The sequence below is a fragment of the Acinetobacter sp. ANC_7553 genome, from assembly GCF_056779895.1.
Genome location: NZ_JBWYIV010000011.1, coordinates 57,672 through 115,342 on the forward strand (window position 1 = coordinate 57,672; position 57,671 = coordinate 115,342).

Annotated in this window: 50 protein-coding genes (2 of these 50 cut by a window edge); 23 read left to right on the forward strand and 27 right to left on the reverse strand. The window is 38.2% G+C overall.

Annotation, left to right across the window (positions count from 1 at the left end):
* The 11 genes from AC1M9I_RS10015 to AC1M9I_RS10065 all read right to left on the reverse strand — a co-directional run.
* Positions 1-596: the beginning of an MFS transporter gene (locus AC1M9I_RS10015; protein WP_481610987.1), read on the reverse strand. Its footprint begins 748 nt before the window's first position; only the first 596 of its 1,344 coding nucleotides appear in the window; the start codon lies at positions 594-596; its stop codon lies off the left edge, out of view.
* A 98-nt stretch (positions 597-694) separates the two neighbouring features.
* Complete coding sequence (gene antC / locus AC1M9I_RS10020) at positions 695-1,729, reverse strand: anthranilate 1,2-dioxygenase electron transfer component AntC (RefSeq protein WP_481593674.1); 1,035 nt, start codon at positions 1,727-1,729, stop codon at positions 695-697.
* An 11-nt stretch (positions 1,730-1,740) separates the two neighbouring features.
* Positions 1,741-2,232, reverse strand: coding sequence for an anthranilate 1,2-dioxygenase small subunit (gene antB / locus AC1M9I_RS10025; RefSeq protein WP_035266119.1), 492 nt, complete (start codon positions 2,230-2,232; stop codon positions 1,741-1,743).
* Between the two features lie 2 nt (positions 2,233-2,234).
* Positions 2,235-3,671 carry an anthranilate 1,2-dioxygenase large subunit gene (gene antA, locus AC1M9I_RS10030; RefSeq protein WP_481593676.1) on the reverse strand — a complete coding sequence of 479 codons (1,437 nt, stop codon included), beginning with the start codon at positions 3,669-3,671 and terminating at the stop codon, positions 2,235-2,237.
* Between the two features lie 230 nt (positions 3,672-3,901).
* Positions 3,902-5,905 (reverse strand): esterase/lipase family protein, encoded by a 2,004-nt coding sequence (locus AC1M9I_RS10035; protein ID WP_481611013.1) that lies wholly within the window; start codon positions 5,903-5,905, stop codon positions 3,902-3,904.
* 114 nt (positions 5,906-6,019) lie between these two features.
* Positions 6,020-6,937, reverse strand: a complete 918-nt coding sequence (locus AC1M9I_RS10040) for an ABUW_2363 family tetratricopeptide repeat lipoprotein (RefSeq protein WP_481610988.1) — start codon at positions 6,935-6,937, stop codon at positions 6,020-6,022.
* 110 nt (positions 6,938-7,047) lie between these two features.
* Positions 7,048-7,860, reverse strand: coding sequence for a serine O-acetyltransferase (gene cysE / locus AC1M9I_RS10045; RefSeq protein ID WP_035266113.1), 813 nt, complete (start codon positions 7,858-7,860; stop codon positions 7,048-7,050).
* A complete protein-coding gene (locus AC1M9I_RS10050; protein WP_035266112.1) occupies positions 7,853-8,695 on the reverse strand; it encodes an RNA methyltransferase in 843 nt (280 codons plus the stop codon). Before AC1M9I_RS10050 ends, cysE begins: the two co-directional genes overlap by 8 nt.
* A 13-nt stretch (positions 8,696-8,708) precedes the next feature.
* Positions 8,709-12,287 carry a DNA polymerase III subunit alpha gene (gene dnaE / locus AC1M9I_RS10055; protein WP_481610989.1) on the reverse strand — a complete coding sequence of 1,193 codons (3,579 nt, stop codon included), beginning with the start codon at positions 12,285-12,287 and terminating at the stop codon, positions 8,709-8,711.
* 172 nt (positions 12,288-12,459) lie between these two features.
* The gene (locus tag AC1M9I_RS10060; protein WP_481610990.1) at positions 12,460-13,518 is read right to left on the reverse strand and encodes a type II asparaginase; all 1,059 of its coding nucleotides are present in this window, start codon (positions 13,516-13,518) and stop codon (positions 12,460-12,462) included.
* A gap of 186 nt (positions 13,519-13,704) precedes the next feature.
* Positions 13,705-14,940: a pyridoxal phosphate-dependent aminotransferase gene (locus AC1M9I_RS10065; RefSeq protein ID WP_481610991.1), complete on the reverse strand. Its 1,236-nt coding sequence runs from the start codon at positions 14,938-14,940 to the stop codon at positions 13,705-13,707.
* A gap of 151 nt (positions 14,941-15,091) precedes the next feature.
* Here AC1M9I_RS10065 and msrB point away from each other — a divergent pair, with 151 nt between their 5' ends.
* Complete coding sequence (msrB, locus tag AC1M9I_RS10070) at positions 15,092-15,511, forward strand: peptide-methionine (R)-S-oxide reductase MsrB (protein ID WP_035266138.1); 420 nt, start codon at positions 15,092-15,094, stop codon at positions 15,509-15,511.
* Positions 15,508-15,990 (forward strand): glutathione peroxidase, encoded by a 483-nt coding sequence (locus AC1M9I_RS10075; RefSeq protein WP_035266096.1) that lies wholly within the window; start codon positions 15,508-15,510, stop codon positions 15,988-15,990. The genes msrB and AC1M9I_RS10075 overlap by 4 nt, the downstream gene beginning before the upstream one ends.
* A 35-nt stretch (positions 15,991-16,025) precedes the next feature.
* On the opposite strand, the gene AC1M9I_RS10080 is transcribed toward AC1M9I_RS10075, so the two are convergent.
* Positions 16,026-17,546: a flavin-containing monooxygenase gene (locus AC1M9I_RS10080; RefSeq protein ID WP_481593680.1), complete on the reverse strand. Its 1,521-nt coding sequence runs from the start codon at positions 17,544-17,546 to the stop codon at positions 16,026-16,028.
* Positions 17,547-17,701: 155 nt separating this feature from the next.
* On the opposite strand from AC1M9I_RS10080, the gene AC1M9I_RS10085 reads away from it, so the two are divergent.
* The 5 genes from AC1M9I_RS10085 (at position 17,702) to AC1M9I_RS10105 (ending at position 24,737) form a co-directional block, all read left to right on the forward strand.
* Entirely contained in the window at positions 17,702-18,712 is a 1,011-nt protein-coding gene (locus AC1M9I_RS10085; RefSeq protein ID WP_092767763.1) for an AraC family transcriptional regulator, read from the forward strand.
* 100 nt (positions 18,713-18,812) lie between these two features.
* The gene (zapE, locus tag AC1M9I_RS10090; RefSeq protein WP_092767765.1) at positions 18,813-19,955 is read left to right on the forward strand and encodes a cell division protein ZapE; all 1,143 of its coding nucleotides are present in this window, start codon (positions 18,813-18,815) and stop codon (positions 19,953-19,955) included.
* A gap of 354 nt (positions 19,956-20,309) precedes the next feature.
* Positions 20,310-22,472: a malate synthase G gene (locus AC1M9I_RS10095; protein ID WP_481610992.1), complete on the forward strand. Its 2,163-nt coding sequence runs from the start codon at positions 20,310-20,312 to the stop codon at positions 22,470-22,472.
* Positions 22,473-22,563: 91 nt separating this feature from the next.
* The gene (locus AC1M9I_RS10100) at positions 22,564-24,012 is read left to right on the forward strand and encodes an aldehyde dehydrogenase family protein (protein WP_481593682.1); all 1,449 of its coding nucleotides are present in this window, start codon (positions 22,564-22,566) and stop codon (positions 24,010-24,012) included.
* 59 nt (positions 24,013-24,071) lie between these two features.
* Entirely contained in the window at positions 24,072-24,737 is a 666-nt protein-coding gene (locus AC1M9I_RS10105; RefSeq protein WP_481587649.1) for an SOS response-associated peptidase, read from the forward strand.
* A gap of 17 nt (positions 24,738-24,754) precedes the next feature.
* Here the strand turns inward: AC1M9I_RS10105 and AC1M9I_RS10110 are convergent, their stop codons facing one another.
* Complete coding sequence (locus AC1M9I_RS10110) at positions 24,755-25,219, reverse strand: MarR family winged helix-turn-helix transcriptional regulator (RefSeq protein ID WP_035266085.1); 465 nt, start codon at positions 25,217-25,219, stop codon at positions 24,755-24,757.
* A gap of 556 nt (positions 25,220-25,775) precedes the next feature.
* Between AC1M9I_RS10110 and AC1M9I_RS10115 the strand changes: the two genes are divergently transcribed.
* A complete protein-coding gene (locus AC1M9I_RS10115; RefSeq protein WP_092767773.1) occupies positions 25,776-27,308 on the forward strand; it encodes a TerC family protein in 1,533 nt (510 codons plus the stop codon).
* Between the two features lie 144 nt (positions 27,309-27,452).
* Positions 27,453-27,908 carry a hypothetical protein gene (locus tag AC1M9I_RS10120; protein ID WP_481610993.1) on the forward strand — a complete coding sequence of 152 codons (456 nt, stop codon included), beginning with the start codon at positions 27,453-27,455 and terminating at the stop codon, positions 27,906-27,908.
* Between the two features lie 91 nt (positions 27,909-27,999).
* Here AC1M9I_RS10120 and AC1M9I_RS10125 read toward each other — a convergent pair whose 3' ends face one another.
* Positions 28,000-28,251 carry a hypothetical protein gene (locus AC1M9I_RS10125; protein WP_035266079.1) on the reverse strand — a complete coding sequence of 84 codons (252 nt, stop codon included), beginning with the start codon at positions 28,249-28,251 and terminating at the stop codon, positions 28,000-28,002.
* Between the two features lie 420 nt (positions 28,252-28,671).
* Positions 28,672-29,964: a branched-chain amino acid transport system II carrier protein gene (gene brnQ / locus AC1M9I_RS10130; RefSeq protein ID WP_481589302.1), complete on the reverse strand. Its 1,293-nt coding sequence runs from the start codon at positions 29,962-29,964 to the stop codon at positions 28,672-28,674.
* A 344-nt stretch (positions 29,965-30,308) separates the two neighbouring features.
* Here brnQ and map point away from each other — a divergent pair, with 344 nt between their 5' ends.
* Entirely contained in the window at positions 30,309-31,103 is a 795-nt protein-coding gene (gene map / locus AC1M9I_RS10135; RefSeq protein WP_481610994.1) for a type I methionyl aminopeptidase, read from the forward strand.
* An 18-nt stretch (positions 31,104-31,121) separates the two neighbouring features.
* Here map and AC1M9I_RS10140 read toward each other — a convergent pair whose 3' ends face one another.
* The 4 genes from AC1M9I_RS10140 to aceR form a co-directional block, all read right to left on the reverse strand.
* Complete coding sequence (locus AC1M9I_RS10140) at positions 31,122-32,300, reverse strand: benzoate/H(+) symporter BenE family transporter (protein ID WP_481587691.1); 1,179 nt, start codon at positions 32,298-32,300, stop codon at positions 31,122-31,124.
* Positions 32,301-32,353: 53 nt separating this feature from the next.
* Positions 32,354-33,004 carry a leucine efflux protein LeuE gene (gene leuE / locus AC1M9I_RS10145; protein WP_481610995.1) on the reverse strand — a complete coding sequence of 217 codons (651 nt, stop codon included), beginning with the start codon at positions 33,002-33,004 and terminating at the stop codon, positions 32,354-32,356.
* Positions 33,005-33,071: 67 nt separating this feature from the next.
* Complete coding sequence (tal, locus tag AC1M9I_RS10150; RefSeq protein WP_481610996.1) at positions 33,072-34,058, reverse strand: transaldolase; 987 nt, start codon at positions 34,056-34,058, stop codon at positions 33,072-33,074.
* Positions 34,059-34,152: 94 nt separating this feature from the next.
* Complete coding sequence (aceR, locus tag AC1M9I_RS10155) at positions 34,153-35,037, reverse strand: HTH-type transcriptional regulator AceR (RefSeq protein ID WP_481610997.1); 885 nt, start codon at positions 35,035-35,037, stop codon at positions 34,153-34,155.
* Between the two features lie 97 nt (positions 35,038-35,134).
* Here aceR and aceI point away from each other — a divergent pair, with 97 nt between their 5' ends.
* The gene (aceI, locus tag AC1M9I_RS10160) at positions 35,135-35,566 is read left to right on the forward strand and encodes a chlorhexidine efflux PACE transporter AceI (RefSeq protein ID WP_092767850.1); all 432 of its coding nucleotides are present in this window, start codon (positions 35,135-35,137) and stop codon (positions 35,564-35,566) included.
* Between the two features lie 53 nt (positions 35,567-35,619).
* Here the strand turns inward: aceI and AC1M9I_RS10165 are convergent, their stop codons facing one another.
* Complete coding sequence (locus AC1M9I_RS10165) at positions 35,620-37,149, reverse strand: acetyl-CoA C-acetyltransferase (RefSeq protein ID WP_180028195.1); 1,530 nt, start codon at positions 37,147-37,149, stop codon at positions 35,620-35,622.
* Between the two features lie 240 nt (positions 37,150-37,389).
* Between AC1M9I_RS10165 and AC1M9I_RS10170 the strand changes: the two genes are divergently transcribed.
* From AC1M9I_RS10170 to dnaX, 7 genes are all read left to right on the forward strand, one after another.
* Positions 37,390-38,781 carry a 3-oxoacyl-ACP reductase gene (locus AC1M9I_RS10170; protein ID WP_035266061.1) on the forward strand — a complete coding sequence of 464 codons (1,392 nt, stop codon included), beginning with the start codon at positions 37,390-37,392 and terminating at the stop codon, positions 38,779-38,781.
* Between the two features lie 140 nt (positions 38,782-38,921).
* Positions 38,922-39,776, forward strand: coding sequence for a MaoC family dehydratase (locus AC1M9I_RS10175; RefSeq protein WP_481610998.1), 855 nt, complete (start codon positions 38,922-38,924; stop codon positions 39,774-39,776).
* A gap of 68 nt (positions 39,777-39,844) precedes the next feature.
* The gene (locus AC1M9I_RS10180) at positions 39,845-41,104 is read left to right on the forward strand and encodes a serine hydrolase domain-containing protein (RefSeq protein ID WP_481594884.1); all 1,260 of its coding nucleotides are present in this window, start codon (positions 39,845-39,847) and stop codon (positions 41,102-41,104) included.
* A gap of 109 nt (positions 41,105-41,213) precedes the next feature.
* Positions 41,214-42,944: a metalloendopeptidase CpaA gene (gene cpaA, locus AC1M9I_RS10185; RefSeq protein WP_481610999.1), complete on the forward strand. Its 1,731-nt coding sequence runs from the start codon at positions 41,214-41,216 to the stop codon at positions 42,942-42,944.
* A 3-nt stretch (positions 42,945-42,947) separates the two neighbouring features.
* A complete protein-coding gene (gene cpaB, locus AC1M9I_RS10190; protein ID WP_481611000.1) occupies positions 42,948-43,565 on the forward strand; it encodes a metalloprotease secretion chaperone CpaB in 618 nt (205 codons plus the stop codon).
* A gap of 60 nt (positions 43,566-43,625) precedes the next feature.
* Positions 43,626-44,084, forward strand: a complete 459-nt coding sequence (locus AC1M9I_RS10195; RefSeq protein WP_092767797.1) for a copper resistance protein NlpE N-terminal domain-containing protein — start codon at positions 43,626-43,628, stop codon at positions 44,082-44,084.
* A 118-nt stretch (positions 44,085-44,202) separates the two neighbouring features.
* Entirely contained in the window at positions 44,203-46,329 is a 2,127-nt protein-coding gene (gene dnaX / locus AC1M9I_RS10200; RefSeq protein ID WP_481594874.1) for a DNA polymerase III subunit gamma/tau, read from the forward strand.
* Here the strand turns inward: dnaX and AC1M9I_RS10205 are convergent.
* Positions 46,326-46,769, reverse strand: a complete 444-nt coding sequence (locus tag AC1M9I_RS10205; RefSeq protein WP_481611001.1) for an acyl-CoA thioesterase — start codon at positions 46,767-46,769, stop codon at positions 46,326-46,328. The two genes, dnaX and AC1M9I_RS10205, sit on opposite strands and share 4 nt — an antisense overlap.
* A 37-nt stretch (positions 46,770-46,806) precedes the next feature.
* Entirely contained in the window at positions 46,807-47,967 is a 1,161-nt protein-coding gene (locus tag AC1M9I_RS10210) for an iron-containing alcohol dehydrogenase (protein WP_481611002.1), read from the reverse strand.
* Positions 47,968-48,080: 113 nt separating this feature from the next.
* Here AC1M9I_RS10210 and AC1M9I_RS10215 point away from each other — a divergent pair, with 113 nt between their 5' ends.
* Genes AC1M9I_RS10215 through AC1M9I_RS10230 form a run of 4 tightly spaced genes read left to right on the forward strand, consistent with a single transcriptional unit; the run spans position 48,081 to position 51,818 of the window.
* The gene (locus AC1M9I_RS10215) at positions 48,081-48,602 is read left to right on the forward strand and encodes a low molecular weight protein-tyrosine-phosphatase (protein WP_481590721.1); all 522 of its coding nucleotides are present in this window, start codon (positions 48,081-48,083) and stop codon (positions 48,600-48,602) included.
* Positions 48,603-48,614: 12 nt separating this feature from the next.
* Positions 48,615-49,649, forward strand: coding sequence for a UDP-N-acetylmuramate dehydrogenase (murB, locus tag AC1M9I_RS10220; protein WP_481611014.1), 1,035 nt, complete (start codon positions 48,615-48,617; stop codon positions 49,647-49,649).
* A 10-nt stretch (positions 49,650-49,659) separates the two neighbouring features.
* Positions 49,660-50,790 (forward strand): YdcF family protein, encoded by a 1,131-nt coding sequence (locus AC1M9I_RS10225; RefSeq protein ID WP_481611003.1) that lies wholly within the window; start codon positions 49,660-49,662, stop codon positions 50,788-50,790.
* Complete coding sequence (locus AC1M9I_RS10230; protein WP_481611004.1) at positions 50,790-51,818, forward strand: alpha/beta hydrolase; 1,029 nt, start codon at positions 50,790-50,792, stop codon at positions 51,816-51,818. Before AC1M9I_RS10225 ends, AC1M9I_RS10230 begins: the two co-directional genes overlap by 1 nt.
* A 36-nt stretch (positions 51,819-51,854) precedes the next feature.
* Here the strand turns inward: AC1M9I_RS10230 and AC1M9I_RS10235 are convergent, their stop codons facing one another.
* From AC1M9I_RS10235 to AC1M9I_RS10255, 5 genes are all read right to left on the reverse strand, one after another.
* Positions 51,855-53,525, reverse strand: coding sequence for an FMN-binding glutamate synthase family protein (locus AC1M9I_RS10235; RefSeq protein ID WP_481611005.1), 1,671 nt, complete (start codon positions 53,523-53,525; stop codon positions 51,855-51,857).
* A 110-nt stretch (positions 53,526-53,635) separates the two neighbouring features.
* Positions 53,636-54,802, reverse strand: a complete 1,167-nt coding sequence (locus AC1M9I_RS10240) for a ribosomal protein uL16 3-hydroxylase (protein ID WP_481608073.1) — start codon at positions 54,800-54,802, stop codon at positions 53,636-53,638.
* A gap of 234 nt (positions 54,803-55,036) precedes the next feature.
* Positions 55,037-55,531, reverse strand: coding sequence for a hypothetical protein (locus AC1M9I_RS10245; RefSeq protein ID WP_481611006.1), 495 nt, complete (start codon positions 55,529-55,531; stop codon positions 55,037-55,039).
* A gap of 462 nt (positions 55,532-55,993) precedes the next feature.
* Positions 55,994-56,605, reverse strand: coding sequence for a Maf family protein (locus AC1M9I_RS10250; RefSeq protein WP_481611007.1), 612 nt, complete (start codon positions 56,603-56,605; stop codon positions 55,994-55,996).
* Entirely contained in the window at positions 56,605-56,988 is a 384-nt protein-coding gene (locus tag AC1M9I_RS10255) for a DUF2237 family protein (RefSeq protein ID WP_035269188.1), read from the reverse strand. Before AC1M9I_RS10255 ends, AC1M9I_RS10250 begins: the two co-directional genes overlap by 1 nt.
* Before the next feature lie 138 nt (positions 56,989-57,126).
* Between AC1M9I_RS10255 and AC1M9I_RS10260 the strand changes: the two genes are divergently transcribed.
* Positions 57,127-57,671, forward strand: the beginning of a protein-coding gene (locus AC1M9I_RS10260) for a phosphoglycerate kinase (protein WP_481611008.1). It continues 643 nt past the right edge of the window; the window shows 545 of its 1,188 coding nt (coding positions 1-545); it begins with the start codon at positions 57,127-57,129; the stop codon falls past the right edge of the window.

A 57,671-nucleotide genomic window follows, 5' to 3' on the forward strand; every position in this document is an offset into this window, starting at 1 on the left:
GATTCAGGTAACTTGGTAATCAAAAATACCAATACAATGAGTGGGATTACACCGCCGATAATAATGACATTTGCCCACCCTTGATTCTCTAATAAGAACGCAGATAAGACACCGCCACTTGAGATCCCTAACATAAATCCGCAACCTGCTAATCCGGTCAGGAATGCTTTACGTTTTAGAGGCATGTATTCGGATACCATTGTGCTGATATTCGGCATAGCCGCACCAAGTCCGACCCCTGTAATAAAACGATAGATCATAAGTTCTTGTGTGTTAGAAGCAAATCCACACATGATGGTGAAAATTGAAAACAACAAAGTCGTCATTACGATGACACCCTTGCGTCCAAATTTATCTGATAATGGTCCTGAGATAATAGCGCCGATCGACATGCCTACTAAGGCCGCACTGAGCACAGGTGCTAGATCTGGTTTTGAAATCCCCCAATCATCTAACAATGCTGGTGCAATAAAGCCTAAGATGCCAGTGTCTAATCCATCACAGAAAAAAACCAAAAACCCCAGAAAGAAAACTGTCCATTGTAAAGGGGACATTTTTTCCCGATCAATAACGTCATTTACAATTATTTTTTGCATTTAAAATTTCCATATATTCAAACGTTAGAACAAAAAAGGACTATCGTTTGCAAAGAATATTAACGATAGTCCTTAGTGATTGTCATCAGCTCATTTAATTATCTTGAGCTATGACTTTGAATAAACTTCTCACTGTAAACACGTCCCTTGTCTATCTGGTGATCAGCTAACCAATTTTTGACAGCATCGATCATTGGTGGCGGACCACACAAATACATATCGAATGCTGATTCGCTTAATTGCGATTGATCTAAATGTTCGTGGATAAATCCTTTTTTTCCAGTCCAATCATTAGAAGGTTGTCCGATTACGGGATGATACTCAAAGTGTGGAATCTTAGCTGAGTATGCTTTTAACCTTTCTTGTTCACACAAATCTTGCTCTTTGTTTACACCATAATACAGATGTACTGGTGGAATTTGAGGTTGTTTCACAATTTGATCTAGCATTCCTAAAAATGCTGACAATCCAGTACCTCCTGCGACAAAGACCAATGGCTTTTCTTTTTCCACTTCGCGAAGATAAAAACTTCCTAAAGGTGCTTCGAGTAAAATTGTATCCCCAACTTTTGCTCGATCTCGCAGATAGTCACTCATGAGACCTTGCGGGAGTAAGCGAATTAAAAACTGTAATTGATTACCTTCATTGGGTAAATTGGCAAAGGAATAAGAACGCCAATCATTTGCACCAGGAATTTTTAATCGAGCATATTGACCCGGTAAATAATCAATTTTCTGCGTATGTTGACTGGCATCTACATGAATGATTGCCGTAGTTTCAGAGACTAATTCTACGTGAGTCACTTTGGTTTCGAGTTGAAGTGTTTCACCAGCATTACAGAAACTTGAGTCATGATCGAAATAGAATGCAGCATTCGATTGCACTCGTGTTTGACAAGCTAAAATTTTACGCTCTGCCAGATCACGTTCGGTTAATGCTTCTTCATCGACATAATCTTGAGTGTAATTGCCACTTTCACATTGCCCTTGACAGGTTGCGCAAACGCCTTCACGGCAGTCTAAAGGCAATGTGATACCTTGACGGAACGCAGCATCAAGTAAAAGCTCATCATTATTCACAGAGATAAAGAACGTTTTACCATCTGCAAAGTTGAGTGCAACAGAATGACTCATTCTTTTACTCCTTAAACGTGATAGAAGTCGAGCACAGAATCAATTTTGTCATTCAACAAAATGGTGTGCTGTTTACGAATGCGGAAAGTGTCTTCATGTTGACGAAGGATATAAGTGACATGACCGTAAAAATAGCCTTCTAAACCTTGGCGGTTATAGAATGTCGACCAACCCGCTTTAACTTCTAATAATCCGTCTTCAAGTGTTTTTACACGGATGTTGTGAATCGCATGCATGAGACGCGGAAGGGGCGTAGCTGATGCAGCTTTACCAGTTCCTATACGGAATACGCGATCTTCAAGGCCAGCACGGTTTTCATAATAGATATATGAAAGCCCTTGGTTTGGATCAGTGACGTATTCATGGTCACTAATCCATTGTGGAATGTGGTATTCGCTGTCTTCATCATAGAGTTCTAAATATGCGTCCCATTCATAGTTGTCACAAAGCGCAGATTTTTCATATAAAAATTGAGAAACTTGATGTACAAGAGCTTGTGTCATGATTAAGCCTCCTCAGTTGTCGCTTGTGATGCAGGGCATTCGTGTGGTTCAGAAGTATCTTCAGTGAGTTTAAGTGCTTTATTTTTTAAGCCTTTTAACATGAGATCGCGCCAAACTTGGTGTTGATTGACATATAAACCTTCTTGAGTGATTTCAGTACCCGTGATGACTGGTTTGATCCCTAATGTTTGAGCATTCGGGCTGTCGCCATAATTCCACTTGTGATAACCGCGCGAAATGTCACTCCAGCGTTCTAAACGAGCTTGAAAACCACGCTGTTGTTCACGGAATTCGACTAAATCGTCAGGTGTGCCTAAGCCCGATACGTTGAAGAAATCTTCGAATTGACGAATACGGTTACGACGTGCTTCAGCCGACTCACCTTTAACACCAATACACTGGCTAATGACTTCAGTTTTATTCCACGCAACTGGACGAATAATACGAAGTTGCGAACTGATTTGATCCATAAAGAAAAGGCTTGGATATAGGTTTAAGTTTCTGAGACGGTGCATTGCCCATTCAGCACGTTTTTGACCATATTTCTCAACCAGATATGGCATCACAGTTGCGTAACCAGGACGTACAGTTGGGTTAGGCATGTCACTAAACAAAACGTTATGACCATTTTTAAATGAGAACCAACCATCATCAGTTGTGTCATCACCAGCACCTAATTTACTGTAATCAAGTGTGTCTTTTGGTCCTGTCCCTTTTTGAGCATTCAGTTGCTGACGATATTGAACTGTAGATACATAGTTATAGTGAACAGTACTTACGTGGTAGCCATCTACACCATTTTCATTTTGTAGCTTCCAGTTTCCTGCAAAGGTATATGCTGATTTACCTGGTAAAACTTCTAATTCACCTGTAGGTGATTGTTCAACCATAAGATCAAGGAAAACACGTGTATCACCTAAATAATCTTCTAAAGTGTCTGTAGCTGTTGTATCTAAGCTAACGAAGACAAATCCTTTATAACTTGCAATACGTGCTTTTTTTAGACCTCGTGATGATTTATCAAAGTCATCACAATACTCACCAGGAGCTTTAACTTTTACGAGGCGACCATCAGATTTGTAACACCAAGCGTGGAACGGGCAGGTAAATGTGGATTGATTACCTTTAGCAACTCGGGTCAATGTAGCACCACGGTGCTCGCAGGCATTGACCATTGCATTTAAATTACCTTGACTATCACGGTTAATGATGAGCGGTTGGCGACCAATTTGAACAGTGACAAAGTCATTTGGTTTTGGAATTTCACTTTCATGACACGCGTAGATCCATACCTTTTCAAAGATCATTTCCATTTCTAGATCAAAAAGTTCTGGTTCAGTAAACATGTCACGTGCGATACGATAGACGCCATCCTCTGGTCGAAAATCGATACATCCTTCAATAAAATCATGCCATTCGATGCTGCTACGAGAACCCATGGTCTAACTCCTTATATCACTTGATTTCATTTATCTTTGAATCTATTGAACAGTGATTAAGGGAGTCAGGCTATCCAGTTTGTTCTAATCGTTATCCATTTTTTCTCAAATATTTTATGGAGAAGGTAATTAAAAATATGAGTGGGATTCAAAAGTCGTCATTTGGGACTATAAAAACAAAAAGCCGATGCATCTTTGATACATCGGCCGATAAAAGCTAAAGGAAATCGTTATTTGGCAATTCCAAGCTCTGTCAAATGAAGTCTGAGGATTCGTCTTAATTCCAACACAGCTTCAGGCGTTTCCTGAATTGAGTGACCACCTTTGATAATAATCTCAGATTGTGCCCCTTTAAGATGCGCACTCTGATAAGGCACGATCCCATCTGACATAACAGTAGGATCTTTACTCTCAGTCACATTCCCCATGATGGAGTGAAATTTAAATCCTTTAATTGGCGTCACAGGTGAGGTTAATTTGGTGAAAGGAGAGTTGTGACTCAGATCACTCGGACCATTTTGAATCAATCCATGACCTAAGTCTTTGACAAAATGTTTAATATTAATATCTTTATCTGAGAGCGATTCAGCAAATGCACCCAAAAATGCACCTGGCAACTTGATCACTTTACGCGCAGCTCGTGTAAACCAACGATCAGCATAATCTGTACCTCTATGCGGTGCTGCTAAGAAAATAGCACGATTAAACTGTGGCACAGGTTTGATTTGTAAACGAGCTTTAAATAAAGGTTCATTCTTAAAGCGGCTAATTTGAGAATTTTTTAATTGAGACAATGCAGGTTGTGTTAAATCAGCTTGGCTCACCAATAATCTTGAAATAATACCACCCATACTATGTCCAATCAGAACTGCATCTTTAGCTGATGCCGTAGATTGATCAAGTGAATTAAATGCTTGTTGAATGATCGCATTCACTTGAAAGCGACTTTCTAAAATTGGCATATTGGTTGAGTAAAATACTTGCCAAACTTGATAATGCTCTCTTAGAACATTATCTCCCATAATGTCATTGGTTAATGCAATCCAGGCTTCTGGACTGCTTGCAAGTCCATGCACTAAAACAATAATTTTTTTGTTTGGATTATAGGGTTCGAGCATAAAGAGATGGGGCATTGTGATTGTATTGTCACGATCAATCAAACTCAAATATGCAGCAGCACCTAAGTTATTTTCGGCAAGCCACAAACCATAAGGTGCAGAGTAATTCGCAGCTAAAGGATAAACTTTTCCACCTACTTTTAATTGATCTAATCCATAAGGATCATAAATATTCAGGGTGAAATGCGGGTCATTCAGAATATCCTCTACATTACTTTGACGCGCAGGCTCAGCGGTCATCGTGACTGAAAGATAACGTGGTGGATGAATGTTAGGATTACGACCATTTTTATAAGCGTGATTTAATGGATCTACAATATATTTACCTGAATCGCTATTTCGCTCTGGCGCTGGAAGCGTTGCGACAAATTCCGCACCGAAACCATCCCGACGGTTAATCGAACGCAAGCCACTAAAATTGAGATTGTAGCTTGAAAGCAGGCTATCTAATTTTTGATTAGCAATCTGAGGGTAATGGTCATAGTTGATGGTATAAATGCTTTCACCAATTTTTATTTGTTTGGGTACTTTTTCACCCGTATAGCGCATACCATAGGTCATCACCATTTTCGCCAAGGCTTGATTGTAGAAATCTCGTATTTGAACTTGTCTATTATCGAAAATACGGTCGCTTGGTTGGCGTTTTGTCTTGAATAGATAGGCATAACTATAACGAATACTTTTATCAAGCATTGCTAACTGTTGGTCAAGACATTGACTATAGTTTTCTTGATGAATTTTTTTCTTTTCTTCTGACTGATATTTATTAATTAAACTGGTATTACAAGCAGAAGAATTACTGAGGGCTAATGCCCGTGTCAAATATGCTTCACTTGCAGTTGAATAAAGTTGTTCATCTTGAATTTGTTTTATTTTTTTTAGATCAGATACGCATTTATCTGGATCATTAGAACAACTTTCAGCCTCACTGCCTGTCATGGAGAGGACATTCAGACTCGCTTCACTCATTTTTTTACGCGTTAATATGCTATCTCGTTCATTCGCGATCGAGACATTAAGCGCTTGATTTTTTACACTGACGACTTGGCAACCTGTCATAAATAGTGGTGTTGCGAGCAGTAGGACGCCGATGTATTTATTGTTCATCATAAACATATTTTCAACTGTCAGCATGAATCATTAACGCTGAGCATACGTTATTTTTAGGGATATAAAAATAAGTGCTAAAAAAATAGACTGAATAATCAGTCTATTTTTTTTGAAATAAGATTATGATTTCGCAGGATTGTTTAAAATCTGCCAAACATTGTAGCGACCTTGTTTCTCAATTTCTTGAATCAAGCGGTCAGCAACTTCAGTTTCTTCTGGATATTTCACTTTGTAATTTTTTAAAGTTGTGATTGCATTTTTCTTTTGGCTCAATGCGAGGTAGTTATTAACAGCTACGAGATATGCTTCTTGAACACCTGCTTTGATGGCCTTGTCGATATATAGAATAGCTTCTTTTTGACCACCACCTTCAGACAAAGAGAAACCAAACCAGAAGTTCGCTTCAGCGTCTTCTTTGTTGATCTTCAGGATTTGTTGTGCATATTTTAATGATTTAGTGGTATAAGCAGAACCAAGATCAAGGTTACGACCCAATATACTTGCTTTAAATGCACGAATTAAGATATCGAATGACGCGTTATCTTTCGCTGCTAAAGTATCTAGTTGAGCTGAAACTTCACGTAATTTAGCTTCAAAACCACGACGTTCTTGACGATCAGTAAAGCGAGGAGGATAGTGACGTGCTTTACCTTCAACCATCTGAAGGAAGTCATCAATTTCTGTAATATCGATTTCATGTTGACCCGCTAAAACCGTGTATTTCATCGCACGTTGTGAACTATTCACAGTCGGTACGATTAATTTGTTTTGTTCGAGGATCATCTTCCTGTTTGGATTATTTGGATCAGTCACCTCAAGTTTTTGAAGTGGTGCAGCAGCAGCTTTTTTTAGTTCAAGCTCGAATACTGGTGGTTGGCTATAATTAAAAGGATTTAATGCATAAAATGGTGCACTTAAATCAGGCTCAGAAAAGACGATCGGATCGTTTGTTTTAGATTGTTTTTTTACTGCTGGAGAGCTACAAGCACTCAATAATGAAACAGCGATCATGGTGGCAATGAGGGGCTTAATCGTCATATTTTCTTCCAATATTATGTTTTTAAATTCTAGTTCAGGTTGTATCTGAGTCTATGAAAAGTCGAAACAACATGCAACTCAGATTCACCTAACTTAGTCAAACTTATACATTAAGCTTTTGATTGTGCAGTTTGAGCTTCGCACTCACGACGAACTTCGTCAATGATTTTTAACTCTTCAGCACTAAATGGTTGTCCATTACTTTGAGCGTTATTAAATGTTGGATCAAGTAATGAAAGTCGCTGACATAGAGTGTTCATGCGCTTTTCATTGTGCTGTATACGATCCAATAATACCCGCATACCTTCTAACATTGGATCAGATTGATCTTGGGTTGTCGCGTAAGGCTGAAAACCGATGCTTTCTGCATAATTGCGTCGTTCTGATTCTTTGTCCAAATCTTTTTGCTGATTTTTAATAATAAATCGCGCTGGATTACCTACGGCAGTAGCCCCTTCAGGGACTTCTTTGGTGACCACAGCATTTGAACCCACTTTCGCATTTTTATGTACGGTAAATGGTCCCAAAATTTTCGCACCTGCGCCAACGACTACGCCATCTTCTAACGTTGGGTGACGTTTGCCTTTATTCCAAGTGGTGCCACCTAATGTCACGCCATGATAGAGCGTCACATCATCACCAATTTCAGCTGTTTCCCCAATGACCACACCCATACCGTGATCTATAAAAAAACGTTTGCCAATTTTGGCACCTGGGTGTATTTCGATACCAGTTGCAAAACGACTAAAAGAAGACAGCATGCGGGCTGAAGTTTTACACTCTTTTTTCCAAAGCTCATGCGCAACACGATGCATAATCAGTGCGTGAATTCCTGGATAAGTGGTTAAAACTTCAAATGTGTTGCGCGCCGCAGGATCGCGGGCAAACACAGCTTGAATATCTTCTTTAAGCTGTTTAAGCATCTTTTGATTTCTCTTTAGAATCTGACTTTTTCCATGTGCCATTGTTCAATGCCTGAACACGACTAAAAATACCTCTAAGAAGATGGTACTCCATACGATCTAATTGTATACGTCCGAATAAGCGACGCAAGCGTAAAGGCAATAATCGTGGATTTTCTGGGTCTAAAAACTCGATTTCGTGTAACATTTTCTCAAAATGAGGATAAAATTGTTCCATCTGTTGATGTGTTACCAACGGCTCATCCCAATGCATAGAGTCTTCATCAGTCACTTTCATAACTGCTTGAGGATCTTCAACTTGTTCCATGAGAGCCGTGGTCGCCATTCGCATTTCATAGCAAATAATTTGAATGGCTTGAGCGACATTGAGTACGCCATAGTCTGTATTCACAGGGATGGTCACATGGTAATTCGCCATAGCCAATTCTTCATTGGTTAATCCGCGATCTTCACGCCCAAATATTACGGCTATTTCTTGTTGTTCTTTGATCACAGCTTGCATAGATTTATCAGCAGCAGGTCGAGCATCTAATAAAGGCCATGGAATAGTTCGGCTACGAGCACTTGTACCAAAGACTAAATGACAATCTGCGATGGCTTCTTCAAGCGTTTCTACAATCTGAATTTGATCAATTAAATCGGTTGCACCAGCTGCAAGTGCATCAATATCAGGATGAGGATAAGTTTTAGGTGCAACTAAAACCAATTTTGAAAGCCCCATGGTTTTCATTGCTCTAAGTGCGCTACCGATATTCGCAGGCAGGGTAGTATTCACCATAACAATACGCACATGAGACAAATGCGCTGAGACAGCAGCATTATCAATTAAATTCATAAATCTTCCAAAATTAAGAGTATTGACTGAATTCCGTCATGTATTGATCCATTGCTTCATCCATACTGATCTGGTCAGGTGGAGAGACATGTGATGTGATGACTGGTTCTGATTTTGGTTCTGCGACGTGGGAACGAGCAGCTTTTGATTTAACATGATACTCCACATGTAAGGCCTCTTTACCAAAATAGTCGCGCAGTTTGAACAATAAGTCATCGAGTGGTGCGACATTCCATTGCGGTGGTAAATGAAAATCAGCCGTTGCATATGGAAAGTCGAGTTGTACCTGTAATGGCACATGCTGACACATATCTACATTACAAAATGGTTGAATGATCTGTGAAAGCTCTTGACCAAGATTTGGCTGAATATGCTCAGGTTGTAATTTGATGAGGATGTGATTCGCACGTTTTTGACGAATTTCGTTTAATGTAAACGCCTTAGTAAGGCGTCCCATCGGACGATCGAAGCCTTCACGTTCATAAATTTCACCTTCAATCACAATCACTCTTTCATTCACAATAATATCTTTAAAACGTTGGAAGCGTTCATGATTTGCTGAGACTTCAATTCGAGCAGTACCATCATCGAGTGTGATCATCATGCGGTTAGGGAAATTTGCGACATCCACAACCAAGCCGGCAAATACTGTAGTCACACCACGACGTGTTGGAGTCAGCTCATTAATTTTGTTAGAAATAAATGCTTTTAACTCGGGGCGATACACATCAATCGGGTGTCCCGTTAAGTATAAACCTAAGGTGTCTTTTTCACCTTTTAAACGGACTTCATCAGACCAAGGTTTTACAGGTTTAGTAGGTTTACGTTGAACTTCTTCAACTTCACCAAATAAATCCATAATGCCAGTTTCACGATTTGAACGAGCTTGTTCGGCAGCTTGTACAGCTTCAGGCAATTGAGCCATTAAAGTCGCGCGTTCAAGTCCGAGACAATCTAATGCACCTGAGCGAATCAAAGCTTCAAGTGTACGTTTATTAATTTTCTTCAGATCAATACGATGGCAGAAATCAAATAAATCTTTATAAGGTCCAAGTTGCTTACGTGAATCAATGACAGATTGCATTGCTGCTTCACCAACACCCTTGATTGCACCTAGACCATATACAATGGTTTTTTCATCAATTGCATGGAATTGATAAATCGACATATTGACGGAAGGTGGTAACACATCGAGACCATTGTTACGACAGTCATCAATCAAAAATACAATACTGTCTGTGTTTTGCATTTCCGAAGTCAGTACAGCGGACATAAACTCAGAAGGATAGTGTGCTTTTAACCAAGCCGTCTGATAAGCCACCAATGCATAGGCTGCAGCATGTGACTTGTTGAAACCATAGCCTGCAAATTTTTCCATATAGTCAAAGATATGGTTCGCCGTTTGCTCATCGATATCTTTTTTTGCAGCACCTTCAATAAAGATTTGGCGTTGTTTAACCATCTCTTCAGGTTTCTTTTTACCCATCGCACGACGAAGTAAGTCCGCACCACCTAGACTATATCCTGCACAATACTGAGCTGCTTGCATAACCTGTTCTTGATATACCATAATCCCATAGGTAGGTTCTAAGACACCTTCTAATAGGGGATGTAAGTATTCGAACTCTCCACCATGCATCCGATGAATAAAGTCTGGAATTAGATCCATTGGGCCCGGGCGGTACAATGACACGAAGGCAATAATTTCTTCAAATTTACTTGGGCGTGCTTCCTTGAGCATTTTTTTCATGCCCACGGATTCAAATTGGAATACCGCAGTGGTATTTGCTTCGGCAAATATTGAATACGCTGCTTTGTCATTCAGCGGAATATTTTCAATCTTTAGAGGTATATCAAACTTTAATCGTTGGTTAATGTGCTGAATAGCATCTTCAATTACAGTAAGATTTCGCAACCCCAAGAAGTCAAATTTAACAAGTCCTGCCGCTTCAACATCGTCTTTATCAAATTGAGCGACACGACCAGTACCATCTTCTTCACACAGTACAGCTGAGAAGTCCGTAATCTTGGTCGGTGCGATTACAACACCACCTGCGTGCTTACCAGTGTTACGCGTTATTCCTTCAAGTTTAAGCGCCATTTCCCAGATTTCTGAAGCATCTTCATAATCTGGGTTGGATGGGTTGGTTACAATATCTTTAAGTTGTGGTTCTGCTTCTAAAGATTCTTCTAAACTTAAACCTAAAGGTTTAGTCGGGATCATTTTAGAAATACGATCTGCTAAGCCGTAAGACTTACCTAAAACTCGTGCAACATCACGAATTGCGCCTTTCGCTGCCATCGTACCAAATGTTGCAATTTGAGATACAGCATCACGCCCATAAGTTCGTGCTACATAATCAATTACACGATCTCGACCTGCGATACAAAAATCCACGTCAAAGTCTGGCATCGAAACACGTTCAGGATTTAAGAAACGTTCGAAAAGAAGTCCGTATGGCAGTGGATCTAAATCTGTAATTTTTAAACTGTATGCAACTAATGAGCCTGCACCTGAACCACGACCCGGGCCTACAGGTACGCCATTGTTCTTGGACCACTGAATGAAGTCCATGACAATCAAGAAGTAACCTGGGAATCCCATCGAGTTAATGATCTTGATTTCAAAATCTAAACGATCGTCATATTCTTTGCGAATTTCAGGCCAGTCTTCTCCACGTTTCTCCACAGGATAAAGGTGATTAAGACGTTCTTCTAATCCTTCTTTAGACAAATGGGCAAAGAAGGTATCAATTGTATGACCTTCAGGAATTGGATAGTCAGGTAAAAAGTATTTACCTAAGCGAAGTGTCACATTACAGCGTTTAGCAATTTCAACTGTATTTTGAATAGCACTGGGGATATCAGCAAATAACTCCACCATTTGCGCTGTTGTTTTGAAATATTGCTCAGGGCTGTAAGTACGTGGACGACGATTATCACCTAAAACATAGCCATCTGCGATGCAGACGCGCGCTTCATGGGCTTCAAAGTCTTCTTCTCTAATAAAATGAACATCATTATGAGCGACAACACCGATTTGATATTTTGCGGCTAATTTAACAGCTTCAATAATAAAATCTTCTTCTTGTGGGCGATTGGTACGCGTGAGTGCTAAATAAACACGATTGCCAAATTTTTCGATCCAAGCTTCAAGTAAGGGTTCAGCTTTTTCAGGGCTACTTGAACACAGCATTTCTCCAACATCACTTTTAATCCCTAAAAGTGCAATCATGCCCGGCGCTTGTTCTAACACCCATTCTTTTTTTACACACGGGATACTGAGTTGTTGTCCTTCAATAAAGCCGCGCGATACTACTTCAGTTAAACTACGCCAACCCTCATTATTCATCGCCAGTAAAGTCATACGATGTGATTCATCATTCAAACGAATCACACTTCCTAAAATAGGTTTAATCCCTTTTTTAAGACACGAGGTATAAAACTTCACTGCTGCATGTAAGTTCGATAAATCTGTCATCGCGAGTGCAGGCATAGAATCCTGTACAGCAGACTTCATTAGATCAGGTATACGTACGATTGATTCAGTAATAGAAAATTCTGTATGAACACCGAGATGAACAAACTGCATAGATGAGTCCTTTACAAGAGCAGAGCGTATTTTATCATGCAAAGTGATTTAGAACTGAGAATCCACGATATTTTATATGATTCGCACAAATTATCTTCGATTTGAATAAAGGCGATTTTATATCAATCAAAAAAGTGCCATTCGGCACTTTTTTATAACATGAAAATTGGGCTTAATATTCCCAGAACATGCGTTGTATTTCTTTTGCATCTTTGGTTTTGGTTAAAGCAAGCGCGGTTAAAATTTTAGCTTTTTGAGGGTTGAAGTCATGTGCAACTACCCAACCATATTTGTCATCTGGCTGTTCGGCATTACGGAGAACGAATCCTTGTGGCACTCGTGAAGAACGTACAATTTGTATACCACTTTGCTGAAGTTGATTCAGCGTGGGAACAATATTTTTCGCGACTGAACCGTTTCCTGTACCTGCATGGACAATGGCTTTAACCCCAGCATTGGCATACGCTTGATAAGCATCAGGAATCATGTTGCCAGAGCCATAGACAATTTGAACTAATGGGAGTGTATCACCCTTAATATTCTCGATATTAAATTCTGACCGCTGATTAAATCGCTTAACAGAACTTCGGAACCAATAAGGTTTAGATTCTACCAACGTCCCTAAAGCTCCCCATTGGCTTACAAAGGCATTAGTATGAATATTAATGCCTTTAGTCACATCTCGAGCTGCAAAAATACTATCGTTCATAAGGACGAACACCCCCTTATTTTTTGCACTCGGGTCTGCTGCCAGAGCAACTGCACTATATAAATTTAGTGGGCCATCCGCAGATAAAGCCGTCGATGGGCGCATTGAGCCGACAACAACAATAGGTTTTTCCGTTTGTACGACTAGATTAAGAAAAAAAGCGGTTTCTTCTAAGGTATCTGTACCATGTGTAATTACAACGCCATTTACATCTGACTTTTTAACCAAATCATTGACTTGGCGGGCAAGGGAAAGTAATTCTTTGTCTGTAATGCTTTCAGAAGCAACCTGGATTGCTTGTACGCCGCTCACATTGGCTAAATCTTTAATTTGAGGAACGGCATTCAGTAAGTCATCCACTGGAACTTTTGCGGCAGTGTAAGTGGCGCTGTTGGTTGAGCTTGCACCAGCACCCGCAATCGTTCCCCCAGTTGCAACGACAACAACGTTATTTTTAGCAAAGCTCGTTAGGGGTAATAACAAGCCAATCGATAGAGTCAGTGCGGTTAGCGTCTTTTTCATCTTTTTTCCTAAATGTTTTTTATAGTATTGTGCATGGATAATGCTTAATCACGATAAAGGAAAAGAAGGGTGCTTGTATATAATCAAAATGAAATTAATATCATGAAATAATCAAAATATTAAATATAAAACCCCCAGATTGAAATCTGGGGGTTTTAAATACATCATTCACATAAAACGACTGAATTAACGCATTTTCGCCAAGAATCTTCCTAAACGGTTAATCGCTTCACGAAGTTCATTTTCAGCAGGCAAGAACACCACACGGAAATGATCAGGCGTAGGCCAGTTGAATCCTGTGCCTTGTACCAATAACACTTTTTCTGCTTTGAGGAAGTCAAGCATAAACTGTTCATCATCCTGAATCGGATAAACTACAGGATCAAGTTTAGGGAAACAATACATTGCACCTTCAGGTTTAACGCAACTTACACCTGGGATTTCATTCAACATTTGCCAAGCAATATTGCGTTGCTCATACAAACGACCACCTGGACGAATTAAATCGTTGATAGACTGGTAGCCACCCAATGCAGTTTGAATAGCGTATTGAGCTTGATGGTTAGCACACAGGCGCATTGACGCGAGCATATCTAGACCTTCAATATAATCTGCCGCACGAGTCTTATCACCCGTAATTGCCATCCAGCCTGAACGGTATCCAGCAATTCGATAGGATTTAGATAATCCGTTAAATGAAATACACAGTTGATTACCCGCAAGGGCAGCGACCGATACATGTTCGATTCCATCGTAAACGATCTTATCGTAGATCTCATCAGCAAATAAAATCAGGTCATATTTTTTTGCAAGAGCGACAATTTTTTCTAAGACATGGCGTGGATAAACAGCACCCGTTGGGTTGTTCGGATTGATAATCACGATCCCACGAGTATTAGGCGTAATTTTGTTTTCCATATCCTGAATATCAGGATACCAATTATCTTCTTCATTACATTTATAATGAATTGCTGTACCACCAGAAAGATTAACGGCAGCAGTCCATAATGGATAATCTGGCATTGGTACCAGCATTTCATCGCCGTCATCTAACAGGCCTTGCATAGCCATTACAATCAGCTCAGAAACACCATTCCCAATATACACGTCATTGACATGCATATTGAAAATACCTTTTTGTTGATAATACTGACAAACCGCTTTGCGGGCAGGGAAAATCCCTTTTGAGTCTGTATAGCCGATTGCATTTGGTAAGTTCAACGCAACATCATTGATAATTTCTTGAGGTGCTTCAAAACCGAAGGGCGCTGGGTTGCCGATATTGAGTTTAATTATCTTATGTCCGGCTTCTTCCATTTCGTTGGCGGCGCGTAACACAGGTCCACGAATGTCATAGCATACATGCTCGAGCTTAGACGATTTCTTAATTTCGCGTGGAGTAGTGTTACCTAAAACGGACATATTCCCATCCAATTATTTTTGAGTGAATAAAAATAGATTACTAAATATCACAATCTATGTAGAAATTTAGCTAGAAATTTTTCAAGCTCTAGCGTAAATATGAAGGTACTGAAGCATGACATTGAATGTCAAAGATTTAAAGGAGTTAATCATGGGAAAACTCAATAAAACAGACCGAGAATGGCAAAGAGAGTTATCACCAGAGGAGTATCGCATTACCCGTCAAAAGGGAACTGAGCCTGCTTTCACAGGGCGATATTGGAATACCAAACAAGAAGGAACTTATGTTTGTCGTTGCTGTGGCGAACCTTTATTTACTTCAGAAACCAAATATGACAGTGGTTGTGGATGGCCTAGTTTTTATCGTCCAATCAACCAAACAGTCATTGAAGAACATGACGATCACTCACATGGCATGATTCGTACTGAGATTGTTTGTCATCATTGTGACGCACATCTAGGTCATGTTTTTGAGGATGGACCTGAACCTACAGGTCTTCGTTATTGTGTAAACTCAGCTTCATTAGAATTAAAAACCCAAGAAAAAAATGATGAGGAAACCTATCCATGACCAATATTTATCAATTTGAGGCAGAATTGCTAGAAGGGGAAAATAAGCAATTTTCGGACTATGAAGGTAAAGTGCTATTGATAGTCAACACAGCCAGCAAATGTGGATTTACGCCACAATTTGCAGGGTTGGAAGCGCTGTATGAAAAGTATAAAGATCAAGGTTTTGAGGTATTAGGATTTCCGTGCAATCAATTTGGTGGGCAAGATCCGGGTACGCACGAAGAAATTGGTAGTTTTTGCCAGAGAAATTACGGTGTATCCTTTCCGATGTTCGCTAAAGTGGATGTAAAAGGTCCTGAAGCCCATGTGATTTTTCGGTATCTCACCAACAACAGCAAAGGCATTTTAGGAAGTGGAATTAAGTGGAACTTTACCAAATTTTTGATTGGAAAAGATGGCAAAGTGCTTAATCGATATGCACCTACAACTAAACCAGAAAGCATTGAAGATGATATTCAAAAAGCGCTGGCTCAGTAAAAAAATCAGCTCAATTGAGCTGATTTTTTTTTCATTTAATTTAAGAAACGATAATCGGCTAGATTTGCATTTTTGGTTTCTAGCCAATACTTCCATGTATAACTCGGCCAAAGTGAAAAATTCTTTCCGCCTTCTTGCTGATACCAACTCACACAGCCAGATTGCCAAACTGTGCCTGCAAATTTTTCTTGGATTTTACGGTTGAATTCTTCTTGAACTCCATCTTTGACCACAATTGCTTTAGTCTTGGATTTTTCGACAGCTTCAATCAATTGTAGAATATAATTCACTTGAGATTCGATCATAAAAATTACAGAGTTATGACCTAAAACAGTATTCGGGCCTAAAAGTTGAAAGAGATTTGGAAATCCTTTGGTAGAAATTCCATAGTAGCTTTCAGCACCCTCTTTCCATGCTTCTTTCAACTCAATACCATTTTCGCCATAACATTTAAAATCTTTTAAATAAATTCGTGGATCAGTAATAAAACCAGTACCGTAAATTAAGCAATCTATTTCTCGTACTTGACCATCTTTGGTAACAATCGCATTTTCAGTAATTTCTTGAATGCTGTCCGTCACGAGCTCTACATTCTTGCGATTAAATGTTGGGAAATATCGATTTGATACCAAAATTCTTTTACACCCCATGGTGTAATCTGGTGTCAGTTTTTTTGCTATTTCTTTATCTTTGACTTGGAAGCGAATGAAAGCTTCTGCAAGTTTTTGACCCAGTCGCATCATTTGAGGTTTTACAATCGGAACTACGCGTGATTCGTTAGACCAATATAAGCGTGCTCGATGCAATTTTCTAAACCAGTCGTATTGGGCAAATAGTTTTTTGTCTAAAGCATTATAAGCTCGTTCATCGCGCGGTATTACCCATGCAGCCGTTCTTTGAAACACGTATAACTGTTTGGTTTTTGGTGCAATCTCAGGAATATATTGAATTGCACTTCCACCTGTGCCGATACTGGCTACACGTTTACCATTCAGGTCATAAGCATGATTCCAAGACGAGGAGTGGAATACTTCGCCTTTAAATTTTTCGATTCCTTTAATATTTGGAATTTGAGGAATATGCAATGGACCAGAGGCAAAAATAAGGAATTGACTGTGTAGAGCACTTTGATTCTTGATGGATATTTCCCACGTATGAGCTTGCTCATCGAAGCGTGTCGAAATGACTTCGGTATCAAATTGAATAAATTTTTTTAAATCATATTCTTGAATAAGATCTTGAATATATTGGAAAATTTCAGGTGCTTCAGCATATCGTTTTGTCCAATCAGATTTGGGGGCAAAAGATAACGAATACATATGAGACTGCACATCACATGCAGCACCCGGATATTGATTTTCGCGCCAAGTACCACCTACATCTGTAGCTTTTTCAAGAATAACAAAATCTTTGATACCGCGTTTAAGAAGTTGAATCGCTGTGGCTAATCCTCCAAATCCGGCGCCGATAATCGCAATTTTAGTATTTTTCTTGATGAATTGCGTTTTAGTTAAGTCGACTGAATTCGTATCTAGCTGATCTGATGTAACTTCCATTTTAATACTCGTTCATATTATTTGAAGCTATCATAAGCAGTCTGGACTAAAACTGACATGATTTCATTGACATTTAATATTGATATTTTCGGCAATATTATTTCCCTTTTTTTTAGGGTAAAACATATGCAACTTTAATTTTAAAATTCTGTTTTATGAAAAGGTCGATTCTCGGTTTGTTGTATCTCATACAGGGTATGCGACAGGTCGGAATAAATGTGGACGAAAGATTGGAAGCTGTAGGTTTAAAGGTGGATGCCTTAGATCCGAGTTCAACGATTCAACCTGAATTAGAACAAATCATTCAAAGAATTATTGCTAAAGGGGTTAACCCGCTGCTCGGTTTAGATGTCGGTCAACATTATGCGCTCGCAGGCTATGGTCCGCTTCTCATGCTGTTGGTCACAAGCCCGAATGTCGGTGCGGCTCTCACAAATGGAATACGCTATCAAGCGCTTACCCATTTATCGGGTAGACTTACATTAGAGCAGACGAGTGTCTATGCGGCTTTATGTTATGAGCCTCTCAATTTACAAAGTGAAGTTGATGAGTTCAGGGCTCAATGTGAAATTTCAGGTACGGTTAAATTCGTGCAAGATATCTACAAAATGATAGGATTGCCTTTTCCTGAAGTGCAGATTGAATTGCCGTTTTCACGACCGAAAGAATCCATTTTTTTGAACAAGTATTTGAATTATTTCGGTGCGCAAGTTCGGTTTGAACATGATAAATTTCGACTGATTTTTGATGCAGAAATTTTAGAATTGAAGTTGCCTTCAGCTGATCAAATCACATTTAATGTCCACCAACAAAGATGTAATGCTGAGATCGAAAGATTAAATGCGCAACAATTGAATCAACACCAGTTGATTCAAAGAATTCACGATTATTTGGATTTACAAACGGGGCAGATTCCAACAATGGCAGAAACTGCTCAAGCTTTGAATATTCCAGAGCGTACTTTGCGACATCAGCTTAACCAATTGAATACAAGCTATAAGCAAATACGGGAGCAACTCATTCGAGAGAAAGCGCTTCGATTAATTGAGTACAAAGAGTATTCGATCGAAGTAATAGCTGAAATGCTTGGATATTCAGAACCTGCAGCATTTAACCATGCTTTTAAAAGATGGTTTGGACAAAGTCCACGACAGTATGGAAAATGACCTCAGCATGTATGCTCAAATAGTATATGCCAAAGTGTTATTTATCATTTTTTTAAATATTCGTTATACTTCCGACGGCCTAAAAAAGTAATCAATATCTATGTTCCATTCTCATTCTTCGCAAAATAGTTTAAGTCACACTCCGCAATCACCTGCAGAACGTTATGCTCACGCAATTTCGTCAGGACAATTTATGCCTGATGATGCTCAAGCTCAAGCTGTACATGAACTTAATCGTGTTTGGGAAGAACTGATCTTACGATATAAAGCTTCTAAAAAAGCGTTTCGACGTTTTCGCCGTCAAACAGCCCCTAAGGGTGTTTATATGTGGGGTGGTGTTGGGCGTGGAAAAACTTGGTTGATGGACCAGTTTTATGATGCGATACCATTCCGTCGTAAGACGCGTATGCATTTCCATCATTTTATGCAATATGTGCATAAAGAGTTAAATAAAAATTCAGGACAGCAAAATCCACTCGACATCGTTGCTGATCAAATTTACAAAGATGCGGTTGTGATCTGTTTTGATGAATTCTTTGTATCAAATGTCACGGATGCGATGATTTTAAGTGATTTATTCCAAAAGCTATTTGTACGTGGAATTACACTTGTTGCAACATCAAACATTGCACCAGATGGTTTATACAAGAACGGCATACATCGCGACCGCTTTATTCCAACGATTGAAATGGTAAAAAAGAACTGTGTCATTTTGAATGTGGATGCAGGTGTTGACTATCGTTTGCGTGTACTGAAACAAGCGCAATTGTTCAAATCACCTTTAAGCCATGATAATCAGGTATGGATGGCACAACGTTTTTCAGCATTAACCAGTGCTCAAAATGTGAGTGAAGAACCGATTATCATTAATGGACGTAATGTCGATACGATTGGTCATACTGAAGATGTATTGTGGTGTGAGTTTTCTGAACTCTGTATGAAGCCACGAAGTCCTGCGGACTTTATCGAAATTGCGAACACTTATAACACTGTCCTAGTCAGTAATGTTCCCGATCTGAATGATTATTTATCAGAAGGAACACGCCGATTCATTTATTTAGTCGACGAGTTCTATGATCGTGGTGTTAAATTATTACTGACCTCACATGCCAGTATCATTGATATATATAGTGGCGAAAAATTAGCGTTTGAAATCGAACGTACACGTTCACGTTTACTTGAAATGCAATCAGATGACTATTTACAATCTGCGCATCGACAAATTGATAAGCCCGCTGAATAAATGTGAGAATTCACAAATGAACCCAAACAGATGATGTTTGGGTTTTTTTATTTAGAGTGGAATAAATTTGAAATCGTTCCTTAAAAGCGTAGAGAAAATAGACATATTGGTTTAAATTAAATCAGATTTGATGGAAATTGGCACTTAAGTCTAATTTCTACCTTTATAAAACTTTATACACTGTAATTAGATTGTTGAATTAAAACGACTCAATAAGTAATAGATCAAAAGTCTCATCTGATTGGTGTCTATAATAAATGATCACTATTTAGCAATGTGATATTACTATTCAGCAATTTATAAATGGGTATACTAGATTCTCTTGTATAAAAAGTAGCAATATCAGGAAAGACAATGACTGCACGTATTCAGAAAGGCAAGTTAGCGATTGCTAAAGAACTCTACGATTTCATCGAAAATGAAGCACTACCAGGTTCTGGTTTAGACAGTGAAACTTACTGGAAAAACTTTGAACAAGTCGTTGTTGATCTTAGCCCAAAAAATAAAGCACTCTTGGCTAAGCGTGATGACATTCAAGCGAAAATTGATGAATGGCACCGCAATAATAAATTTGAATTAGGAGCTTACAAAGCTTTCCTGACAGAAATTGGCTACTTATTACCAGAAGTAGAAGATTTTCAAATTACAACTGAAAATGTAGATGAAGAAATCGCACTATTGGCGGGTGCACAATTGGTTGTGCCTGTACGTAATGCACGTTACTGCTTGAACGCTGCAAATGCTCGTTGGGGCTCTTTATATGACGCATTGTATGGTTTCGATGTCATCTCGGAAGAAGGCGGTGCGGAAAAAGGTAAGGGGTATAACCCTGTTCGTGGCGAAAAAGTTATCGCTTTTGCTAAAAATTTCTTAAATGAAACTTTCCCTTTAGCAAATGGATCACATGCGGATGCTACGAAATACGCTGTTGAAGCAAAAAAATTAGTGGTAACGCTTAAAGATGGCAGCACAACGAATTTGGCTAAAGAAGCTCAATTTGTAGGTTTTAATGGTGAAGAGTCTGCGCCGACAGAAATCGTTTTATTAAATAATGGTTTGCATGTCATCATTGAAATCGATGCGACAAGCCCAATTGGTCAAACAGATGCTGCTGGCGTAAAAGATCTTGTTTTAGAATCTGCGGTAACAACGATCCAAGATTTGGAAGACTCAATTGCTGCGGTTGATGCTGAAGAAAAAGTTGAAGGCTACCGTAACTGGTTAGGTTTGATGAAGGGTACTTTGGAAGAGAAAATCGAGAAAAATGGTAAAACCATTACTCGTGCTTTAAACAAAGACCGTACCCACAAAAATCTGATCGGTGGCGAAACAACTTTACACGGTCGTTCATTGATGCTTCTTCGTAACGTTGGTCATTTGATGACGAACCCGGCGATCCTAGTGGATGGTCAAGAAATCTATGAAGGTATCATGGATGCATTGATCACACCGTTATTAACGTTTGCTGACATCAAAGGTCAAAATGAAATCAAGAACTCTCGTAAAGGTTCTATGTATATCGTTAAGCCTAAGATGCATGGCCCTGAAGAAGTTGCATTTGCAGTTGAACTATTTGAGCGTGCAGAACAAGCTCTAGGTTTGCCAGCAAAAACGCTTAAAATCGGGATCATGGATGAAGAGCGCCGTACTTCTGTAAACTTGAAAAACTGTATTGCTCAAGCGAAAGATCGTACCATCTTCATTAACACAGGATTCATGGACCGTACAGGTGACGAAATCCATACCTTTATGGAAGCAGGTCCATTCGTTCGTAAGGGTGAAGTTAAATCTCAAATTTGGTTCCCTGCATATGAAAACCGTAACGTGATGGTTGGTTTACAAGCAGGCTTACGTGGCAAAGCACAAATTGGTAAAGGCATGTGGCCTAAACCAGATATGCTTTTAGATATGTATAAAACCAAAATTGAGCATCCTGAAGCTGGTGCGAGCTGTGCTTGGGTTCCATCACCATCTGGTGCTGTAATTCATGCGATTCACTATCACCAATGTAATGTTTCAGCGCGTCAACAAGAGTTGTTAAAAACTGAAGCATTACCTTTAGATGATTTATTAACTCCACCATTAGCGACTGATACGAATTGGACTGATGAAGAGAAAACCAAAGAGTTAGAAAATAACCTTCAGGGTATTCTTGGTTATGTTGTTCGTTGGGTTGATTTGGGTGTTGGTTGTTCTAAAGTTCCAGACATCAACAACGTTGGTTTGATGGAAGACCGTGCAACTTTACGTATTTCATCTCAACACGTTGCTAACTGGTTACGTCACGGTATCGTGACTAAAGAGAAAGTTGAAGAAGTAATGCAACGTATGGCTAAAATTGTAGATGAGCAAAATGCGAACGATCCAGCGTACACACCAATGGCGCCTGGGTTTGACGGTTATGCTTACCAAGCAGCATATGATTTAGTGTTTAAAGGTGCTGAACAACCATCAGGTTATACAGAACCATTACTTCATGCTTACCGCTTGAAGCTTAAAGGTTACACTGGTGACTAATTAAAATAAAAAAGCCTCTCCGGAGGCTTTTTTTACGATTGTGTAAAATAGTTGACCATTGGGTAAAAAGTGGCATGTAGAGGGACATAAAATGACGCAATATTCAAATTTAAATCAACAGTTTATTAACGGTTCTTGGTTAAAAGGCTCTTCAGAGCATGTCATACAAAATTTAAATCCATTTGATTTAAAAGAAATACACCAAATTCAAGCGGCGAATCAGTCTGATGTTGATCTCGCTTTTTCTGCAGCACAACAAGCATTTGATCTTGGCTTAATTACCTCTGCTGTAGATCGCAAGAAAATCATTCAGAAGCTGCATGACATTATACAATTACGTAAAGATGAAATTATAGATTGGCTGATTACCGAGTCTGGAAGTACGCGTCTCAAGGCAAATATTGAAGTGGGTGCTGCGCTTGGTATTATCTCAGAATCATTCACTTTTCCTGATCAAATCCAAACTGTTCAGCTAGAAAGTAAAGATCCTGCGAGAAAAAGTTTTTATCAACGCAAAGCGTTGGGTGTTATTGCTGTCATTAGCCCTTGGAATTTTCCATTTCATTTGTCAATGCGATCGGTTGTTTGCGCAATCGCATGTGGAAATACAGTGGTACTCAAACCTGCGAGTGATACACCTGTTACAGGTGGAACATTATTAGGGAAATTGTTTGAAGAGGCGGGTGTGCCCGCTGGTGTACTGAATGTCATTGTGGGTAGTAGTAGTGAAATAGGGGATTATTTTGTCGAGCATCCTATTCCGAAGATGATTTCATTCACTGGCTCTACAGAAGTAGGAAAAAATGTTGGTGCTAAAGCGATGGCGAGCTCTAGAATCAAACGACTTGCTTTAGAGCTTGGGGGGAATGCGCCATTATTAATTCTCAAAGATGCAGATTTAGATTTGGCAGTCGATTTGACGATCAAGGGGCGTTTCCTTCACCAAGGCCAAATCTGTATGAGCACTAATCGTGTCATCGTAGATCAATCAATTCACAATGAATATGTTAAAAAGCTTTTAAACAAAGTAAAAGATATTCCTGTGGGTGATCCTAATCTTGATGAGACGCTCATAGGGCCTATTATCAATAATACACAAGTGAAGCAGCATCAACGAATTATTGATCAGGCTCAAATAGAAGGTGCTAAGTTGGTCTATGCTGGGGGTATTGAGAATAATTTGGTTTCACCTCATGTGTTTATCGATGTGTTGCCGACATATGCAATTGCTCAAGAGGAGAGCTTCGGACCAATTCTGCCGATCGTCAGAGCAGATGATGAGGCACATGCAATTCAAATCGCCAATGACACACCGTTTGGTTTATCTGGTGCTGTATGTACATCTGATATTGAGCGCGGAGTAGAAATCGCTTCAAAACTCGATTTTGGAATGACACATATTAATGGTATAAGTGTCGCGGACCATGCTAATGCACCATTCGGTGGAGAAAAGAACTCTGGATTAGGGCGCTTTAATGGGCATTGGATTATGGATGAATTCACGCGTACACACTGGATGACAGTACCAATATCATCATAATGAACTGAATTGGATCGGCTATAATAGCCTAAGTTTTTTATAGTATTGAAAATTATGCTATGTGTGCCAACTTTAAGCCAATACAAGCCCATCAAATCCAAGCATTAGAACTTCCACATATTCCATTTGAATATGTGGAAGAGGTTTATCCAAGCTACGAAACCCCGTTGTTATTTAAATCTGATCATAGCTACGAGTGGAGGTTAGTTAATTTTGGTTTTATACCAAAATGGGCAACTGATACAGAAATAGCGAAGAAAACCTATAATGCACGCAATGAAACATTAAGCGAAAAAAGAAGTTTTCAAGAAGCATTTGAAAAATGTAAATTTGGTGTAATTCCAGTCACTGAGTTTTATGAAGCAAAATATATTAATGGACGACCGCAACGATGGGGTGTGAGAAGAAAAGATGGTCAGGCATTTTTTATCGCAGCGTTGTATGAAATCACGAAAATTGATCAAATTATTTATCGTTCAGCAACGATGATTACCATGGATGCTATTCATCACGAAATGATGAAGGATTTTCATGAGCCTGGAGATGTTAAACGGTCAGTAATTATTATTCCGCACTATAAATTAGATCAGTGGCTGAGTTTAAAATCCCCCGACATTCAGAACTTTGTAGAGGGCTTTCCAGTAGAGGAATTTGAATGTTTTTATTGTCCAAAACCACGGCAGAACAATACAGCCCAACTCAATATGTTTGATGATGGGCTTTAATCTAAAGTTTAGGGAAATTAGTGCGCTAAATTTTTGAAAATATGCTTTAAGCTTTCCATTAGTTTTTCAATTTGAAGTGGGGTTAATCCCTCAAATGTTTGTTCAAGAACCACACTCATCAGGTCATTAATTTTTTTTGTCATTTCTAAACCTTTTGGTGTTAGTACCACACGCGTAATACGGGCATCGTTTTCACACGAGTAAGTGTCAACCATTCCTTCATCTTTTAAACGGTAAACGATTTTTGTAGTCGTCGACATTTTTGACACAATCATGTCAGAGAGTTCTGAAACACTTGCATCTGGTTTAGTAGACAATGCGACAAGCAAACGTCGACGAGAATTATCAACGCCATACTTTTTGAGCACATGGTCAACATTCAGTACATACTGAGAATGGACTTGAGTGATCCAATAGAATGGAAAATTTTCGAGTTCAAAATTTTCAGATGAAGGTAAAAATTTTGCATATTTTTTTGACATCGCTACGTCCTTGTCAGTGTAACTTAATTGTTTTTATTAATTTAAATATTACATGAAGCATAACCTATATTAAAAGAACTATGTTCAAATAATCAACTTATGTTCAAGCGCTTACCTTAAATCAGACAAAAGGTATGACACCTATTGACTTCAGTTTTATAAAACATATTTCAATGATCTGTAAATATCTTTATGTGTATCAAAACAGAAGATTCGAAAAATACAGCTATTCTGATCTTCATGATTATATCTTTATGTCAATTCCACGCTGACCAAATTCTATTGAAAAATAGAGGAACTATAACTTGGCACTGATATTTTTTTTTGTGTCGAAAATGTCAAAGACTATTCAAGGATGGCAATTACGACTAAAGATATGATCTAAATTTACATAAAAAATTGTTTTGAACATAAAAAAAGTAATTACAAAATAAAATTCTTATGCATAATAGTTTCATCATTTCTGAAAAGGTAACTTTATATATGGACCCGTCGCCGTGTTGGCCTAATTTTGCTTCTTACATTATCTTAAATAATAAGAACCAGGAGATCTAATATGGAATTTTTATTGGATCCTGGCATTTGGATAGGGTTAATTACCCTTATCATTCTTGAAATCGTTTTAGGTATTGATAACTTAGTATTTATTGCGATACTTGCAGAAAAACTTCCTCCAGAACAACGTGATAAAGCCCGTGTAATCGGTTTATCCCTCGCATTATTAATGCGTCTAGGTCTACTTTTTGCGATCTCGTGGTTAGTGACTTTAACTCAACCATTGATTGAAATTTTTGGAAAAACATTCTCAGGTCGAGATTTGATATTACTGTTTGGTGGTCTATTCCTTGTGTATAAGGCTGTCAATGAACTCCATGAAAAAATGGAGGGTAAACCCGAGATTAAAACGAATAACAATGTCGTATACGCTGGTTTTGCTGCAGTTGTGGCTCAGATCGTTGTGCTTGATGCGGTATTTTCACTCGACTCAGTGATCACTGCGATTGGTATGGTGGATAATATTTACGTGATGATGGCTGCGATGATTGTGGCTATGGTTGTCATGTTAATTGCATCAAAACCGTTAACTACGTTTGTTAACCGCCATCCTACGGTGGTTATCCTTTGTTTAAGTTTCTTGTTATTGATCGGTGTAAGTCTAATTGCTGAAGGTTTTGGATTCCATATCCCTAAAGGTTATATTTATTCAGGTATTGGTGTTGCAATTCTAATTGAAGCATTCAATCAATTTTCGAATCGCAATCTTGAAAAAAATCAAGCGAAGATCCCGTTACGTCATCGAACTGCAGATTCAATTTTGAAATTGATGGGCAGTAAATTGGATGCCGATATTGCAACATCCAAAGAAGTTGAAGAAATTCAACAAGCTTTTGGTGATGAAGAGCGTTATATGGTTGGTGGTGTGCTATCACTTGCTGAACGTTCAGTTGCTTCAATTATGACACCTCGAAATCAAATTTCTTGGGTTAATATTGAGGACGATGCCGAAGCAATTCGTGAACAGGTATTAGCTGTACCTCATAGTCTTTTCCCAGTTTGTCGTGGACAATTGGATAAAGTCATCACGATTGTACGTGCAAAAGAATTGATTGATGCATTAGATGATCCAGATCAACTAAAAGATTTGATGAAACGTGTCCGTCCTATTTTCATTTATGAAAAAATGAAAGTGATTGATGCAATTAATACATTAAGAACTTCTAAAGGTTCATTGGTACTTGTTACAAATGAATATGGCAATATTCAAGGCTTAATCTCACCATTAGATGTTTTTGAAGCAATTGCTGGTGAATTCCCAGATGCTGATGAACAGCTTGAATTGGTTAAAATCGATGATACCACTTGGAAGGCGTCTGGTATGTTAGATTTATATCAATTAGAGCTGGCGCTCGATATATTAGATTTAGATCTGGTGCAAGAAGACTCAGGTTACTTTAGTGTTGCAGGACTGATTTTAGATAAAACGAGTGGGGCGGTTGAAGTTGGTATGTTGATTGAACACCAAGGGGTTAATTTCGAAATTCTAGAAATGGAAGATAATCGAATTAAAACCGTTAAAATCACGCTTTAAACTCTAATAAAAAAGCTCCTTATTGGAGCTTTTTTTTGCTTAAATTTCTATATAAGGTATGGAGTTAGCGAAGTCGTAGTATGAAATATGAGATAAGATGCTAAACATATTGTAATCTGTTTTATAGCGAAGGAATGTCAGATCATGATCGATCAAATGGAATTATCGGTAAGACTTGCTATTTTTTTTAGTGGTATTTTTTTATTGACCGGTATGCTTACTGGTGTATGGAAGTATGTGCAAATCAGCTTATCTAAACAAGCTCGAGCACATTATTATGTTGATATTGCGCATAGGAGTAGTTTGCTATATGCACCTGCAACGTTAATTCTAGCTGTAATGGCATATTTTTCAGCGTTGAATCAATCGACAAATTTGCTCTTTATTTTGATTAATATTTTCTTTTTTGCATTTTCAATTTTAAGTTATATTTTGCATGGCTTATTGAAAGATACGACAAATCAGTTCAAAGAACCACATCAATTAGGGCGTATTGAATTACCAAAATTGCTCATGAGAGGTGCGATGGTACTATTGGTCGTAGGTGAGGTTGGGGCGACCTTAGGTTTGCTTTATGGTTTATATGTTGGGTTATTCTAATAAGTAGAGCAGAATTGAAAAACTTGTTATTTTGATAGAGTGCTTTAAATGATGACATTGACTTTAAGATGGATGCTTTGGCATCCATCTCTTAGTCTAAATGTGCTTCTTGATCAGAAAGCTTTTGAGTACGATATTTCGTGTCAATAAAGGCCCACACGTAAAATGCTAGCGTCGCAGCAAGTGCATAAGCAAAATATTCAAGCTTCAACGTGCCTTGAATTGTACCTTGCACAACAAGTGTCAGCATGAGAGCAAACATTGTGCTTAAAAAAACGACAGCATTGTTGTTCGCTTTAAGAGTATTAATGAAGACTTGCTTGTTGAAATGTAATGATAACATCTCCATCCCTCCTGATAATTCATGACAAATCTGAATGATTTAGTCGACTTTGTTTACATACTTGTACAGGGGATTGAAGAATAAAGCAAGTTTTTAACACTCTATTATGTAAATAAATTATGACATTAATATGACAAAAGTCGAAATATTTGAAATTAAGATACTACGTGAGCTAAGTGCTAGAATTATTTCGATAAATCGTGATGAGATGAATAGAGTTTCTTGTAATTCTTTAATCTATTTACTTTTTAGCATCTTGCAAAACAAATAAATAGTAGCAAAAGTCATTCCAAATCTGACTGATGAGGTCAAAGTTAAGGTGGGTAAGCAATAATAGTCTGTTGGATAAACGAGACAATTATTGATTACAGAACAAATACGGCTTGGGTAAAACAATATTTATTGATAAATCACCTGAATTTACTTCTTCAGTCTATCCAGTGTGTAGACAATGACAAATACAACTAAAGAAGGAATCAACCATGCTAAATTTTGTTCAGCCAATGGTAGATTGTTCATAAATGCTGGCAAGAAATGATCTAATTCTGCAACCTTAAGTCCATCAATAATACCGAATATGAAAGCAACCGCTGTAACAGGCGCAATGACGCGTGGAGCGGAATTAAAGAACTTCCACATAAATCCCATCATGATCACCACAATCGCTGGTGGGTAGATTGCACTTAATACAGGTACAGAGAAGGCGATTAACTTGGTTAAACCTAAGTTGGAAATGACAAATGAGAAACCAACAAGAATGAAAACCCATTTTTTGTAAGTAATCTTCGTGATTTGTGAGAAATATTCTGCACATGCACAAGTCAAACCAATTGCCGTAACCATGCATGCGATAAAAATCATCGCCCCTAGAAAATATGAGCCAAAGTCACCAAAGGCATGCTGAACATAGCCATGGAGAATAATGGCACCATTTGCAGCGTTAGGTGCAGCCTCGTGACTACTCAGTCCAAGTTTAAATAGGCTAATGTAAACCAGTGTAAGGCCAATACCTGAAATTAAACTTGCGATCACTGCATATTTGGTAATTAACTTTTGATCATTTACACCACGTGAACGTATCGCATTAATAATGACAATACCAAATACTAAAGCTCCTAAAGTGTCCATGGTTAAATAACCATTAACAAATCCTTCTGAAACAGGACTATTGATATAGTTTCCAATAGGTGCAGGGATATAATCTGCAGAAACTAAAAAGGCACTACCACCTAAAATGATCAAAGAGAGAATTTTGAGTGGAGATAAAACATAGCCGACAGTATCCAAAATTTTATTCGGATAAAGTGAGATTAACGTTACAAATGCAAAATAAATTGCACTGTAGATCAACAAGGTCGATGAAGACGTTCCAAAATAACTCGAAAAACCAATTTCAAAAGAAACTGTAGCTGTCCGAGGTGTCGCGAAAAGTGGTCCAACAGCAAGATAGCATGCTACGGTTAAGATTAAACTTGCAATCTTACCCAGTGGAGAGCTTAAAAGTTGAATAGAGCCTTCAACACGCGATAGCGCAATGATCGTGATAACAGGAAGGCCAACAGCAGTAATTAAGAAGCCAAAAGCAGCTAACCAAACATGTTCACCCGCTTGTTGAGCAACAATAGGTGGGAAGATAATATTGCCTGCACCGATAAATAGTGCAAAGGTCATAAAACCTAAGGCAATAATGTCCCGTGTACGCAAATTGGTCATAAGGGAGATCGGTTCAAGAAAAAAGAAAGCGATTTTAGAGCAAATGTCAGTAAATAGGGAGGGCGGTCATCCATCGAATGGAATAGTAAAAAAGCAAGAAGCGAATAATTTTATTGGATGGGAAATTATGAGTTAAATTAAGTCTATGTATTTATAAAACTAATAAAATAAATTTATTTATTGAATTGAAATTAAGCAGAGCATAGATCTTGATTCGCAAAATAAAATAATGTACTGAATGGTTAAATAATAGTCGAAAATGATTAAGTTACAGATAGTCTATAGCGTTTGTGATCGACAAATGAAAGTCCTATAATGAATCCTGAATTAAAAAGGGGTTCATCATGAAGGCAACAGCTGTCACCATTAAAACTGAACAAGATATTGAAAAACTAAGAATATCGGGTCGGCTTGCGGCACAAGTGCTTGCAATGATTGGTGAGTATGTGAAGCCAGGTGTGAGTACTGAGTATCTTGATGATATCTGTAATGATTACATCATCAATACACTCAAGGTGACGCCAGCAAATGTGGGTTATTACGGATATACAAAAACAACCTGTATTTCGAAAAATGAAGTTGTATGTCATGGTATCCCTGCTTCCAATATTATCTTAGAGGATGGAGACATCATTAATATTGATGTTGCAATCATCAAGGATGGTTATTTTGGTGATACCAGTCGAATGTACTATGTAGGTACAATTAAACCTGAAGCAAAAAAATTAGTCGATACGACTTATGAAGCGATGCTTGCAGGTATTAAAACGGTTAAACCTGGCGCGACACTAGGTGACGTGGGTCATGCTATTCAACAAGTTGCGCAACGCGAAGGTTTTACGATTGTACGTGAATATTGTGGTCACGGTATTGGAAAAACCTACCATGAGCAACCGAATGTATTGCATTACGGACAGCCTGGTCAGGGATTAGTATTAAGAAAAGGAATGGTGTTTACCATTGAGCCTATGGTGAATGCAGGCAAAGCCAAAGTTAAAGAATTAAAAGACGGATGGACAGTAGTTACAGCAGATAAATCTTGGTCTGCACAATGGGAACATATGGTTGCTGTGACTGATGAAGGATATGAATTATTGACACCTTGGCCTGAAGGTACGGGTGAATATCCTGTAATTTAATTCCCAAAAGCCTATTTTTTAAATAGGCTTTTTAATTTGTATGCGCATCAAATGATAAATAATAAATCCAATAACCAATCCCCAAAAAGCAGATCCAATGCCCAAAAACTGAACTCCAGATGCAGACATTAAAAAAGTGATTAAAGCAGCATCACGATCTAAATCTTCTTTAAATGCGATACTGATGTTATGTCCAATCGTTGCAAAAAGTGCGATCGCCGCCAAAGTGGTGATCATTTCTCTAGGGAATGACAGTAATAATCCCGTTAGTGTCGCTGCAAAAATGCCCATAAAAATATAGAACACTCCACAAGCCATACCTGCAATATAGCGTTTAGCAGGGTCTTGATGAACTTGTTCATCAAGGCTCACAGCTGCACTAATTGCTGCGATATTGGTTGAAAATGCCCCGAACGGAGCGAATATTGCTTGAGCAATTCCTGTCCAACTTACTAATTGGTTGACATGAGGTTTGTAACCATAGGATCTGATCATTGCTAAACCAGGTAAATATTGTGAAGCCATATTGATGATCAAGAGGGGAATAGCTAAACCCAGAATACTTGACCAGTGAAATTCAGGCTGAATCCATACTGGATACGTCATTCCGTAGTGAATTTTGGTTGCTGTATATTCAAAGAAAAAAGGTGTGGCGATAATGCAAGCTAACAATGTAATGACAATGGAGTGACGGGGTAATGCTTTTTTACTTATAAAATATGTACTGATCAAGATTAAAACATAGATCAATTGGTCTTGCATGACCGTAAATAATGAAATGCCAAATTTTAATAACACTCCAGCTAACATGGCGCTTGTAAGAGATTGCGGTAAAAATTCAAGAATTCTTTGAAATATTCCAAAAAAGCCCAATACAGCAGTCATAATTCCGCATATTAAAAATGCCCCTATCGCCTCATTCAAATTGTATCCTGAGCCTGTAGCGATAATCAGTGCTAGTCCTGCTGTTGACCATGATGTTGCAACTGGATATTTAAACTTCCAGCTTAAGATCAGTCCTGATAATCCTATACTCAAACCCAGTGCCCAAAACCATGAGCTAATCTGTGCTTGATTTGCACCTAATACTTGTCCAGCTTGAATAACCAGTACAGATGAAACGCTAATGCCAATTAAAAATGTAATAAAGCCAGCGAAAACAGCAGGTAGACTTAAATCTTTTTTTATTCTTGTTATCACGTCTATGAGCATTTTTATATTATTTCCCTAATGATTCTGTGAAGTTAAGATTACATTGTTGATGTCGCAAGTTTGATCCCAAACAATCCAAATAAAATACCAATAGCGGCAACAGAAGCAGCTGCTAATTTATAATGCGTGTTGAAGTAATTTGAAATTTTGATACCTGTAAAGATCAACATACTTAAGTAGGCTATACTCATTAATTGTAAAATTACAGCAAGCATTAAAAAGCTTTGGGCTGGATAAGGATAAGCTGGATCTACAAATTGAACAAAAAACGATAAAAAGAACAGTATTGCCTTTGGGTTAATCAGACTGATGAGTAATGCGGTACGAAAAGGATGAAATTTTTCTTGTTTTTGTTCAATAGAAACATTTACTTGATTTTTACTTGGGCGTTTCCAAGTTAAATAGGCTGCATATATTAATCGTATACCTAAATAACTGAGATATAAAGCACCAATAATTTTCAGGGCGAAAAAAATCCAGGGAAATTGATGCAATAACGTTGCGGCGCCTAAGACTGTTAGTAAAATAAGGATGCTATCTCCACACAAAATACCGAATGCACCTTGATAGCCCACTTTTATGCCAAAGCGAGTCGCAATAGACATGACATAGAGTGAGTTAGGTCCAGGTAATAAAATAATAAGTAATGTACCAATTAAATAGGTTGGAAGATCAGTAATACCAAACACTCATTTATCTCTTAAAAAAATAATCGAGCCCCTAAGAGCTCGATTGAAAGAATGATGGGTAGTGCAATTAAACTTTAATATCTGCATCTATGCCAAATGATTGTTTTAACAGAGAGCTGAGTTGATCTCTTGCCTTAATGAAGCCATCAATACCGCCTTGCAATAATTGCGATGCCATAAGATCTTTCTGAATTTGCGCTTTAAAATCTATTTCAGTGATTGGACTAAGCGATTCGATATTTGAGCTGTGTGCATTTGCATTTAACTGAATTTCAACTTGGCGATGATCTTGAGCCAATTCGTCAAGTAAATTCGGTGATACAGTTAAGAGGTCACATCCAGCAAGTCCGAGAACCTGTTCTACGCTACGAAAGCTTGCACCCATAACTTCAGTTTTAACCTGATTTTGTTTGTAGAACTGGTAAATATGTTTAACGGATTGCACACCAGGATCTTGTTCAATTGGATAGTGATCCACATTTTCAGCTTTTTTATACCAATCGAGAATACGACCTACAAATGGTGAAATTAACGTGACCTGAGCATCCGCACATGCTTTTGCTTGATGTAAGCCAAACAACAAAGTTAAGTTGCAATGAATGCCTTCTGCTTCAAGAACCTTAGCAGCTTGAATACCTTCCCATGTTGAGGCGATTTTAATTAAAATTCGGTTTTGATCAACACCATACGTCGCATAGAGTGCGAGTAATTCTTTAGCTTTAGCAATTGTCGCGGCTGTATCGTATGAAAGTGCTGCATCAACTTCTGTTGATACTCGACCTTCAACTACTTTTAGAATTTCCACACCTAATTTGACAGTCAGGATATCAATTGTTCTATCGATTAACTCATCTGACTGATAACCCTCTGACTTTGCTTGATCAAATGCAGCTTCAATCAGTTCTTTGTTTTCAGGGAATGAAGCTGCTGCCGTGATGAGTGAAGGGTTAGTGGTAGCATCCAATGGCTTAAATTTTTTTATAGCGTTTAAGTCACCTGTGTCTGCAACAATTGTAGTGAAGTTTTTTAATTGAGATAAAGCTGTTTCAGTCATTGCGATCTAATTCTTTGTTTCATTACTTATATCATCTTTATAACACATGATTATTTTGAAACATGCTACAAAAGTTTTAAATCAAGTTATTTTCCTACATTTTTCTTTTATTTCTGATGTGATGAATTAAAAATTGAGCAGCTTTGCCCAATGGTTGCTCTTTACTCCAAACCAGATCGATAAAATAATCAAATTTTGGGGTGAAATCTGAAAATCGTAGAACTTTAAGTTTTTTCTTTAATGTTGGTTGTTCGATAAGCATTTCAGTGGGTAAAACTCCCCATCCAAGTCCTTGTGAAATTAATCTACATGCAGAATGGTGATTGTCTGTACGCCATGCATCTTTGGAGAAAAGTAATTCAGGCTTAATGTTCCGATCGCGACTAGCGACTACAATCTGACGACTTTGAAAAATTTCTTCATAGCTCACTTTTTGATTTTGGCACAGCGGATGATGAACAGATGCAACTGGAATTAAACTTTCTTTCATTAATTCCACAAATTGTTCATTCGCCTCAATATGTTCACGCTCAAACATCAATGCTAAATGTGCTTTACCCGTTAAAATCATTTGTTGAGCATCTTCTTGTGGTGCGCTGAATATATTGATTTGTAGTTGAGGAAATTGTTGTTCTAATAAAACAATATAATCAGTCCATCTACTATGTAGTAACTCTGATACCACCACAATATTTAATTCGGTTTCGATGCCGCTACTCAAACCAAACGCATGTTGTTTCCATTGATTCATTTCAATCAATAAATGATTAGTACGTTCATACAAAACTTTAGCTTGAATCGTTGGTTGTGGTTCACGTCCTATTCTTTCAAACAGATGAAGATTCAGATCAATCTCTAAATTGGAAATCGCCATACTGACAGCAGAGGGGACCTTGCCTAACTGACGTGCGGCTGCGGAAAAAGAACCTGTTTCCATCACCGTTTTAAAAACGACCAATTGTTCTTGATTAATATTCATGTTTATTCTTTCAAAAATTTTGATAGATTCTAACTCGATCATTTAATATTATGAAAATAAAATGCGCTCATGAATAACAATGTTGATGAGTGAACGCATGTTTTTTTCAAAGAGAAGAATTATTCACGCAATAAGCTATGAAATCATTCTATTGGTGATCATCGCAATTTCTTTGAGTTTTATTTTTGAAGTTCCACTGGAAATTGCAGGTTCATTAGGTGTGATTATGGCTGTACTTTCAGTGATCTGGAATATGATTTTCAATCATTATTTCGAAAAAATTGAAGCGCGCAATCAGTGGAAGCGTACTGTAAAAGTTCGTATATTGCATGCGCTAGGATTTGAAGGTGGCTTGATGTTAGTGACCATTCCAATTGTTGCATATATGATGGATATGACGCTCATACAAGCTTTTATCGTCGACTTAGCTTTGACGCTTAGTATTCTGGTGTATACGTTTATATTTCAATGGTTCTATGATGGGATCGAAGCTAAACTGGGTTATGCACCTGAGGCTTTAAATCACTAAAACTCAAAATAAAAAAGCATCTCTATTGAGATGCTTTTTTGTTGTCATAGAAATTATTTTTCAATAATTGCCGTTACACCTTGACCACCTGCAGCACAGATCGACACAAGTACACGACCTGAACCTTTTTCATTTAAAATTTTTGCAGCAGTTGCGATAATACGACCACCCGTTGCGGCAAATGGGTGACCCGCAGCCAACGAAGAGCCTTTAACGTTTAACTTCGCACGATCAATTGAACCTAAAGGCGCATCTAAGCCTAGACGTTCTTTACAGAATTTAGGATCTTCCCAAGCTTTTAATGTAGAAAGAACTTGAGATGCAAATGCTTCATGAATTTCATAGTAGTCAAAATCTTGAAGTTTTAAATTAGCACGCTCGAGCATACGTGGAACTGCGTAAGCAGGAGCCATTAACAAACCTTCTTTTTTACCAATGAAATCTACAGCAGCAGTTTCAGAGAAACTTAAATACGCTAAAATTTCGTGACCATTTGCTTTAGCCCATTCTTCTGATGCTAATAATACACAAGAAGCACCATCGGTAAGTGGAGTAGAGTTACCAGCAGTCATTGTACGAGCATCACCTTTACCAAACGCTGGCTTAAGTTTTGCGAGCTTTTCTACAGTTGAATCAGGACGTAAGTTGTTGTCGCGCTCAAGGCCAAGGAATGGCGTCATTAAATCGTCAAAGAATCCTGCTTCATAAGCTGCAGCCATTTTCTGATGAGACGATGCAGCAAGTTCATCTTGAGCTTCACGAGAAATGCCCCACTCAAGTGTTGTGATCGCTTGGTGATCGCCCATAGATAAGCCAGTACGAGGTTCACCATTTTTAGGAGCATCTAGCAAATCTTTTACGTTAATTTTAGTTAACGCTTTAAGACGATCTTTACCTGTTTTTGCAACGTTGAGTTCTAAGAGGGCTTTACGTAATCCATCACCAAATGCGATAGGAGCATCTGAAGTGGTATCTACACCACCTGCAATACCCACCTCAATTTGACCTAATGCAATTTTATTCGCTACGAGGAAAGCAGCTTGAAGCCCAGTACCACAAGCTTGTTGGATATCGTAAGCTGGAGTCTCAGGTGCAAGCTCTGTGCTTAACACACATTCACGCGTCATATTGAAATCACGGCTGTGTTTTAGTACAGCACCAGCAACGACTTCACCCAGACGTTGACCTTGAAGATTAAAACGCTCAACTAGACCATTCAATGCTGCTGTAAGCATATCCGTATTTGTAGCTGTGAAATAAGCACCATTAGAACGTGCGAAAGGAATACGATTACCACCGATAATTGCAACACGGCGTACAGTATTTTGAGTCATAGTTTTTTCCTGTTCAGCGGAAGATTGAGTCGTAGTTGCTGAAGTTTGATTTTCAGCTTTAGTTTTATTTGTTGCTGCTGTTTTTTTGCGAGTCGTCGACGTACGAGGGCGAGTCGCTTTTGGAGTATTTGCGTTGTTGGCACTGTTTGCATTACCACTGCTCGCATTTGAACGAGCTTTTGATGTATTTGACACAGTCGCTTTCGCAGAATTCTCAGTTGTTGGATTTTCTTGAGTTGTTTTGCTCATAAGGCTTTTCCAAGCATATTTGGGATATTCTTGAGTGCTACATTAGCATAATCGCTAAGAGGTCGTATTGACTAAAATGACATTTAGCAATGCTTTCAGGTCAAGACATACATAGAGTAACTCAAGTATTATTTAACTGAAACGCAGGGATCGATTAATTTACTAAGTATCAGAGTTTGAACTGAACTTCATCTACATCATAGATCCTTCAAAAAATTATTCTATCGAGAGATCATATTCATGACTGACCAATATCAAGCTTTTGCAAAATCTCCAATTGGTAAATTTGTCATCAAAAATTTAGGTTTACCATCTCCAATTCACTTAGATCGCTTTGAATCAGCAACGCCTGTTGTTCAAGGCGCTGTTTTATTCGGTTCTGCGTCTAAAAGTCTTTTTAATGGTGAAATTGCGCAAGTTCTGAGTAATATTCATGCCAACAGCTATGCGGGAAACAATGCTGAGTTACAACAAGCTGCAGCTAAAGTAGGGTTGAACTTAGGTGCGTTTAATGAAGGCGATAAAGAGTCGAAATTCAAAGCAGTTGTGTTTGATGCTTCGGGTATTCAGGACTCTGAACAGTTAATTGAATTGTATAAATTCTTTAATCCAATTGCTCGCCAAATTCAAACTTCAGGTCGTGTAGTTGTCGTTGGCTTGACACCAGAATCAGCACCTACAGTGAAACAAGCGATTGCTCAACGTGCATTAGAAGGTTTCGTGAAATCTGTAGGTAAAGAATTTAAGAAAGGTATTGCTGCACAATTGGTTTATGTAGATCAAGATGCTGCTTTAAATCTTGAATCTACACTTCGTTTTGTACTTTCTCCGCGCTCAGCGTATGTATCAGGTCAAGTCATTCGTGTTTCAAAAGCAAATGTTGTTGATGTTGATTGGACTAAACCACTTGCGGGCAAAACTGCAGTGGTCACAGGTGCAAGTCGTGGTATTGGTGAAGCGATTGCGCATGTTTTGTCGCGTGATGGTGCTCATGTCATTTGCTTAGATGTACCACAACAACAAGCAGATCTTGATCGTGTTGCGAGTGAAATTGGTGGATCGACTTTAGCGATTGATATCACTGCACCAGATGCTGGAGAAAAAATCAAAGCTGCAGCGGCTGCTCAAGGCGGGCTAGATGTGATTGTCCATAATGCCGGTATTACACGTGATAAAACGCTTGCTAATATGAAGCCAGAGCTTTGGGATCTTGTGATTAACATTAACTTATCGGCGATTGAGCGTGTGAATGACTATTTGTTGTCTAATGAAGGCATCAATGAAAATGGTCGCATCGTTTGCGTATCTTCGATTTCAGGTATTGCGGGTAACCTCGGTCAAACGAACTACGCAGCTTCTAAAGCTGGTGTGATTGGTTTAGTGAAATTTACAGCACCAATTTTGAAAAATGGTGTAACGATTAATGCTGTTGCTCCTGGATTTATTGAAACTCAAATGACAGCAGCGATTCCATTCGCAATTCGTGAAGCGGGTCGCCGTATGAATTCGATGAGTCAAGGTGGTCAACCAGTTGATGTGGCTGAAACAATCGCATTATTTGCTTCATCTGCTTCAACGGGGCTGAATGGAAACATTGTACGTGTGTGCGGTCAAAGTTTATTAGGTGCTTAAGCTTTAGTGGTCATAGATTGTTAAATGAAAGAGAGTAATGTTCAGGCATTGCTCTCTTTATTGCTCGTATGATTTGTTATGATCGTTTTGTTGAGCTGCAAACTGTAAATTTTTTATAAAGATAAATGGGAATTTTTAACATGAAAACACGTCACTTTAGTCAATTGCCAAAAGCTTATCTAGCTTATCCTAAAGTCATTAAAGGTTTAATTTTTAAAAAACCGAAAGGCGAGAAGGCACTTCCGCAAGTGGATTACATCGTTGATGAATATCGTGTTGATCATGACCATTTAAAATCTTATAACGAAATTTGTGGTTATAAGAATAATGGATATGTACCATCGACTTACTTGGCAGTCATTTCTCAAAGTTTGCAGATGCAAATGATGACACAAGAACCTTTCCCATTCGCATTGTTGGGTTTGGTTCATATTCGTAATCAAGTTAAGCAGTACCGTAAAATTGGAGTGAATGAAACCATCACGCTATCATGTAAATTTGGCGAGTTAAAACCCCATGATAAAGGTTTGCAATTTGATTTTATTACGACTGCAAAAGTAGGTAATGATGTAGTGATGGAAGGTTTAACGACCTATCTTTCTCGTCAAAAAACAAATATTTCATCCGCTTCAAAGGCTAAAGAAGATCAGTTGCCTGAATTTAAATCACAGGGAAATTGGAAAGTCGCCGAAAATACGGGTCGTCGCTATGCGCTTGTTTCAGGTGATTTTAACCTCATTCATATTCATGCAGTTACAGCGAAAGCATTTGGTTTTAAACAAGCGATTGCTCATGGAATGTGGAGTAAGGCTAAAGCATTAGCAAGTATTAGTTTACCGGATGCTTATGATGCTGATGTTTATTTTAAGTTGCCTATGTTTTTACCATCTGAGGTTGAATTTTTAATGGGTGAGCGCGATCAAGCGACACATTTATTAGTTCGTAATGCAAAATCGCAAAAACCTCATGTTTCTGGTGTTGTGAAACCACTTTAATAAATGCTCAAGGCCTAACATATTCGTTAGGCTTTTTTATAACTATAAATCAAGGATAGAAGATGAAAATTCTAAAAGATTTAATTTACGCTGACACATATAATTATAAGGGTACGGTTCACCATCAGTTTGCAGATTTGGCACATTTGTTTAGTCGTTTACAAGACTCTCGTGCGGAACAAGGTGGTGCATCATTGGCTGTATATTATGGTCAAGAAAAAGTGGTTGATATTTATGTTGGAAAAAAGTCTGCGAGTGAAGAGTGGTCAGAAGACACGATGGCGATGTGCTATTCCACCGGAAAGGGGATCTTAGCGACTTTGGCGCATATTCTAGTGAGTGAAGGGAGATTAGACTATCGTCAACCCATAGCTGATTATTGGCCAGAATTTGCTGAACATGGAAAATCTAAGATTACTTTGGCTGACGTATTGAGTCATCGTAGTGGTTTATATGATGTTAGAAATGTCATTGCTCAAGCATCTGAAATGGCAGACTGGGATCATATGCTCAATGTGATGGCTAGCGCGACACCACGTTTTAAACCCAATTCAAATTATGCATATCAAGCACTTACCTATGGCTGGTTATTAGGAGGGCTGATTGAAAAAGCGACTCAGCAAAATCTTTCTGAGCTGATGAATCAATATTTAGTAGAACCACTTCAATTAGATGGTGCCTATTTTGGTGTCCCTCAGGATCAACTTTCAAGAATAGCCAAACCTCTAGAAAAAACAAATATTGAAAGAAAGTCATCAACTACTCAAGTTGCACAACAAAAGAAGAAAAAACAGAAAGTTTCATTTTCGGATCGTATCATTCAATATTCTGGTCAAAATCCTGATGATTTTATAGATGCAATGATTCCAAAGGGAATGAAGGGTTTTAGCTTTTTTGATGATCGTGTTCTGACTCAACCCATTCCTGCTGCTAATGGTGTATTTACAGCCAGAAGTTTAGCGAAAATCTATGCCATGATGGCGCACTATGGTCAGTTCGAATCAAAACAATTTATCAAGCCACTTGTATTCAAACAACTTTCGCAAATTCAAAGTTATGATCGAGACAAGGTGATGCCAATACCTATGCATTGGCGTTTGGGTTATCACAGAGTTATCACGCTCGGTAAAAGTGCAAAAAATGGTTTTGGTCATATGGGCTACAACGGATCAGGAGCTTGGTGTGATCCTGAAAGAAAATTAAGTTTTGCCTATACCCATAATTATCCTGTTGGGTCAATTACAGGGGATTATCGTTTGTGGAGTTTATCGCAAGAGGCATTGAGATGTGTGGATCACATTAATAATGGTAAAAAGGGATGGTTTTAACATTTAAAAAGGGGAATTTGTATTTATAATGTACACTAACTTTAACTAAAATAAACAAATAGTGACATGATGAATAAAAAAATTACCATTTTTACTAATGGGTTGTTTGATGAGTGGTGTTGTGGCAAGTACAGTACTTACACCAAATCAAAATCAGCAAAGCGGTCAGATTCCGAGCGGTTATGCTGAATTAGAATTTAAATTAGGTGATGGAAATTGGACGAAGCAAATCTATCTGCCAAACAATCCAAAAAATAATGACAAGATTAGAATTTCTTCATCGGCGGGATATACGGCATATCTAGATACTTCCAATATAGATATTCCACTTGAATCAATTCAAATCAATAGAGGAAACACATTCGACTTTATTTATAGTGAATCTTTAAAAAAATGGCGAATCAACAGTACACCAAGTGCCATTGTCGATAATTCAAGTGTACAAAATATTATATCTAATCAACAAATCATACAGCGAGTTCATCTAAAAGATGGCGCTTGGGCAAAGAAAATAGTATTGCCGAGCGATGTAACTAACAATACGGTAATGTTGATTGAATCTGATGCAGGCTGGGATTCATCAATTGATACAACAAATCTTCTTTTTTCGAGTAATTTTAATTTAAAAAAAGGAGATCGCTATTGGTTTGTATTTAATCAAAAACTAAAAAAATGGGTTCCTGAATATATCAAGCCGAGGCAAATAAATGTTAGTTCAGTGGGTACTCAGTTAAATAAAACCGATAGCCCTTTAACTGAAATTATTTTTGGTGATGGAAACTGGGTGTCACAATTCACGTTACCAAGTTCAGCATATGACCGTGATCGTGTGATCGTGAAGTCGACTGCAACATGGGAAGCTACTATTTCAAATCAGAATATCAATACCTCAGCAACTTTAAAAATAAATAGAGGTGATCGATATGAATTTATGTTTGTAAAAGAATTAGCGAAGTGGATTTTAGTTTCTGCACCAGAACGTGTGATACAAGCGAAAGATTTAAATAATCAAAAAGTTCCTGATCCTAAACAACCAGTGACACGTGTTAAGTTGGCAAATGGAAATTGGCAATCAGTAATTAATTTACCTGATCGTGCTCAAATCAATGACAAGATAATCATAAGTTCTGGAGCGGCGTGGAGCAGCACAATTCAGGCATCCAATAATTCACGACAAACGATTCAAACTGGTGAAACACTACGTTTTGTCTATACATCTCAAGGATGGCAAGCTGATAGTTCAACGATTGATATGCTTTTGGTGAGTAGTCCTGCTGTTGCAGAGAAATTAGGTGCAAATGCAGCGAAAATTAGATTGATTGAAGGCTTTGACCTAACCAATGTGTCTGCAGAGAATTCAAATGCCAAGTTTTATCTACGCAACGTTGGTTATCTGCAATATAAAACACCAGGTTCTAAAACATTAAACAATGTCCTTGATATTGGTCGTGTGGACAAAGTTATTCAGAATGAGCGTAATCGCTTAAAAGCTGATGCTATATATTATGAAGGTGATGAAGAGGGCTGTGGTTTAGCGTACTTACTTGTAAACCCTAACTCCAATTATATGATCGGTAGTGGAAGTATTAACTGTGGAATCACGGTTTTACGACATGAATTCGGTCATAATATGGGGGTGGATCATCATGATACCGCTGGACCAGCACGTGGTTTGGAGCATCCTTTGGGTAGTACGATTATGGGAGGTAATAGTATCTCTTATTTCTCAAGCCCAGATTTATTCCATCCAAAGTATGGATACCAATTAGGGGGTACGAATGATCGTGATGCTGTCACTATGATTAATAAAAATGCTAAAGCAGTGTCGCTATTCAAATAATTTATGAAAGTAATTTATATTTTATTGGGTGTAGCAGTTTTTGTGACTGCTACATTTACGTTATATCTAAAACCCGAAAAAGACAAACCATCTGCAAGCTTACAGCAGCATCAAGTTGAAAATGAACTGGGTCAAAATGTTTATGCTCATGACGAACGCCTTAAAAATAAGAATGAGTCATCGAGTTCTCATCTGATGCCTGAGCTTATGCCTGTACTAGAACAAAATGTTGAACGGCATATGTTTCTTCCAGAAAGTTTTCAGCATCGGGCTGACACGGGTTATTTATTTAAGTTTAGCCCTGATCAAGTGGCGAGCATGAAAGAGGGCAGTAAATTTCCCTTGAAACTTTTGCAATTTGGTATCAATCGTGTGGCCGAAATTACTGAGATTGAACAAGTTGAGGATGGAATTGTGAGATATAAGGGGCAATTTGAGGATTATCCTGCTGATCTAAACTATTTTACGATTACTCAAAGTATTGAAGATCAATATGCAATTATTAAAGTTTATACAGATAAAGGGTCATATTTTGCTGAAGTAATTAAAGGGATTGGACTCGCTTACCCTGATCAAGTTTTACATGATGATGGGGTTCACGTGCACCAACATACGCATTGATTCATATGCAGACTTGAGATATGGTAATTTTCACAAAATTGTTAAAATTGATTTGTGATTATGCGCCGTAGTACTGTCATCCCATTCGTTTTGATATCGTCGATTCATATGGCTTCTTGCGATCAGTCCACGCAATCAAATCAACTCTTGAAACAGAATGATTCAATAAAAAATCAAGTAACACCTCAATATATTGGTTTATATCAAGGTACTACGCCATGTATGGGGTGTTTTTCGCGTTGTGATGATTGTCCTGGTATGGCTGTTGATTTACAACTTAACGCAGACCAAACGTATGTGTTGTCACGATTAAGTCTAAGCGGTCATAACCAAGCAGAAGAAATCAAAGGTCAGTTCAAATTCATTAATACTGAGAAGTCTTTGATTCAATTAAACGGTGTTCCAACCAGAAATATCATTCTTGTCGATTTGGTCAACAAAATGCTAGAAATTCGTATCGATGGGACTGGTGAGGAATACGAAAATTTTGATGATTTTAGTTTGAATTTAACAGGTTAAATTTTCCCAAGAAAAAAGAGTTGGGTTTAAATTGTTTTTTGAATGTATGAATGATCTGTAACGCATTCACTCTTGCCAAAAAAAACAGTATGCTTAGTCCTGTAATTAGGGAGCATTCATGTATCAGGTTCTTGCGCGTAAATATCGTCCACGTAATTTTTTAGAATTGGTTGGTCAAAACCATGTGTCGCGTGCATTAACCAGTGCTTTAGAGCGTGGTCGACTGCATCATGCTTATCTTTTTACGGGGACGCGTGGCGTTGGTAAAACAACGATTGCAAGGATTCTTGCTAAATGTCTGAACTGTGAAACAGGTGTAACATCTACACCGTGTGAAGTATGCCCAACGTGTACCGCAGTCAATGAAGGTCGATTTATAGACTTAATTGAAATTGACGCAGCATCCCGAACCAAAGTTGAGGATACACGAGAATTATTGGATAACGTACCTTATGCACCAACGCAAGGTCGTTTTAAAGTGTATCTCATTGATGAAGTACACATGCTGTCCACACATTCTTTCAATGCTTTACTCAAGACACTTGAAGAACCGCCTGAACATGTCAAATTTTTATTTGCGACGACAGATCCTCAAAAACTTCCAATTACGGTTATTTCACGTTGTTTGCAATTTACTTTACGCCCATTGGCGGTTGATGAAATCACTTCACATCTCACACAAATTTTAACTAAAGAATCAATTAATGCGGAAACTGATGCGATTTGGCAGATCGCTGAGTCAGCACAAGGTTCTTTACGTGATGCACTGTCGCTAACAGATCAAGCAATTGCATATGGGCAAGGTGCGATTCACCACCAAGATGTGAAAGAAATGCTGGGTTTGATTGATCGCACGATTATTTTCGACCTTATTTTGGCGATACATCAAAATCAACGTGCTAAAGTCAGTGCTTTATTACTCCAATTCCGTCAACAAGCACTTGATGTTTCTTTGGTGTTGGATCAACTCATTTCAACTTTACATGAGTTGGCTATACTCCAATACTTACCAGACTTGAGTTTAAAATATAGTGCTGAGATTAATCAGAAAATTATGCAGCTTTCGAGCATGATTTCTGCTCAAGATCTACAATTGTATTATCAAATTGCATGTAAAGGTCGTGCTGAATTACAAATTGCAGTGACTCAAGAGCAAGGCTTTGAAATGTGTGTGCTCAGGTTGTTGGCATTCCGCCCGATGGCGAATAATGAGCAGCTGACCACTCAAGCACCTCCAGAACAATCAAATGTCTTAAAAGAAGCTGAAAATTTCAATCAGATTTCGACAGAGAATTCAGAATCTATACCGGCTGATCATCAAGAAGCAGGATCGAAAATTAGTTCACCTGAGAATAATACGAGTTTGATTCAGCCTAGTCGTGATGTAAATGATGAGGAAAATACGGATTTAATCTTATTTCAGCAGATGATGGCATCTGATGATGAGGTTATTCCAGCTGAGTCAATTCAGCCTGAAAAAACTGAATCTGAAAGCTTACATTCAACAGAATTAAATCATGCGGATGATGTCGGTCAGTCTGTATCTGTTGAGGTGAAACAAGAGAATTTAACCAACTCTGTGGTAGGCAGTGGGGAGATTGAGCTGACTTCATTTGGAGCAAGCTTTAATTCAGAGCCTGTTGAATCTTCTATTGTTGATCAAGACAATATTTTCTTTTTAGAGCCTAAGCCAAGTGAACATTCTGCTGAAAGCGCTGAATTGTCAGTTCAAGAAGAAGGATCATCGAATGGCACTCATTGCCCAAGTCTAGATCTACTTGATGAGAATAAAAATGTTGTCGCAGATGCTGGCTTAAAAGGTTTAATGCCTCAAGATATTTTAAGGCTTGAGCCTGTCGAATTGGTAGGTGAATGGGATACTCAAAAGTGGGAATATTGGTTCAGAAATAGTCCATTAACACCTGCGGTACAAGAATTAGCACAACAAGGTCTTATGCAAGGTCAAATTGATGGAACATGTGAATTCTATATCCCTGCAAAATACGAAGCTTTATTGCACTCACTCATTCCGAGTTTAGAAGCAGCACTCAAGCAATCATTTTCAAAATCTCAATTAATCGTAAAATACAACGAACCAAACGGTGAGACGCCTTTCGATCTGCAGGAAAAGCGTAAGCAAAAGGCATATCGACGTGCTGAAGAATTGATTCATCAAGAACCCGTCGTGGAAGACTTGTTAAAAACTTTCGGCGGTGAGCTACATAATATTCAGCTTAAGTCTTAAGTTGATTTCGTCATAAACGTAGTTAAGGCTTCGCGTATTGAGTTTGGTAATTCAATACTTTTACGAGAGTGACGATCGACAAATACATGCACAAAATAACCTTGAGCAGCAGGTTCTGATTGATTTTGCTTAAATATTGAAATGCTATACGTCACTGAAGATCGTCCAATCTTCTCGATAGCGACAGCAATATCAATCACTTCGGGGTAGGATAGTTCAGAAAAATATGTACATTTTGATTCAACGACGAGTCCAATGATAGGCGAAGTTTTAAAGTCAAATTGTGCGTGTTGAATAAGTAGTGCATTCGCGGCGGTGTCAAAGTAGCTGTAATAAGTGACGTTATTGACATGCCCATACACGTCATTATCAGCCCAACGGGTTTGGATTGGAAAAAAGAATTGATAGTCAGCTCTGGTTTTTTTTGAAATAGTTGTCATATTTTATTCAGAAAGTTGATTAAAGATTTCGAGTCATTTAATGATAAATTGCTTGGTAGATGCTTAAAGCATCAGCATAGCTTAGAGCTCTAGGATTGTTTTGTAAGAGGCGCGTTTGTTGCATTGCATCATTAGCTAACATCTCTAAATCTGATTCTTGTACACCTAGCTCATTGAGTTTTAAGCTCAACCCACTCTGGCTAACATGCCTTTCCATATGATCGATAAATAAATCACATAAGCCATCAGTATTGCCTTTGCTATATGGGTCAATCCATTGCATCAGTTCAGCATAGTATTTCTTCGCTTGAGGTGCATTGAATTTCAGTGTTTCAACAAGCACGATTGCATTGGTATGACCATGCGATAAGTGATAATGCCCGCCCAAAGGATAGGCAAGCGCATGAACCGCTCCAACAGGTGCATTTGCAAATGCCTGTCCAGCCAACATAGAACCTAAGAGCATTTTTTGACGCGCTTCTAGGTTTTGGGGTTGCTCTAGAACAAGTTTTAAATTTTGATTCAATAAATCCAATGCTTGTTTAGCGAGCAAATCAGAATAGAAATTTTTCTTTAGTTTTGAGGTGTAGGCTTCAATTGCATGCACCATTGCATCAATTCCTGTTGCTGCAGTGATGTGAGCCGGAAGACCTTGAGTAAAAGTGGCATCTAAAATGGCAGTATCCGCATACAGAACGGGTGAAACAATTCCTGTTTTTGTTGTTTTGCCTGTAGTGACAATAGAGATTGGTGTAACTTCAGAACCCGTACCTGCAGTTGTAGGCACTAAGATGAGTGGTAATCGTGGCGATTGAGCTTGATTGACGCCATATAACTCAGAAATCGTTTGGGTTTGATTGGGGTGTGAAAGTACGGCAATAATTTTTGCCACGTCTAAAGAGCTACCACCGCCAAAACCAATGACTGCATCAATGTGTAAACGTATTGCTTCATCTACTGCATTTAAGATGACTTCCTCAGGAGGGTCTGCAACGACATCGGAAAAAATACTGAACTCAGTCCCAGTAGCGTTGAAAATGTGAAGAATAGGTTGGTGGAGGTGATGATCAATCATTCCTTGATCTGTGACGAGAAGAACTTTATTAAATCGATGTTGTTTTAAAATTGAGCCAAGCTGTTGAATACTCCCTAAACCAGAAATAATATTCCCGACAGTTTGAAATTGAAATTGGCTCATCACACATCCTTTTTGCGCTTTAAATAAGATTATTGTTTTACAGTTCTATAGGATTCACTCCTTAAATAACTTAACATATGCACTGCGAAAGTATATGTATTTTTGAGGCGAAGATGACGACGAAAATGCCATACAAAATTTTATGTGTATGTTTAGGAAATATTTGTCGTTCCCCAACAGCAGAAGTGGTAATGAAACACTTTGCTGATTTAGAAAAATTAAATATTGAAGTTGATTCAGCTGGAACCAGTAACTACCACCCAAACAAAGCGCCTGATCATCGAAGTCAAAAGCACGCATTGAAACGAGGGTATGATTTATCTTCATTACGTGCGAGACAGATTCGTATTGAAGACTTTAAGGAATTCGATTTAATCTTGGCGATGGATCATGAAAATCTAGTCAATATTCAGAAACTTCAAGTTGAAGCAGCGCAGATATTTCAAAACCATGAATTGCGAGCAAAAATAGAGCTCATGAGTGCCAAGGATCATTCATATTTAAATCAACCCGTACCAGATCCTTACTATGGTGGAGATGATGGCTTTGAGTTGGTCTTAGATCAATGTGAGTCGAACAGTAAAGCATGGATTAGTTACTTAAAACCAATGTTGCAGCAGTCAAACGTTGAGTAAGATAAAAATATGATTGATATTCAAACTAATATACAACTCCAGTCTTTCAATACGTTGAATTTAAATGCTGTTGCATCTCATTATTGTATTGTTCGATCTCTTCAAGATTTGCGAGAAGCAATTCAATTTGCTGAGCAAGCTCAATTAAACATGATGATACTTTCTGGGGGGAGTAATATGCTGCTTCCCGAGTATCTAGATGCTTTAGTTGTTCAATTACATTTAGATGATCTTGTCCTGCTTGCTGAAGATGATACCAATGTAACAATTCGAGTAGGTGCTGGACGTCACTGGCATGAGTTCGTGCTATGGACAACAGAGCAAGGTTTTTATGGATTGCAAAATCTCGCATTGATTCCAGGGTGGGTGGGTGCTGCACCTGTTCAGAACATCGGTGCCTATGGCGTTGAAGTCGGTGAATTTATTGAATTTGTAGAGGCTTTTGATCGTACTAAAAATGAAAACGTACAAATCCAAGCGAGTGATTGTCATTTTTCATATCGACACAGTATTTTTAAAGATCACCCTGAGCGGTTTGTTATTACTGCGGTCATCTTTAAATTACTTAAACACCCACAACTCAAAATGCATTATGGAGATTTAAAAGCTGCGATGGGCGATGACATTACGCCATATAATTTACAGCAACAAGTGATCAAAATTCGTCAAACTAAACTCCCAGATCCTGCAGAATATCCAAATGCAGGGAGCTTTTTTAAAAATCCGATTTTAATTAAAACGAAATTTGAGGAAGTTTTACAGCTTCATCCCACGATTCCACACTATCCTCAAGCGGATGGTTCCGTAAAAGTTGCAGCTGGTTGGTTGATTGACCAATCAGGCTGGAAAGGAAAAAAATTAGGAAAAGTGGGAATGTTTGATCGACAGGCTTTAGTTTTAGTCAATTACGCTGATGCATCTCTTACAGATGTGCAAGCAACCTATCGCTCTGTGCAGCAAGATGTGTTAAATAAGTTTGGTATTTTATTAGAACCTGAGCCTGTTTTGTTCGATCAAAAAGGTTCTATTCAATCTCATTTGGTTTAAAAAGGACAGTATGTCTAGAAAACATTGGATGGTGACAACGGTGCGTATGATGGCGATCATATTCGCACTTTTGAGCTGTCTCATGGTTTTCTGGTATACACCATTTTATTCAGCACTTGTTGTGAAATCACTTCACGCATTTGTCCCTATCAAAGTTGACGAAATTGCGGCCAAGAGCCAGCAAATGGCAGCGTTAACTGATAAGGAGGATTTGGAGCCTGGTTCAAGGTTGTGGATTGCAAGACAAGCTTATCTCAAACTTATTGAAGAACAATTGAATGATCAAGGGGCTGAACAGCTTGCTGAAATTCAAACTCGCTATGTGTTATTAAAACAAAAAATTAAAGATGAATTGCTTACAGATATAAATACAAAGAATGAAACTAAAGAGGATGTTGTCTTCTCAATTGATCAGCCTGATTTAGCCAGTGATGTTGCCATAAGCCAAACTGATTCAACAAATTCATCCATCAATGAAGAAAAAAATCAGCGCTTGGCTTTAATGGAAAAATATGAATTTTTCCTTAGAAATCATCCCTTAGAAGATGATGAGGTTCAAAAATTAGATCCGCAAATCTATAAAGATATCGCGTTGATTCAAAATGAAAATAAAACTTTATCAAATCAACAAGATAAACCTTATGCGATAGTAGTGTTGGGTGGTGGGTTGACGCTAGGGGATAATAAAATTGATATCGTAGTTAATGATTACACACGCTCTAGACTAGAAAAAACACTTGAGATTGAGAAGCAAACGGATTTACCTATTGTGTTGAGTGGTGTTGAAGCACCGTACATGCAATCTTGGCTAGCATCGCGTGGCGTAGAAGCGAATCTATTAGAGCAACGCAGCATGAATACCTGTGAGAATACACGCTTTAGTTCATTACTATTACAAAAAAAAGGAGGAGCGCCGACAGTGATTCTGATTACCGATCGTTATCATATGACACGTACACGACGTCTTTTTGCTTTGAACGGTATCAAGACAATTCCTGTTGAAGCGCCTATGCCTACAATGCTGACAACATGGCGTCCTAGCCAATTAAATTACGATCACAGTCGTCGTGCAAATTATGAATTACTTGCCACGATCAGAGATGTAATGTTTGGCTCTAGCGGTTGTCGGGAGGTGCCATAATGTCTGATATTCCATTTCTGAATCCAAATGTGTTGAAACAACTCGATTTACCCATTCCGAATCGAGAACAAACACCACTAAGGTTGGAACCTTTAAACTTAAATCGACCTTATTCTCCTTCGAAAGAGATTCAAGCTTATCGTCATCTTTACGCACTTGATCGTCTTGAAGCGAATTATTGGCAGGGTTATATCAAAATGCCTTTGTTCAAACTTCATGTGCAGGTGTATCAACCTCGCATAGAGCAGGTGAAAGGTACTGTATTATTATTGCATGGCTATTTGGAACACAGTGGGATTTACCAACCAATTATTGGTGAATTGCTGGATCAAGGGTTTAGTGTTTTAACTTATGACTTGCCTGGACATGGGTTAAGTGATGGCAATGCTGCCAGCATTCAGAACTTTGATCATTATCAGCAAGTACTCCATGCGGTTCACCAATATGTAAAACAAGCTGATCAATTGCCTAAACCATGGCTAGGTATCGGACAGAGTACTGGTGGTGCAATTTGGATGCATCATTTGTTGGAGTTTGCTGAACAACGTAAAAATCCAATTGTAGAACGCGTATTGCTCTTGTCGCCGTTAGTCAGACCTGCAAAAACAGCATGGTGGCATAATCCAGTAGGCTTGGGCATCATTCGCCGTATCAAACGTGAAGTTCCAAGACATTTTAAGCGCAATAATCACAACCCTGAATTTTTAAGATTTGTACGTCTAAAAGATCCACTACAACCGCGTATGATGGGGATGGATTGGATATTAGCAATGTCAAAGTGGATGTTGGAAATGGAAAATCGACCTGCATGCCGAATTCCAGTTTGGCTCGCTCAAGGTGCCCAAGATCAAACCGTAGACTGGCGTTATAATATCGAATTTATTCGCAGAAAGTTTCGCCTTCAGACCTTGCTCATGTTAGAGGAGGGATCTCATCAGTTGATCAATGAGCGTGCGGATATACGGGCAGCATTAACGGGTTTAATCCCAGCATTCTTACATGCGCAAAGTCATAAAGGATACTTTTAAAATAAAGGTGCTGATTTCAGCACCTTTTTGATGAAACTAGAATTTGCTGGCATCTGCCAAATTCCACATTCTGAAATAGAAATTTTCTTCGTCTTTATCTTTACAGTTCAATAGTTGACCCGATTCTAACCAAAAATGTAATTGAGCATAATTTTTGATTTCACGATCATTTATACGTTGCGCGAGATGATGAGCTTTAATTTCACTCGGATGATTTAAACCTGCAGCTGCTATCATTTCCGACAGTGCATGCAATGTATTTTTGTGGAAATTATAAACACGTTCTGCTTTCGTTGGTACATGTACTGCTTTTTGGCGCTCAGCATCTTGTGTTGCTACCCCAACAGGACACTGATTGGTATGGCAACTTTGAGCTTGGATACAACCGACAGCAAACATAAATCCACGAGCTGAATTCACCCAATCTGCACCTAAGGCAAAGGTACTTGCAATATCAAAAGCACTGATGATTTTACCACTTGCACCAATTTTTACTTTATCTCTTAATCCAGCACCTACTAAGGTATTGTGTGCAAACAAGAGCGCTTCACGCAGTGGTGTTCCGATATTATCGCTAAATTCAATCGGTGCAGCACCGGTTCCACCTTCTGATCCATCTACGACGATAAAATCAGGAACAATATTGGTTTCAAGCATCGCTTTGACAATACTCATAAATTGCCAAGGCTGTCCGATACATAATTTGAATCCAACAGGTTTACCACCTGATAGTTCACGTAACTTTTGAATAAAATGCATCATTTCAATCGGTGTATTAAAGCTAGGGTGGCTTGGCGGGGAAATACAATCGCGATCACGAGGAACACCACGAATTTTCGAAATTTCTTCTGTAATCTTATGTTTGGGTAAAATACCGCCGTGACCTGGTTTTGCTCCTTGAGACAGTTTTAGCTCAATCATTTTGATATTGGGATGTTTTGCTTGAGCTTTAAATTTTTCAGGATCAAATAGACCGTCTTCAGTTCGACAACCAAAATATCCACTGGCGATTTGCCAAACAATATCTCCATTATTTTCAAGATGGTAGGGGCTTAGGCTTCCTTCGCCAGTATCATGATAGAACTGACCCATGTGGGCACCGAGATTAAGTGCGCGTATTGCATTAGCACTTAGACTTCCAAAACTCATGGCTGAGATATTCATGATTGATGCGATATAAGGTTGAGCGCATTGATCATTACCCACTTTAATACGGAAGGTGCTGGAATCAGCTGGGAGTTTCGGTGCAAGAGAGTGGGTAATGAAACGATAGTCATCTTGATATACATCAATAATTGAACCAAAAGGCTTATCAGCATTTTCATTCTTTGCACGCTGATAGACTAAGCTACGTTGCATTCTTGAAAAGGGTAAAGCGTCTTGGTCTGATTCAATAAAATATTGACGAATTTCGGGTCTGAAATCTTCAAATAAGAAGCGAAAATGCCCCATGATTGGGTAGTTCTTTAAAATTGAATGTTTATTTTGAAGTACATCATATAGGCCTAAGACACTGAGTAAACTGGTCAGTAGCCAAATAATATTAATGACACTGTCGGATAGAAAATAATAAATATAATGGGGGCTGTAAAATAGCCTAAGCCACGTAATACTCAGGGCGATGATAATACAAGCGAACCATACAGAATGTCTTGAAAAAAAAGTGTTCAGTAATTTATGTCTTATTGCTTGAGCAGGACTTGCCATTTTTATTTTCCATCGTTCTTTACTGTAATTACCTTACGAACTTCTATGGAATCAGACAAGTAGTGAATTGTTAGCTTACAGCTGTAAGCTAACAATTTATATTTATAGGTTTAGTTTTCTTCCGAAGGAAGCAACATAATGATCGAACTATTCAAGAGTTCAGCGAGATCTTCAAGAATATGTTGATCATATAAACTTTCATCTAAAGCGATCATTTCACCATCAGCGATACGTTTTAAATGAGGTTTAAATTCTTCGGAGATACATAAGCGCTCTCCATTTGCCCAAAAGTTAAGTTCATCATTGAAGTTGCTATACAGCAAACGTGAAGCAGGTTCGATTTTTAATAAATAACCTTCTTCAAGTGCTTCTTCTAAATCACCTGTTCCAATTTCGTCATTTTCTGGAATATTGTTAGGATAACCAGGTTGCGAAGCGAGACACATGATGGCTTCATTTAGCATCTCAGGATTTTGCAGTTGAGCTAAAAGTTGTTCGCGCAAATAGCTAAGCTCATGATCTGAAATTTCGCCGACAGCAGTGCTGACAGAGCGTGTGATATCTAATAATGGTTTTTTCAGTTGCTCTTGTTCTGAAAAAGAATCACCAAGACTATCCATCATGTCTGAGATATTTGGCATGCGGAAACCGAAAGAATAGGTTAAACACTCATCTTCAGCTACGCCATAATGAGAAAGACCAGGTGGGACATATAGTAAATCTCCTGGCGCCAAAACTTCATCAAAATGAACTTCCATTTCTTGCAAAAGTTTTAAAGGCTGACCTGCAACGAGTGCTGTCTGTTCATCACACATTTGGCCTAATTGCCAACGGCGATGTCCGTAACCTTGAACTAAAAATACATCATAAAAATCGAAGTGTTTACCGACAGAACCACCTTGTGGTGCGTAAGACACCATAATATCTTCACGACGCCATTGAGGAATAAAAGGAAATTTTTTCCATAACTCAGCAAGATCAAACGAATAGTGATCGACCGCTTGAACGAGTAGTGTCCATAATTTTGGCATTTTTTGGAAGTCTGCTTTGAGCAGTGGCGATGACTTCACATTCCATTGATTAGGGTCACGATCTTTTTGTTTGATCAAACGTGCAGTCACGTTTTCATCGAGTGCAAGCTCCATAACATCATTGGGTTCAAGTAAACCCACAATTTCAGGAACTGCATTACGAACGAGGAGCGGTTTTTTTTGCCAATATTCCGTAAGGAATTGCTCAGCGCTAATACCGCCGAGAACGTCTAAAGTTTGGGACATAATAAGGACTACAATTTAGTTTGGCTTATTGTCCCTTGAACGATGCAAGTTCTGCAAGTGACACGGCTTTAAAAGCGCATGTTTTCTTGCTTATGGATGATACAAATGAATATGAAAAAAATGAATATAGCTATTTTAAAGAAATAATTAATTTACACTTTGAGGGGAATTTCATATCGTATAACAGCCATTATGTTAAATGAGGCAGATTTATTGAATCAAATATTAACTAAACTAATCATCATCAAAAGGGCTTTCAGCACCAAAACTATTTATACAAGCTTTGGATGTATATAGAAGCCCACCTCCTGAAGAATGAATGCTGACCAAGAAGTCTTTTGTTTCGAAAATTTCAGGAGGGGGTATAAGGTATATTTTTTCTTGAACTACAAATATGTAGACTAAGTTAAGTAAAAAAAGTGCGCTAGCTGAGTCTAATAGATTTTTTAAGTTCGCGAGATTTCTCTTAATCTCACGATCATGCTTAATTTTATTATGGTGATTCCACCATAAAATTGTTTCATCGCTATCTATCTTATCAAATGGAGTGAATTTTAAAGATGTATATTTAATTTTTACGTCAGACTTTAAGAGAAATAGACTTTGTAGTTGTGTTTCATCTTTATAGTATTCACGAAAATCTCTAAAGTTGAATGAATTACCAATATTAGATGTACAAGCTTTAAAAATAGCTTCAATTTCTGAACAAATTGTAAGATACAAATTCATAATTTCTATAGAAAAAGTTTCATTGTTTCTAATGTCAAAATCTACGTGAGTACTAAATTCTTTTAGTTTTTTTTTCTATATGTAGAAATCTATTCCAGTAGTTATCATGCATATGTATCCCCCTAAAGATATTATCCAAAATTGAAAAAAACTTTAACAATGATAACTTAAACTAAGATAATGGATGTTATACAAAGTTTCTTAACTTGTTCATGTAATTCATATTCTTAACTTGAAATGAACAACCCAAATATGATCATTTGAACTTTTTTACAATTTCTATGTTTTGAGATCGCTTATCGATCAATTTTCCACAGCTTTGTGTAGATAAATTAATTTAGCTCAGTTGTAATTATTTGAGCTAAAAATAGGGTATTTATTTCATTCATCAGTTGCTAGTAACAAATAATTCCAAAAAAACCGAGTTATTAAACTCGGTCTTATTTATTAATATGCAACGTATCAAGGCACTAGAATTTTCAATTCACGTAAAATTTTACACAATTGAATCATCGGCATGCCCATCAACGTGGTTTGGTCTTGCCCAATCATTTCTTCAAATAAGCTGATGCCCAAACTTTCGCATTTGAAACTTCCAGCACACTGTAAAGGTTGTTCAAGTGCGACATAACGCTGAATTTCTTCCAGATTCAAATGCCTAAATTTGACCTTATAATGTTCAACAATGGTTTCTTCAAACCCAGATGAAGCGTGTTGAACACTCAATGCCGAACTGAAATAAACAATTTTTCCTGAATTTGCTTGAAGTTGTTTGATTGCTTTTTCAGGAGATAAAGGTTTTCCAATAAATATGTCAGGTGCGCCTTCACGCCAAGCCACCTGATCAGAACCGATAACGATCGCATCTGGATCTTTCTCAGCAAAATATTTTGCTTTTTCATATGCGAGTCGATAGGCAAGATCATCGGCATGGCTTTCCCCACGCGGAGTCTCATCGATATCGGGTGATATTTGTTCAAAATCGATATGTAATCGATTAAGTAGTTCCTTACGTGTTTGACTGCCAGAAGCTAAAATAATTCTTGCTGACGTTGAAGCAACATGATGATTCATTACACTGAGAATTCCATTAAAATGTCGATCGGGACATAAGCAAGTACTGATTGATGACAAGCCTGAAGTTTTAAATTCGGTGCCATATCATTCTGATAAGCTTCAACCCAGCGCGTCACACAAATACACCAGAAATCACCAGGCTTTAAACCGGGAAAACCAACTTCGGGTAGTGGTGTTGTCAAATCATTCCCAATTCGTTGCGAGAAACTTAAGAATTCAGACGTCATTTCGGCACAGACTGTATGTTGACCTAAATCAGAGGGCGCAGTGTGGCAAAAACCATTTCTGAAATATCCTGTAATAGGATCAAAACAACAACTGGCGAGCGGTTCGCCGAAAACATTTAAACGATTAATACTTGGATCTGGATGGATAGACATAGCAACACTTTGTGGTTCGACTCCATCTATCATAATCAAATCTAAAGATTTCTACAGCTTTTCTGAAATTTTACTCACCTTTTTTAGCATAATCATTTAGAATCTATGCGGTTTTGATATCTATAAAGTGAGCTATACATGAACTTTCAGCGTATGACTGACCTCGATTTAGCAGGTAAACGTGTTCTGATCCGTGAAGACTTAAACGTTCCTGTTAAAAATGGTGTGATTACGAGTGATGCACGTTTACGCGCTGCATTACCAACAATTAAAGCCGCTCTTGAAAAAGGCGCAGCAGTAATGGTTTATTCTCACCTTGGTCGTCCAGTTGAAGGTGAGCCTAAAGCTGAACAATCACTTGCACCTGTTGCTGCCTACTTAACTGAAGCATTGGGTCAAGAAGTTAAATTACTCACTGAATATTTGGATGGTGTTGAAGTTGCACCAGGCCAAGTTGTGTTACTTGAAAACTGTCGCTTTAACACAGGCGAAAAGAAAAATAATCCAGAGTTGGCAGCAAAATATGCAGCACTTTGTGATGTGTTTGTGATGGATGCATTTGGTACTGCACATCGTGCAGAAGCATCAACAGAAGGTGTGGCTCGTCTTGCTAAAGTTGCAGCAGCAGGTCCATTACTTGCCGCTGAATTAGATGCACTTGGTCGTGCGCTTCAGACGCCTGA

What these genes read in the sequence shown, in the direction of transcription:
- antC (WP_481593674.1), bottom strand. Translation starts at nt 1,729, where the DNA reads ATGAGTCATTCTGTTGCACTCAACTTTGCAGATGGTAAAACGTTCTTT.
- antB (WP_035266119.1), bottom strand. Translation starts at nt 2,232, where the DNA reads ATGACACAAGCTCTTGTACATCAAGTTTCTCAATTTTTATATGAAAAA.
- antA (WP_481593676.1), bottom strand. Translation starts at nt 3,671, where the DNA reads ATGGGTTCTCGTAGCAGCATCGAATGGCATGATTTTATTGAAGGATGT.
- AC1M9I_RS10035 (WP_481611013.1), bottom strand. Translation starts at nt 5,905, where the DNA reads ATGTTTATGATGAACAATAAATACATCGGCGTCCTACTGCTCGCAACA.
- AC1M9I_RS10040 (WP_481610988.1), bottom strand. Translation starts at nt 6,937, where the DNA reads ATGACGATTAAGCCCCTCATTGCCACCATGATCGCTGTTTCATTATTG.
- cysE (WP_035266113.1), bottom strand. Translation starts at nt 7,860, where the DNA reads ATGCTTAAACAGCTTAAAGAAGATATTCAAGCTGTGTTTGCCCGCGAT.
- AC1M9I_RS10050 (WP_035266112.1), bottom strand. Translation starts at nt 8,695, where the DNA reads ATGAATTTAATTGATAATGCTGCTGTCTCAGCGCATTTGTCTCATGTG.
- dnaE (WP_481610989.1), bottom strand. Translation starts at nt 12,287, where the DNA reads ATGCAGTTTGTTCATCTCGGTGTTCATACAGAATTTTCTATTACTGAA.
- AC1M9I_RS10060 (WP_481610990.1), bottom strand. Translation starts at nt 13,518, where the DNA reads ATGAAAAAGACGCTAACCGCACTGACTCTATCGATTGGCTTGTTATTA.
- AC1M9I_RS10065 (WP_481610991.1), bottom strand. Translation starts at nt 14,940, where the DNA reads ATGTCCGTTTTAGGTAACACTACTCCACGCGAAATTAAGAAATCGTCT.
- msrB (WP_035266138.1), top strand. Translation starts at nt 15,092, where the DNA reads ATGGGAAAACTCAATAAAACAGACCGAGAATGGCAAAGAGAGTTATCA.
- AC1M9I_RS10075 (WP_035266096.1), top strand. Translation starts at nt 15,508, where the DNA reads ATGACCAATATTTATCAATTTGAGGCAGAATTGCTAGAAGGGGAAAAT.
- AC1M9I_RS10080 (WP_481593680.1), bottom strand. Translation starts at nt 17,546, where the DNA reads ATGGAAGTTACATCAGATCAGCTAGATACGAATTCAGTCGACTTAACT.
- AC1M9I_RS10085 (WP_092767763.1), top strand. Translation starts at nt 17,702, where the DNA reads ATGAAAAGGTCGATTCTCGGTTTGTTGTATCTCATACAGGGTATGCGA.
- zapE (WP_092767765.1), top strand. Translation starts at nt 18,813, where the DNA reads ATGTTCCATTCTCATTCTTCGCAAAATAGTTTAAGTCACACTCCGCAA.
- AC1M9I_RS10095 (WP_481610992.1), top strand. Translation starts at nt 20,310, where the DNA reads ATGACTGCACGTATTCAGAAAGGCAAGTTAGCGATTGCTAAAGAACTC.
- AC1M9I_RS10100 (WP_481593682.1), top strand. Translation starts at nt 22,564, where the DNA reads ATGACGCAATATTCAAATTTAAATCAACAGTTTATTAACGGTTCTTGG.
- AC1M9I_RS10105 (WP_481587649.1), top strand. Translation starts at nt 24,072, where the DNA reads ATGTGTGCCAACTTTAAGCCAATACAAGCCCATCAAATCCAAGCATTA.
- AC1M9I_RS10110 (WP_035266085.1), bottom strand. Translation starts at nt 25,219, where the DNA reads ATGTCAAAAAAATATGCAAAATTTTTACCTTCATCTGAAAATTTTGAA.
- AC1M9I_RS10115 (WP_092767773.1), top strand. Translation starts at nt 25,776, where the DNA reads ATGGAATTTTTATTGGATCCTGGCATTTGGATAGGGTTAATTACCCTT.
- AC1M9I_RS10120 (WP_481610993.1), top strand. Translation starts at nt 27,453, where the DNA reads ATGATCGATCAAATGGAATTATCGGTAAGACTTGCTATTTTTTTTAGT.
- AC1M9I_RS10125 (WP_035266079.1), bottom strand. Translation starts at nt 28,251, where the DNA reads ATGTTATCATTACATTTCAACAAGCAAGTCTTCATTAATACTCTTAAA.
- brnQ (WP_481589302.1), bottom strand. Translation starts at nt 29,964, where the DNA reads ATGACCAATTTGCGTACACGGGACATTATTGCCTTAGGTTTTATGACC.
- map (WP_481610994.1), top strand. Translation starts at nt 30,309, where the DNA reads ATGAAGGCAACAGCTGTCACCATTAAAACTGAACAAGATATTGAAAAA.
- tal (WP_481610996.1), bottom strand. Translation starts at nt 34,058, where the DNA reads ATGACTGAAACAGCTTTATCTCAATTAAAAAACTTCACTACAATTGTT.
- aceR (WP_481610997.1), bottom strand. Translation starts at nt 35,037, where the DNA reads ATGAATATTAATCAAGAACAATTGGTCGTTTTTAAAACGGTGATGGAA.
- aceI (WP_092767850.1), top strand. Translation starts at nt 35,135, where the DNA reads ATGTTTTTTTCAAAGAGAAGAATTATTCACGCAATAAGCTATGAAATC.
- AC1M9I_RS10165 (WP_180028195.1), bottom strand. Translation starts at nt 37,149, where the DNA reads ATGAGCAAAACAACTCAAGAAAATCCAACAACTGAGAATTCTGCGAAA.
- AC1M9I_RS10170 (WP_035266061.1), top strand. Translation starts at nt 37,390, where the DNA reads ATGACTGACCAATATCAAGCTTTTGCAAAATCTCCAATTGGTAAATTT.
- AC1M9I_RS10175 (WP_481610998.1), top strand. Translation starts at nt 38,922, where the DNA reads ATGAAAACACGTCACTTTAGTCAATTGCCAAAAGCTTATCTAGCTTAT.
- cpaA (WP_481610999.1), top strand. Translation starts at nt 41,214, where the DNA reads ATGAGTGGTGTTGTGGCAAGTACAGTACTTACACCAAATCAAAATCAG.
- cpaB (WP_481611000.1), top strand. Translation starts at nt 42,948, where the DNA reads ATGAAAGTAATTTATATTTTATTGGGTGTAGCAGTTTTTGTGACTGCT.
- AC1M9I_RS10195 (WP_092767797.1), top strand. Translation starts at nt 43,626, where the DNA reads ATGCGCCGTAGTACTGTCATCCCATTCGTTTTGATATCGTCGATTCAT.
- dnaX (WP_481594874.1), top strand. Translation starts at nt 44,203, where the DNA reads ATGTATCAGGTTCTTGCGCGTAAATATCGTCCACGTAATTTTTTAGAA.
- AC1M9I_RS10205 (WP_481611001.1), bottom strand. Translation starts at nt 46,769, where the DNA reads ATGACAACTATTTCAAAAAAAACCAGAGCTGACTATCAATTCTTTTTT.
- AC1M9I_RS10210 (WP_481611002.1), bottom strand. Translation starts at nt 47,967, where the DNA reads ATGAGCCAATTTCAATTTCAAACTGTCGGGAATATTATTTCTGGTTTA.
- AC1M9I_RS10215 (WP_481590721.1), top strand. Translation starts at nt 48,081, where the DNA reads ATGACGACGAAAATGCCATACAAAATTTTATGTGTATGTTTAGGAAAT.
- AC1M9I_RS10225 (WP_481611003.1), top strand. Translation starts at nt 49,660, where the DNA reads ATGTCTAGAAAACATTGGATGGTGACAACGGTGCGTATGATGGCGATC.
- AC1M9I_RS10230 (WP_481611004.1), top strand. Translation starts at nt 50,790, where the DNA reads ATGTCTGATATTCCATTTCTGAATCCAAATGTGTTGAAACAACTCGAT.
- AC1M9I_RS10235 (WP_481611005.1), bottom strand. Translation starts at nt 53,525, where the DNA reads ATGGCAAGTCCTGCTCAAGCAATAAGACATAAATTACTGAACACTTTT.
- AC1M9I_RS10240 (WP_481608073.1), bottom strand. Translation starts at nt 54,802, where the DNA reads ATGTCCCAAACTTTAGACGTTCTCGGCGGTATTAGCGCTGAGCAATTC.
- AC1M9I_RS10245 (WP_481611006.1), bottom strand. Translation starts at nt 55,531, where the DNA reads ATGAATTTGTATCTTACAATTTGTTCAGAAATTGAAGCTATTTTTAAA.
- AC1M9I_RS10250 (WP_481611007.1), bottom strand. Translation starts at nt 56,605, where the DNA reads ATGAATCATCATGTTGCTTCAACGTCAGCAAGAATTATTTTAGCTTCT.
- AC1M9I_RS10255 (WP_035269188.1), bottom strand. Translation starts at nt 56,988, where the DNA reads ATGTCTATCCATCCAGATCCAAGTATTAATCGTTTAAATGTTTTCGGC.